This window comes from Pseudoalteromonas sp. MER144-MNA-CIBAN-0113, assembly GCF_040308965.1.
Taxonomy (GTDB): domain Bacteria; phylum Pseudomonadota; class Gammaproteobacteria; order Enterobacterales; family Alteromonadaceae; genus Pseudoalteromonas; species Pseudoalteromonas tetraodonis.
Map to the genome: position 1 here is coordinate 1 of NZ_JBEOOG010000012.1, position 57,671 is coordinate 57,671.

A 57,671-nucleotide genomic window follows, 5' to 3' on the forward strand; every position below is an offset into this window, starting at 1 on the left:
TCAAAATAGGAACTCGGCTATGGTTAATGCATCAATAAAAATAAATTAAAAACGAGTTATTCTACAGGCTCGTTATGTGAATCTCACGGTAAGGAGTACCAATGAACAAATATATTTCAATTCTAGCTATTTCAATCTCTCTAATTTCAACCATTGCTTTTGCGAGTGATGATAAATTTGATTATGAGAATTTTGTTAAGCAATACCATCAAGCAATGACTAATACACAACAACCAGGAGCATCTAAAGAAGACTTAGAGATTTACTTGTCATTCTTAACTGATGATGTTGGTAATCAACATTTTCCTAATGCGCCAGATGACTCAAGAGAGCCTGATGGTAAAAAATTAATGCGTGAAGGTATGTCTCGATATCTAGGTGTTCATACCGATTATAAAGCAAAAATTCTTGAGTATATTGTTGGTTATAATTCCATAGCACTTAAACATACTTTCTCCGCTACAGGCTTACGTTCAGACGGCTCAGAGTTTAGCTATAACAAAGTGGTACTAGATGTTCTTGAGTTAGAAAATGGTAAAGTATCAGTAATTCGCAGGTACGGTAAATAATTCACATAACAAGGCGCTTAAACGGAAAAATTACAGTTGGCTCGCGCTTCGCGCAGTTTAGCCTAACTGTATTTTTCCGCCTAGCTTGGCGTTATAAACCTTAGGAAGTATCAGTGTGCAAATCGATATAGAAAATAAAGTTGTAAAAACTGAGAATGAAACTGTCGAAATACCTGAGGCTGTGATCGACCTACTGCAAGATAAGTCTGACTTGAACGATAGTCATCTTGTTGAAGCAAATCAGTTTCTCAAGCGCCTTGATGTGAAAAGGATAGGTTTTAATGGCTTAAGGCTTAATAATTGCTACGAATTTATTTTCAAAGTTGATGGTGACAAGTTCCTCGACTCTCATAGTGGTGGTTATGAAGTATCAACTAACATTGACAATGTGAAAGTTCGCATTGGCTCTCCTAGTGACTTTGCAATTTTAGTTATTGGCTGTAAAAATCCATTCATGAAAAGTTATTACATAGATAATGATATGTACCATTACATATCAATTTCATTTAGCTGCAAGGAAACAAAAGCTAGTGCAATATTTCAATATTCAAAGGTTCTCATAAACAAAATTCTATCAAAAGGTAACTCCTTTATTATGCCTGACGATGTATTTAAACCTGATGATACAACTGATGAGTGGGAAGATGATTTTGGTTTTGATCAGCCGTCACTAAATGATCTTGTCGATGATTTAATGGGACTTGAAGGTACTGAGCACAAATCCAAAAATAGAAGTAAATTATTCTCCTTAGTTGCTGAAGCATATCGTTTTAAAGAAGATGCAAGGTTTATTTCATATTTCAAAGTATTAGAATATCTTGGGCGTAGGCACCAAGCACAAAATGGTGAATCAAAAATATCTAAATATCTGTGTAACATGGATGAAGAGTTTAAAGCGCAAGTAATGCAAAAGGTGGGTGATGGGCTTGAATATGACAAAGTAGTGGAATGTATGAGAATTTTACGAAACATGATAGTCCACCCAACAGTCAAATTTCCTAGTAATACAACCATTTACCCAATGAAAAAGATCGTATGCTTTCAAAAAATCCTAATTTCAGAGCTAATAGGGTTCGATTTGTGAAAAACCGGCTTATAACAAGTCACTGCACGCGGAAATTTTACTCGCTTCGCTCCCAAAATTCCGGTGAGTGAGGCGTTAGTTTTCAAGGAAATTTATGGGGTCAATTTTGAGACTATTTTGTATTAGCTTAATCATGTTTGTATCTGGATGTGCAAGTATTTACGGAGTTACTGGTGCTGATGAAGGAAAAAAGGTTGGTGATTCGTTTGAGTATCACGTAATACACCCAGGTTTAGATGTAACAATCATTGAACCATATAGTGAAAAATTAATTCCTATAGAAACTATTGGTAAAAGCTCTCTCTCGCCCTTAACCCATACGATAAAGTTCGGGACTTCCGAGAAGATACATATTTTAAAGATCGTTGGGAAGTATGAGAAGGACTTGTATCTTGATGATACATACTATGGTTCTATCTGGAATGGAGATGTACTTGTAAAAAATGGAATACTATTTATTAATGGTAGAATTGCTGACAAAATTGAAAACTAACAAACCAAGTCATCGGAAAACCACTCACTGGCTGCGCCAAAAAACCAAAGGGGTCAAATCTTGACTTCAGACATCAGAACTTAAATTTCTCCAAGCGGCTTAATTTAAGCCATTATATTCCTCTAAAAGCGCAGCGTCTCTTATCCTCTTTGTGAATAAATATCTTCATTAAAAAGTACTCAGATAACAATTGAGCGTAATTAGTTAAGTTCTAACTATTTGTTAAATAGTAAGTTATCTTTGGATTTTTCTTCCTTATAACTTACTCTATGTACCTCATTGGCAGATTAATAAGTTGGCGTCATATGCCAAAGGATATTTATGAGTACTAAAAGTAGACGATTACGCAAAAAGTTGTATTTAGATGAATTTGCTATTCTAGGTTTTGAATTTACTTGTAATTTAAATGCTACAGAAGCGGAATTTGATTTATTACTAGATGAGCTTTTAGAATTCATCGATAAAAGAAAACTTTGTATTGCTGGTGGAGGTGACTGTAAGTCATTCAGTGGCTTTATTTGTTCTGTTAATCGTTACGGTTCGGCGACTAACCAAGATAGAGCAGACGTTGAGCTTTGGTTAAAGTCTAAAGAAAACATTTCAAATATTGTTGTTAGTCAACTAGTTGATGCAAACTACGCAGTGTAATGATTTATTTAAAGATTATTTGGTTGAAGACCAAAATGAGCAAATATTAACTTCACATATCAGAACTTAAATTTACAAAAGCGACTTAAAAGCCGTTATATTGCATATTAAGCACAGCATGATAAATCGGGTTGCCCCAAGTAAATTCATCATTTTTGTCGGATGGCGTGGCTTCGCCACTTATCCGACCTACGTTAAAAAGTAGGTTGGTTAAGCAGAAGGCGCCACCCAACAGAGTTCTTAAAGTTATTAAAGCGGCTTAATTCAAGCCGCTACTTTCCTCTAAAAGCGCAGCGTCTCTTATCCTCTTTGTAAATTAATTTGCTTTAAACAACATTAACTTTGCCTCTTTTCCATCCGTTAATATCGCTACATTACCTTCAGCAGTGACAAACACATCTCTGAGCCTGCCTGTGGCTTCTGGAAAAATATGAGTCTGGGTGTATTCACCATTCGCTAAATTAATACTGTAGAGCTTTTTATCGACCAATGTAGTAATAAGCACGTGGCGTTGCAGTGAAGGGAAGGCTGTATGCTTAGAGCCATAATATGCCATGCCTGATGGGGCGATTGAGGGCGTCCAATCTACGGCTGGTTTAGCCATTCCAGGGTAATCTCTAAAGGGGGAAATACGTGCTTGTGAATAATCGTCACCGTTGGTTATTACTGGCCAGCCGTAATTGGTGCCAGCTGTTAAATAATTGAGTTCGTCACCGCCAGCGGGGCCGTGTTCGTGGCTAATAATTTGCTGTGTATCGTGATCATAAACCAAGCCTTGCAAGTTACGGTGCCCGAGTGAATAAATGGCATGCGAGTTAGCGTTTTTGTGACTAATAAACGGGTTATCGCTTGGTATTGTGCCGTTTAAGTTTATGCGTAATGTTTTGCCAAGTTGACTGGTAATAACCTGTGCTTGCTCGCGGTAGTCAAAACCATCACCACTTGAAAATAATAAGGTATTATCAGGCAGCACAAGCGCGCGGCCAGAATAATGCTGCGGTGTGCCTTTATCGGTGGCGACTTTATAAATAATTTTTGGCGTTGAAAATTGCGCACCATCAAACGTGGCTTTGGCTATTACTAGCCTGTTTGCATCAAGCTCACCTTGGGCGTAAGTGAATATAATTTCTTTTGATTCACTGTAATTTGGCGAAAGCACTACATCAAGTAAACCACCTTGCCCTGCAACGTATAAGCCCTCGAAGTTTATTTTAACTCGGGTTTGTTGGTTGTTTTTAATGATAACAACATGGCCATCACGCTCGGTGATTAACCAGGTATTGTTTGGGAGTTTAACCATGCTCCACGGTGAATTGAGCCCTGTTGCTAAAGTACTAGCTGTGTATTGCTGTGTTGGTAACTCTGCACTGGCGTGACAAGAAAACGCTAAAAGTGACAGTAGCGTAATACAATATAGAGATTGTTTACCCTGCAAGCCTTTGCTAGTGTAAGGAAAAAGTTTTATTTTAAGTTGAGATAACCATGCAGTTTTTAACACGTATACTCCCGTCATTTTTAGTTTCTTGGTTACTTACATTCACTCTTGCTAGCTTGTTTCATAGTCAATACGTTGTCAATCAATTAGTTAATGTAGGTGTTGTAGTGAGTCTTAATGACCGTGTTAACTTAATCCTTGAAGATTGGCTTGGCTTGCTACCGACCTATGGCGCTATTATTGCTGTAGCACTTGCCATCGCGTTTTTATTAGTTACTTGGTTTATTGCTAAAAAAATGAACAAGCAAGGTACACAACTATTTGTTATTGCTGGTGTGGTGGCGTTTGCAACGGCGTTAATTGCGATTGAATCTATTATGAATATTACTATTATTGCAGGTGCAAGAGGTTGGGGTTTTTATGCGCAATTATGTGCAGGTGCAGTAGGGGGTTATGTATTTGCAAAACTTATTAAGGAAAATAAGCACAAGGCAGCGCATCACGGCTTTTAAGTCAGTATTGGTCTGCAATGTAAAAAGCCGCTATTAATATAGCGGCTTTTGTGTGAATAAATTGCGTCGTGATATCAAAAAATCAAACTAAACAGCTTGTAACCACTTAAGCCAAAAATAAGCACTAACATCGGTAAAGTAAGTAAGTTTACCAACATTGAGTTGGTGTATTTGCCCATTACTGATTTTTGGTTAACCAGCCACACTAGGTAGGTGGTTACAATAGGCAGTAATAGGCCATTAGCTGCTTGGGCAAAAATTATCACGGCAACAGGGTCTAAACCCAGAGATGCTACCGCCGCACCAAATAATAAAATAACAATGGCGACACTTTTAAAGCGGGTGTTATCCATTTTATTTGACCAACCTAACATGCCACATACTGCATATGCACCGGCAAGGGGAGCTGTTATTGCGCTGGTTAAACCTGCTGCAAATAAGCCAATAGCAAAAAAGTAATGGGCAGCATCGCCAAGTAATGGCTCAAGTTGTACCGCCATGTTGGCAGCGCTAATTTGCCCTGCATCTGTGCCATAAAATGCCACTGACGCGGTTGATAAAATTGCCAGCGTGATCACGCCACCTAAGGTGATAGACACACCCGTATCTACATTAGTTTGCTTAATAACTTTTTGCTTATCACTTTTGCTGTCGTGTCTTGCAGCTAAAACACCTGAGTGTAAAAATAAGTTATACGGCACTATGGTGGTGCCCACTAATGCCAATACGGTGGTAATTGAACCCTCAGGCATACTAGGAATAAACCCTGCTAACACATCACTCAGCGAGGGAGCAGCCATAACAAGTGTAGAGATAAACACTAGGCTCATTAAAATCACTAATAAAATAAGCGCGTTTTCAACGACTTTGTGTTTACCGCTGTAAAGTAACACCGCACTTAAAAATGCAATGAGTGGCGTCCAAAGCTGGGCATTAACATGAGGGAATATTTCAATTAATCCCATGCTGGCACCGCTAAGGTTGCCAGCCTCGTAGGCGGCACTACCTACTCCAATGGCGCTGATCACTAAAAATATAGCGAGAGATTTAAATAGGGGCGTTTCAATGTGAGCTCTTAGCGCTTGCGCTAAATCTTGCCCGGTGGCTACGCCAAGGCGCGCCGCCATAGATTGTAATAATATGGTGGCAATAACTGAAAACAGTAATGTCCATATTAGTGCAAAACCAAAGTTTGCACCTGCCACGCTGGCAGTCGTAATAGTCCCTGGTCCAATGAAGGCAGCGGTGACGAGTAGTCCTGGTCCTAATCGCATAATTGACCTTAATAGTACTTTTGTATATTGCTATTTAAAGTTACATCTAACGTTTTATAACGCGATGCCTGTATTATTGCTGCCACTTATATTAAGTGCCTTGCAGCGATAGCCGCCCCTTGGCAAACCCTTTTTTGATGATAATCATATGTTAAAAAAGGTCGCGTAGCATACCAACTTATGTATAAATTTAAAGGGGGTGTGGCGCGTTTGCACAAAATTAGTACAATCAACAAATAAAAGTAATAACTGCTTACCTCAGTTTAGGACTTATTTAACGACTTAAAGAATGACTGAATAACCTTAAATTGTTCACAGGTTTATGCCAATAACTATAGGCACTATAAACGCTTTGCACGCACTGTATTCAAGCAAAGGGTTTGAATGCCCTAAATATCAATTCATGCCATCACGGCTTTAATGGCCTCTAAGCCTTTTCGCAAAGTGCTGGCATCGGTTGCATAATTAATGCGAATACACTGGTGTTTGTGTGCCCAAGCATCATCAATACCAATAAAAAAATTATGCCCGGGAATAATATAAACATCCTGCTCTTTGAGCTTTTGGTAAAGTTGTTCGCTGGTTATTTTTGCCTCTTTAAACCACAGCCACATAAAAAATGCGCCTTCTACTTTGTGTAAGTAAACGGGGAGGTGGGCAAATATTTCATCAAACAAGTTCATTGCTGTTTGTGCTTTTTCTCGATAAAAAGGCAGCACTGAATTTTTACACAGCGGAAGGAGTTCATCTTCATTAATAAGGCGCGTTACTAAACTTGGGCCAAAACTGTTTGGCGATAAAACCATACTGCCATTTATACGGCCAATGGCTTTAATTATGTCATTGTTAGCCACTACAATACCGGTTCGCAAACCCGGTAGGCCAAGCTTTGAAAGTGACATGCATAAAATAGTGTTTGAGTTCCAGGTTAAGTTTGCGTCGGTATAAATACACCCAGGGAATGGGTCGCCGTAGGCGTTATCAATGATCAGTGGGATATTATATTGCTTAGCCAATAAATCGAGATGCTGTACTCCTTCATCAGTAATGACATTGCCTGTTGGGTTAGTCGGGCGCGATACACACAGTGCGCTAATGCTGCTGTCGCTTGCTAATACTTGCTCAACAGCTTTAAGATTAATGGTATATTTAAATTGGTTTGAGCCACTTTCAGTATTTAAAATTTCGATATCGGGCTTTATTGCTACAAACATATCGTCAGTTAAGCCTTGATCTGCATAGCCTACATATTCAGGTGCCAGCGGAAATAAAACCTTTTTATGGCCTCCATCAGGCATACTGCCAGCTAACAGATTAAATAACACAAAAAAATTGGCTTGGCTGCCATTACCAAGCGCTATATTATTTGCGGTTAAATCCCATGAGTATTCACTTTTTAGTTGCTTGGCCAGAGCTGCACGAAATGCATCATTACCCGTAGGGCCATCGTAAAGTCCAAATACGTTGGAAAGTGTATTATTAGCAACAAGCTTTTGTAACTCATTGATAAAAATATCATTAACCTCAGGCACTAGGGCCGGATTACCACCACCGAGCATAACAATATTTGGATTGTTACTGTTTTTAGCATCGCCTAAATCTTCCATTAACTGAGTAATACCATTAGGTTGAGTAAATTTAGTGCCGAAGTTTGAGTAACCCATAATGACCGTGTGCCTTAAAAAATGATAAGTTAGTGTAAATTAACACTATGAATTTGATATTGAAAAATTTTCACCGATTAGATTACTATAGCCATAACCCGCTATAATCATTTTTCATATTTTAAGTAGGGCAGCCTTATCAGCAACCTTGAATCACACACTAAAACACCTTTAAACACCACAGCAGACGATTCGGTTATTACTGATACGATTCTTAAAATTGCCACTTTTAATTTGTTTAATTACCTTGAGCCGCCTAATGCCTATTATGAATTTGAACGTATATACACCACAGAGCAGTGGGCTAAAAAGCAGCGTTGGCTTATTAATTACTTAACCGAGCATCAGCCTGATGTGATTGGCTTTCAAGAAGTATTTAGTATTGAGTCGCTTAAAGAATTAGTTAAAGAGCAAGGTTATGCGTACTTTGCCGTGGTAGATGAGCCCCAGGTAATCGACGACTTTATTTACAAACGCCCTGTAGTAGCGCTTGCTGCTAAATACCCCATCGTTGAAGTGGCAACTGTTGAGCATGACCATGAGCTTGCTAAAACCCTTGGCTTAACTGAGGATTTTACATTTAGCCGAAAGGTGCTTAGAGCTACAATAACCTTACCGCATATTGGCAACACGGATTGTTATGTGGTGCATTTTAAGTCTAAGCGCTCAATGATAGAGCTTGATGAGCAAAACAAAAACCTCGCACCCGAAAAAAATATTATCGAGCTATTAAAAGCCGATATAGCAGGGAGTTGGGGCTCAACTATTCAGCGCGGCAGTGAAGCCACATTACTGATGATAGACATCATTGCACGCCGCGAATCTACACAAAACCCAATGGTTTTAATGGGCGATTTTAACAACGACTTAGCTGATGGCGTTTTAAGCCATTTACTAACAAATACACTGCGCTTTGCCCCGACGTTTGACAGTAACACTTACCTTGCAAAATATTGCCTTAACGACGCATGGCAGTTATTTGCAAAGTCGCAATTAAATTTGGCTAATCAAAATAATGAAAATACAGTGGATTTAAAGCGAAAGCCTACCCATTATTTTGGCGCGAGCAGCTCAGTGCTTGACTACATTTTGTTATCTTGCGAGTTTGACTCAAGTTACGACGACAGCTTTTTTGAGGTGAGCCAGTACCATACTTACGATCGTCATTTAATTAACCCTGAATTTGAGCGTGATGATTTAAGCACAGATCATGGCGTGGTATTGATTAGCTTAGCATTAAGGACGTAACGGGTTTTGTTACTAAAAATTATAAGCTAATCTGCCGCTGACATAATTAATATTAAGGCGCTCAGTAGGTGCCTTGATGTTCTCCCTTTCCTTTATCCTGTTGTTTTAAAAAATCACTAATAATTAGTGCATTAACTCTAATTTATATTGATCCACATCATCTTTATTAACGGTGAGAGTGGTAGATTAGTGACGGTGGATTTTTAAGTTCGTTTAAATCGCTTATTACAACTACCCTTGATGTACTTACAAAGCAGGGTTGCTTTCATATAACAAATAGCGTGCTGTATCCTAAAAATTTTTACCTTGACTACCCTCACTTACATTACTTTATACATACATGGAGTTTTAGCACATGACAATTAAATCAACGTTCAAATCTTTGAGTAAGCTCGCTGTATTGGTCATTGTGGGGGGGGCTGGCTGGTATGCTTGGCAAACCTTGCAGCCTACATCATTTGCTGAACAACTCCCTGACAGTGTTGCCTATGGAAATGGGCGAATTGAAGCGACTGAGTACGATATTGCTACAAAATTACCGGGCCGCTTAGTTGATGTTATGGTGCAAGAAGGCGATATGGTCAAAGCGGGTCAAACGTTAGCGGTTATTGATACTGATGATTTAAATGCACAGTTACGTGAAGCTCAGGCGGGGCTTCGTGTTGCTAATGAGTCTCGTAAATACGCATTAGCGATTGTAGAGCAGCATAAAAGTGAGCTTAATTTTGCACAAACTGAATTGCGCCGCTCTGCAAAATTATTAGAAAAAGGCCATATTTCAACAGAAGTGGTAGATCAACAACGAACCACCTCTGCTATTGCGCAAGCTGCTTTAACCGCGGCAAACGTAAAAGTTGTGCAGTCGGATGCTGAAATAGAAGCAGCGCAAGCACGTATTGAGCGATTACAAAGCAACATAGCCGACAGCACGTTAACAGCACCAATCAATGGACGCATATTGTATCGATTAGCTGAGCCTGGCGAAGTGCTTGGCGGTGGTGGCAAGGTTTTATCGTTATTGGATTTAACCGATGTTTATATGAGTATATATTTACCAACAGCGCAAGCGGGCAAGGTAACAATAGGCTCACAAGCGCGCATTGTTATTGATGCTGTTGCCGAGTATACATTGCCGGCTAAAGTGACGTTTGTATCTGCACAGGCGCAATTTACCCCTAAATCGGTAGAAACCCGAAACGAGCGCGATAAACTGATGTTTAGAGTTAAGGTAAAGCTCGATTCGCAGTTATTAAAAGATCATATCAAACAAGTAAAAACAGGGGTGCCAGGGCTTGCTTATGTGTTGTTAGCGCCTGAAAAAAATTGGCCTACGTCATTACAGGTACGAGTGCCTGAATAATGGATAACGACGATAAAAACATTCAAAAGCCACCAAGTGAAAGTGTGGTTACGCTTACTAAGGTGAGCCATCGCTATGCTAATAATCGCGTGCTGGACAACATTAGTATTTCATTACCTGCCGGGAAAATGGTCGGGTTTATAGGCCCTGATGGCGTAGGAAAATCAAGCTTGCTGGCACTTATAGCGGGGGCAAGGGCGATTCAAGAGGGGGAGGTTGAGGTATTAAACGGCAATATGCGCAGCAGTGGTTTTCGTAATACGGTGTCGCCACGCATCGCTTACATGCCTCAAGGGCTTGGCAAAAATGTGTATCCAACACTTTCTGTGTTTGAAAATATAGATTTTTTTGGTCGTCTATTTTCTCAAAATAAAGCCGAGCGAAAACAACGAATTAATAACCTTTTAAAAAGTACAGGCTTAGAGGCATTTGCCGATCGCCCCGCAGAAAAGCTCTCTGGTGGGATGAAACAAAAACTCGGTTTGTGCTGCGCACTGATCCATGACCCTCAATTATTAATTTTAGATGAGCCAACTACCGGAGTTGATCCGCTATCGCGTCGTCAATTTTGGCAATTAATAAACAGTATTCGCGCTGAAAATACACAAATGAGCGTACTGGTTGCGACCGCCTACATGGAAGAAGCCGATGATTTTGATTGGCTAGTTGCTATGGACGATGGAAAAGTAATCGGTACGGGCAGCCCACAAAACCTGAAAGCGCAAACTAATACAGAATCGCTTGATGAAGCCTTTATAGCATTACTTCCTGAAGAAAATCGCCATGATCATCAGCGGTTAGTTGTGCCACCTCGTAAACAAGACTTAAACACAACTCAGTTCGCTATAGAAGCAAATGGATTATGTAAAACATTTGGCGATTTTACCGCTGTTAACAAGGTGAGCTTGAGTATTGAACAAGGTGAAATTTTTGGCTTTTTAGGCTCAAATGGCTGTGGCAAAACTACCACAATGAAAATGCTTACGGGGTTACAACCGGCAACCAGTGGCGAAGCAAAATTGTTTGGTGAAAAGGTCGATGCCAATAACATCGAAAGCCGCAAACGCGTTGGTTTTATGTCGCAAGCATTTTCGCTTTATAACGAGCTTACAGTGAAGCAAAACTTGGTATTGCATGCGCGTTTATTTCACTTACCTGCAGAGAAAATAGAGCCGCGCGTTAAAGATTTAATTACTCGGTTTAACCTTAAAAAATACAGTGACGATTTTCCTACCGATTTGCCCCTAGGTATTCGCCAGCGTTTATCGCTTGCTGTTGCGGTAGTACATAGCCCTGAAATGCTCATACTTGATGAGCCCACATCGGGGGTAGACCCCGTTGCAAGGGATGACTTTTGGCAGCTACTCATTGAGCTTTCGCGCGAACAAGGCGTGACTATTTTTATTTCGACTCACTTTATGGATGAAGCGGCACGTTGCGATAGAATTTCGTTAATGCATGCAGGTAAAATACTTGCCAGCGATACGCCAGCTGCACTGTGCCAAGCGCGTAATACCGACACACTAGAAGCTGCCTTTATTGAATATTTAGAAGAGGCGGTAAATGCAGCGGGAGCAAGCTCGGCGATACAAGCATCGATAACGGATAAACCCAAAGCATTGGCTACAGCGCCCGCTACTCGTAAAAATAACACTAACCCCACATTTAGTTTGTTGCGGTTATTTGGTTATGCGCATCGCGAAACGCTAGAGTTGTGGCGTGATCCTATTCGCCTAACGTTTGCTTTGCTGGGCTCGATAATTTTGCTGTTTATTTTAGGTTACGGCATTACATTTGATGTTGAAGATTTAAGCTTTGCGGTACTAGATCAAGACCAATCACCCGAGAGCCGCAACTACATTCAAAATATGGCAGGTTCGCGTTACTTTATTCAAAAAGCAGATATTAAAAGTCCGCAAGAACTTGATAAACGAATGCGCAGTGGTGAGTTAAGCGTGGCCGTTGAAATTCCACCTAACTTTGCTCAGCAATTTAAACGCGGCCGTAAACCTGAAATTGTAGTGTGGATTGATGGTTCTATGCCGTTTAGGGCAGAAACGATTAATGGTTATATGAGCGGCGTGTATTACAGCTATTTAACCAACTTATCTTTGCGCACTTATGCACAAGTACCAAACTTAGTGCCAGCTAATATTGAATCTCGCTATCGTTATAACCAAGATTTTAAAAGCATTGAGGCCATGGTGCCGGCGGTTATTCCACTACTATTGGTATTTATTCCTGCAATATTGATGGCGCTTGGCGTAGTGCGCGAAAAAGAGTTGGGTTCAATCATAAACTTATATGTAACACCGGTTAATCGGCTGGAATTTATTATTGGCAAACAGCTGCCTTACATTTTAGTGAGTATGATCAGCTTTTTTGGCTTAGTCGCACTTGCTATTACCGTGTTTGGTGTGGCGCTAAAAGGCAGCTTTTGGGCGCTTAGTTTGGCTGCATTATTATACGTTACAGCGACTACGGGGGTGGGGCTGTTAATTTCGGCTTTTACAAAAACACAAATTTCAGCACTTGCAGCCACTACGGTGGTGGTGTTGATGATTGCCGTTAACTTTTGTGGGCTAATTGACCCCGTTTCTTCCTTGGAAGGGTTTGGGGCGATTATTGGCAAACTGTTTCCAACCACCTACTTTTTAGAGGCGTGTCGAGGGGTCTTTAATAAAGCGCTTAATTTTTCTGATTTATCAGCCCAGCTACTGCCTTTATTCGCTTTTATACCCGTGCTGACTCTGGCCAGTGTATTTTTACTTCCAAAGCAGGACAAATAGCCATGCAACGTCGCGGAAACATTATTAATTTAGGTATTAAAGAGTTGCGTAGTTTATGGCGTGATAAGGTTTTGCTGCTATTCGTTTTTTTTGCTTTTACTGGGCTGATTTATGTAGTGGCTTCAGCCACGTCGATAGAGTTAAATAATGCGCCGATTGCTATTGTTGATCACGACCAATCGCAATTATCTAAGCGTATTATTAATGCCTTTTATGAGCCTTACTTTAAAACACCAGACAGTATTTCATTAAGCGATATTGACTCAGCTATGGATAATGGCCGTTATACTTTTGTGCTTAATATACCGCCTTATTTTGAGCGTGATGTACTTGCAGCTAAGCAACCTACGATTCAAGTAAATATAGATGCTACGCGTATGTCGCAAGCATTTATTGGTGATAACTATATTCAAACTATTATTAACGGCGAAGTAAATGAGTTTGTGCAAGGTTATCGAACCGTTTATTCATTGCCAATAAAGCAATCGGCGCACATTATGTTTAATCCAAACATGACAAGTGTATGGTTTGGTAGCGTGATGGAATTAATGAACGTGATCACAATGATTTCGATTATTTTAACTGGCGCCGCGGTGATCCGTGAACGCGAACACGGCACATTAGAGCATTTATTAGTGATGCCGTTAAGCCCCTTTGAAATAGTGATGGCGAAAATTTGGGCCAATGGATTAGTGATTTTATTACTGACTACGTTTTCATTATTTATTGTGATCGAAGGTTTGTTACAAGTGCCTGTTCATGGCTCGCCAGGCTTATTTTTATTTGGCGTTGCTATTCATTTATTTGCGACCACATCGCTGGGTATATTGTTAGGCACACAGGCGCGCACCATGCCGCAACTCGGGTTATTGATGATCTTAATTTTATTACCATTACAAATGCTCTCTGGCGGTGTTACGCCGCGTGAAAGTATGCCTGAGGTGGTGCAAAATATAATGTTATTGGCGCCAACAACGCAATTTGTAAAATTTGCTCAAGCAATTTTATACCGAGGAGCAGGGTGGGATGTAGTTTGGCCTTACTTTTTAGCATTAACTGTTATTGGCAGTGTGTTTTTTATTGTTGCATTAATGCGCTTTCGTAAATCAGTGGCGCAAGGTTAGGGTAATATACCAACCTGCATAAATATTTGAACAATTTAACGAATTAAATCACCCTTTAACGTTGTTAAAAATTTTTCATTTAGAACAACTAGATATCAAAAATTTTGCCTAGTTATAGAGCAATTTTCTTATCGTTAAAATAGATCCCATATCCAAGCAGATTGGTATTAAATATAACGCGTGTTTTCAAAAAATGACTTTAAGATAAAGCCACCCGTTAACGTTAAAGCGCTAATCGGTGGCTATTGAAGTATGGGGGAGTGATACCATCCGCAATAATAATTAAGCGAATGGGGATGACTTAGTTTAGTCTTGGGTTAATTTCTAAAGGAGACAGCGTAATGGTCGCATTACTGCTTGCACCTTTATATTCTTGATAGTCTTTGTTTTCAAACAGCGTGTAAAAAACATCAACATAATCGTCATTATTAGTAAACCACTCATCCGGCATTGCTTTAAGTAGTTCATTGGTCAGTATAGGGATAATGGCATAACCCTGCGCTTGTAAATCAGGAATGCTCGCCATTACTTGCTCTGATATTTCTAATAATTTTATTGCTAGAGTTTTATAGTTGGTGTTGTCATCTTGTTCCATTAAGAGTAAATCAACGATATCTAATATTGGTTCATCTCGGGTCGGGTCGATACCCGTTACAATGGCATAAATTTCAGCACCACCTGAGATCCAAGGTTCTTTGTCATCTTCTAAGCGTATTTTTTTCAATACACTAGTTTGCAGGGGTTGTTCATTGCTTAACTGGTTTTTTGGACTAACCGTGGTTTTACTGAATTTGTTAGTAGATAAAATTCCTCTCATTACTGCAATACCCGCATCTTGTACTTTTTGTTGATCTAATTCGACAATAAAGACAGGTTGGGTCGGCATTTGGTCAACACTAAGATAATGAATGTCACCATACTGATCGAACGCTTCAATCTCGCTCCATTGCGTATCGTCACCAGCGGGTGCAAATGCAAATAAAGGGCGTTCGCCTTGCTGCCAAGCGCTAAGCATTTTATCGCTTGCCAAACGCACTTGTAACAAACTACCGGTGTTTTGTGGTAAACCTTTCAGTTGTTGTAACGCGTTGTTTGCTAAACGAGTATTTTGTTGTGTGTGCATACCTAAAGACGGTAGCTGATCCGCATTCAAAACCAGTTTATATTGGCTTAGCGTTTGTTTAAGATCAGCGTTTAATACACTGTAATTAAGCGCTATTTGTTTTGCGAAATTGCGTTTAATGGTGGCTACGTCTTTGTATTGCGCAAACTTAGCCAAGTTTTCACCTTTTTCGATTTCATATTGAGCTGAAAAAGCGGGCGCTGATACACAGTTCAATAGCGCTAAGGTTACCAAGCATTTGGTTATTTTATTCATCATATTCATTTTACCGTTCCGTTATCAGTAACACTATAAAACAACACTTAGAATAAATGCTCAAATAAAAATTATAAAATACGTAATTAGTACTGGTTTTAAGTTGCGCTCAGACTCTAAAAAAATACCAAGACGCTGTGATAGAGTAAGTTTTATATAAAGAATGAATCTATTACAAAAAATTATTTTACTAAAAAGTAATTACTATATACATCAGTGGCTTATCTTTGGCTTGATAGTTGCTGTAACTACTACTCTAATAACAACACAAAGGATTAAACAATGACCGATATAGCACATTCAGCGTTTATAGCATTTTATTTATATTTAATTATGATGTTAGTTCAGTGGGCAGTGGCAACGTTTAGTAAAGCCAAACAGCCTGGGGCTGTACCAGGAAAAATTGATAAAGACCTATCTCATGAGAGTTTTATATTTAGAGCGCATCGCACCTTTCATAACACATTAGAAAATAGTGCGTTATTTATAGGAACGGTTTTATTTGCCTTTGTGATTAATTACCACAGTTCGGTTTTTGCAATCTGTATTTGGGTTTACGTTATTGCACGTTTAATTCATATGGCACTGTATTACGCCATTGCCACCGAGAAAAACCCCAGCCCGCGTAGTTACTTCTTTTTAATCGGTGTGATTACAAACATTGTGATGTTAGTGCTGTTAGGACTGCGATTAGCTAGTTAAGTAAATGATTAAAGCGAAAAGCAGACAGTCTCTAGCTTTTCGCTTACTTATTTTATTGGGCTGGCTTTGTTTTTCGCGTTACAATAAAACACATTAATGAGCCTAATGTAACTAATACTACGCCTTGCCAAAATGCGTTGGTGAGCGATAGTGATAAGTAAATAGAGGCAAATAGCGTAGACAATACAGGAGTAAAGTAAGACAAGGTGCCTAACAACACTAGATTACCGCCAATGATTGCTTGGTTCCATAGTGCGTAACCTCCACCAATAACCACCCCTGCCAGCAATAAAGTAAAACTAGAATATACGTTAAACTCAAAGCTGGGTTCATTACTCAATCCGTAACTTATCCATAAAAAGATTGCCGTGGCTGCAAAAAATATACTAATGGCATTTTTACCCTCGCTAAGTTTTACCGTTACACTGCAATACACAGCCCAAATAAACGCCGCTGCAAATGCCATGGAGTAGGGTACTGGATTGTCACTAATATTAGCGGTTAATACTTCCACAGATAAACCACTATTACCTGCAATGCACCATGCAACGCCTAAAAACGCAATCAGTATGCTGGGGTAGACTAATACGCTTACTTTAGTGCGGTTAACAATAATCGAAAATAAAATGGTTAACGCTGGCCAAAGGTAGTTAATAATCGCCATTTCCAACGCTTGCTGGCGACTATTTGCAAAGCCGAGGGATAACGCTAAACACATTTCGTAAATAACAAATAAGCTACCACCAAAGACTAAATAGCGTTTTGGGTAATTGCTTAGCCTTGGTACACCCATGACTAGTATTAAAAAAATCGCACTGACGCTGTACATTAAAGCAGCGCCACCAATTGGGCTAAATAGTTCTGATAAGTCGCGAATAAAGGCAGTTAAACTGCTCCAGAGCAAAATTGCGAGCACCCCAAACAGGGTGTATTTGTGTTTACTTAATAAAGACATAATAAAATTCAAAGCGTGATGATAAAACACGGGGAATGTGGCATTTTATGATTTAAAGAACAAGCATATGTATCAAAATGCCGACTAAATGCTTATAAATTATATTTAAGATCAATAGCTAAGGACAGAATGTAGCATTAAGCAGGGCAAGCTTAATATTCAGCTTGCCCTGTTAACCTAATTACTCAACGCCAATAAAACCACCGGTTTGATGCGCCCAAAGAGCAGCGTAAATGCCGCCTTGGGCAATTAATTCATCGTGACTGCCTTGCTCTACAACGCCGCCTTCATCAAGCACGATGAGTCTGTCCATTTGTGCAATGGTCGATAATCGATGGGCAATGGCGATTACTGTTTTACCTGTCATTAAATCATCTAAGCTTGCTTGAATAGCCGCTTCGACTTCAGAGTCTAAAGCGCTGGTGGCTTCATCAAGTATGAGGATTGGTGCGTTTTTAAGTAGTACGCGTGCAATAGCAATACGTTGGCGCTGACCGCCTGACAGGGTGACCCCTCGTTCGCCTACTTGCGCATCAAAGCCTTTGTTGCCTTTGCTGTCTTCTAAATCGGTTATAAAATCAAGGGCTTTGGCTTGCTTAGTCGCATCGAGCATTTCGGCTTCTGTGGCATCGGGTCTGCCGTATAAAATGTTATCTTTTACTGAACGATGCAGTAGGGATGTATCTTGGGTAACCATAGCAATATAGCGGCGAAGGCTTTCTTGGCTTACATCCGTGATATTTTGGCCATCAATACTAATGCTGCCTTTGTCGGTGTCGTAAAAGCGCAGCAACAAGTTAACTAATGTGGATTTACCCGCGCCAGAACGACCCACTAAGCCGATTTTTTCGCCGGGTTTAATGTTTAAGTTTAATCCGTTTATTACGGGGCCACGGTTATTTTCATTCGCGGCTTTACCGTAGTTAAAATATACATTATTAAAGTCGATTGCCCCTTGGGTGACCTTTAACGTTTCGGCTTCTGGTTTGTCAGCAACCGCAATAGGATTAGAAAGGGTGCGCATGCCATCGGCTACGGTACCAATGTTTTCAAACAAGCTGCTAATTTCCCACATGATCCATTGGGCCATACCATTAAGCCTTAACGATAAACTCAATGCCACGGCAATCGCTCCTGCACTAATGGCGCTTAACGACCATAAATACAAAGACACTGCTGCCACCGAAAATACCAGTAAATAGTTCAAGCTTTGAATAACCACGTTAAGGCTGGTTACCAAACGCATTTGTTTATATACAGGCTGTAAAAATACATCCATGCTTTGTTTAGCATATTGCTCTTCGCGTTGAGTATAAGAAAACAGCTTAATGGTTGAAATATTGGTGTAGCTATCAACAATACGGCCAGTCATTTCTGAGCGTGCATCAGCTTGTGAGCTAGCAATGCTTTTTAACCGTGGTACAAAGTAAATTTGCACGCAAATATATAATGCTAACCACACTAATAACGGCAGCATTAAGCGCCAATCTGAGGCGGCTACTAAAAACACCATTGAGCCAAAATAAACGGCAATGTACATCAATACGTCAAGTAACTTAGTGACTGACTCACGCACGGCCAATGAGGTTTGCAGCACTTTAGTAGCTATTCTTCCGGCAAATTCATTTTGATAAAAGCTAACACTTTGGCGTAATAAATAACGGTGCGCTAACCAACGTATCGACATCGGATAGTTGCCCAGCAGTGCTTGGTGTAAAATAGCCGACCTAAAAAAGACTACCATGGGCATCACGACCAAGAGCATTAACCCCATCTTTATTAATTCGGATTGTTGCTGTGAAAATAGCTCGTTAGGGGTGTACTCGCCGAGCCAGTCAACCAGTTGCCCCATGTAACTAAATAAAGACACTTCTAAAATAGCTAATAATGCGGCACTGAGCGACATAAGCACTAACGACAGTTCCATGCCTTTGGTGTAATGGCGGCAAAAGGCAAATAAGGTATTAGGAGGCTGAGATGGAGAACGCTCCGGGAACGGTTTAGTCATCCGTTCAAATAATCGATACATATTAGAAGCTTATTAAGTATTTATAGAGGTATCCCACTATACCATTGTAAAGCGCAAAGGCGCAGTGGGAATGAGGTATTTAGCTGTTATCTTAAGTTAAGTTAACGATTTACAGTTTTGTATGACCGGTTTTATTTTTTACCAGCCAGTAAGATATACCTAAGGCTAAAGTCACTAATGCAAGGCCAATAATTTGCTCTGAGGTCACTAATTTTAAATCTAAAACAATAATTTTACGCGCCACAGCCATTAGTGCGGTGGCAATGACCAGCTCAACCGGAAGTGAACTGGAGCCTAAATATAAACGAATATTGGTAAATATTTCTACCGCAATAAGCACCACCATAAAAGCACCAAAGGTTTGCAGAATGTCTTCAATGTTTAATAAAAAGTAAGGGGGAGAGCTCAATCGCATATATAAAACATATACTACATCAGCAATACTCCAAAAAATAACTAGCACCATGAGCACCGCTAATATTTTAATAGCAAAGCGAATCGCATGATGTAAATACTGCATAAGCGGGTCAACATGATCCTCAGGTAATTCTTCGTGTTTCTTCATATTTTTACAGCACCTTATTATTTTTAAACTGGGTATATAAAATGATAGCTGATTAATCGTGTTTCTCTCTTTAATATACGTACAAAACAGCATAAGTGATTATTTTTATTAAACTAGAAACTGAGCAAGCGATAGCTAAACTAAGCGTGTTAATTAAATGTAATTTAACCTGAGGTTTTTAACGTCTATCTCAAATGCATTGCTGTATACCTGCAGAGCTGTCATTTTAAAAACATCAACAATAAGGATTAAACTGCTATGTCAATTTCACCTTTAAAGTTAGTTACTCGGATTATTAAGTATAGTGCGGTTGCATCTGTTTGTAGCGCGTCATTTTATAGTGTGGCTGCACAAACCACACAACAAGCATCATTGCACAATATTGCAGATCAAATTTCAGCGCAGCGTATTGGAGATGATATTCAAACGTTAGTGGATTTTGGTACCCGCCATACTTTATCTGAAACTAAATCGGATACCCGTGGTATTGGCGCGGCAAGACGCTGGATAAAAAAAGAATTTGAAGCAATTTCGGCACAGTGTGGTGGCTGTTTAGAGATACTAGAAGTAAAACAAACCATCTCGGGTGAAAAGCGCATTCCTGAACCCGTGGAAGTGGTTAACATAATTGCGATTCAGCGCGGTAACACCGATCCTAACCGTATGGTGATGATGTCGGGAGATATAGACTCACGCGTTAGTGATGTTATGGATTTTACTAGCGATTCACCTGGGGCAAACGATAATGCATCAGGGGTTGCCGGTGTGATTGAAGCGGCACGGGTGTTATCGCAATATACATTTAATGGCTCAGTGGTATATGCAGCACTCTCAGGTGAAGAGCAAGGTTTATTTGGCGGTAAAATTTTAACTGCTTATGCACAAAAAAATAACTGGCAGGTTCATGGTGTTTTAAATAACGACATGATTGGTAACATTACCGGCATTAATGGCGTAACCGATAACACCACTGCACGTATTTTTTCTGAAGGTACGCGTGTAGTTGAAACTAAGGAACAAGCCCGTACTCGTCGTTTTACTGGCGGCGAAGTTGACTCAGCGAGCCGTAATTTAGCGCGTTACATAGACACCATTGCTGATAAATACATTGAGAACTTAGATACCATGCTGGTATACAGACTCGACCGTTTTGCACGAGGCGGGCATCATCGTCCGTTTAATGATGCGGGTTTTGCGGCTGTGCGCATTATGGAAACCAACGAGCATTATGATCGCCAACATCAAGACCTGCGCATCGAAAATGGGGTAGTGTACGGTGATACTATTGATGGGGTGGATTTTGATTACGCCGCAAAACTTACCTCGTTAAATGCGGTAAGCCTTGCGTCAATGGCGTGGGCTCCTGCGCCACCAAAAGAGGTGAAAATTAGTGGTGCCGTACGCGCCAGTACCACTCTTTCTTGGCAGCCAACAGAGGATAAAAATGTAGCAGGCTATCGTATATACTGGCGATATACTAGTGAACCACAATGGCAATACAGTCAATGGGTTGATAAGGTCAGTGAATTTACCCTAAAAAATGTGGTTATTGATAACTACTATTTTGGAGTTGCTAGCGTGAATAAACAGGGTATTGAGTCGCCAGTGGTATTCCCAGGTGCTGTGGGTTCGTTTGATCACAACATAAAGTAAGTGTACTTTGCTTAAAAACCCAGCAAACAGCTGTGAATAAGGTGTTAAGCACGCTATTTATGCTTGCGCCTTATTTGTTATGCCCTTAAAGTGTAAACAAAGAAGTAAAAAGGTTATTAAAATGCAGCAACAAGAACAAAAACCATTAACACCAGAGCAGCAAGCTGAACTTCAGCAACAAGAAATTCAATGGCAGCGCGAATGTTTTCAAAATGCGCAAAAACATTTAGCTGAAAAAGGCATTATGCCTAAAACCTTGCTTGAAAAAGAAAGCCGTTTTTTAGCGCCTTTATGCGCGCTTTGGAAATTTAAAGCGCAAAACGGTAAAAGCTACTGGGTGATCACCGGTCGTTTACCAACTGATCACGCTGAAGCGTCTGCAGCAAAAGATGCACGTGATGCCATGCGTTATTTTTCACTGCAGTGGCAGTTAAAGGCCGACCAAATTATTACCGCGGGTGCACGAGATAAAACCCAAGCCGACTTTGCAAACTTACTTATAAACCGTGCTCATGGCTTATATGAAATGCATGAAAATGAGCAGCTTTGGGCAAAAGAACCAGCTTAAAAATAAGCGTAATTACCTTTAAAAAAACCTAACTTAGTTACCTAAGTTAGGTTTTTTCAGCTATGCCGTCAAAAGAATATTAATACGCGCTATCTACTCGCACCGTGTTATTGGTTAAGTAGATCAGGCGAACATTATCCCCTTGGTGAAAACGCATAGCGGGATCGTTGTCTTGTACCACCATAAATTGCTCACCACTTTCTACTTGTATCAGTAATTCAACGAGCTGTGTGTTTTCATAGCGCTGTGTTTGCTGCTGATTATGAGCAACGTTACCACCAATCACCGATCCTAAAATAGTCGCTACAGTTCGACCACTGCCGCCGCCAAACTGGTTACCAATAACACCGCCTAGTAAGGCACCGCCAAAGGTTTTCCAGCCGTTACTTTTGTCTTGTACTAATTGTTGCTCAGTAATAGTGCGAACCGACTTTACTTTACCAAATAGTACTTGCTGTACAGGAACGGCTTTATTGCGTTCGTACTTGGCAAACGTTGGGGTACTTACTACTAATAAAGCGCATAAAATTAAGCTAAGCGTTTTCATAATTCGCTCCTGTTATTACCAACCAAACGTTGATTTTTCACGCGTTTTACGAATTTCAGTTTCGTCAGCCCATTCAACAAGGCCGCTTTGCATATCCATTAAACGCATTGTAAATTTGTAGTACACATCGGCTTTATCTGCATTAGATTTAACAATGCTTGATAGGTTACCGTACAGCATATATTGCGCACCAATTTGCTTACCAAAAGCCACCGCAGTACTTGGGTTGACTAAGGCGTCTTCGTTTTGAAATGTAATTTGCTCACGAACCGCCTCTACACGGGTCATATCAACAAATCTAAATTTGCCGCTACGCAGTAATTGAGTAGAGATTGAGTCGGTGATTGATTCTGTATCTATGTGTTCACTGGTTTTATTTTTAATACGCTCTACAAATACCACAGGGCGTGTATTGGCGGTCATAGTACCAACCACAGGCGAACTAAGCAGAGAGTCGGTCATTTGCGAGGCAACTTTTTGTAAGTCAGTAGAGCCAAAGTTTATATCTGTGGTTTCTACGGCTTGGGCATCACCATAGCTGACAACCGCTTTGTTGGCACAGCCGGTTAGTGTGAGTGCGGCTAAGCCAAAAATTGCATAGCCAGAGAGTGATTTAAATTGTTTATTGATCATCATGGTTTCCTTAATCTTTAAATTCTTGTGCTTCAGTAGACACTTCTCTTACAGCTAAAGAGAAAGTAACGGCATTAGGGCTAGGTGCTAGTCCTGCAAGCTGAGTTTTAGCAAAGCCAAATAATGTTAGGGCTTGCCACGGTGAGTGGTTGCCTTTAATAACAAAGCCATCTTTATCAAACCAGTTAAATTGATACTGTAAGTATTGCGACTTTTTATAGGTACTCGCTAAAGTAACCACTACATCGGTCAGGTTATTTGTTTGACGCGTTTTTACATCACTAATTAAAAGCTTTTTAGCTAATTGCGGGTTATTAACGTTGAGCTGCTCTTTGTAGGCGTTGGTAGTTTGTTCAACTCCAATGCCTGAGGTTACAGGTCGGCTGCTACATGCACTAAGCATAAACAACGCAATAATGGGGAGTATGTATTTCATGATGGCTCCTAAAGTTGCACTACATGGGAGTTAAAATAGTTATTAACAGAGGTTAGGTAGATTAACGTTAACCTTTGCTTACTAACGGTAAAATTTATTGGCGGTTGTGAGCCAACATTTAAGGTATGTTCGCCTGCAGTCACTGCACTGCGGGCAAGACTAATTTGATTGGGTAAGGTAAGCCAGCTGCGGGTATCGGCTTGCTCAGAAGCAAGATTATATAAGTTTGCTAAAATATTCCCCACATCACCGCCACTGCGGGCAAGCTCAGCGCGCAGCTTTTCTTTCGCCACTAAGCGCAATATTTGCCTCGATACGCGCCCAGCAACTTGCTGCTCTAACGTTTTAGCGGCCAGTGCTTCTAAGTGCACTAGCGGGCTTAGTGATAATAAATGGTCATTAATTTTGACGTTGTTAACGGTGCTTACATAAGCATTATTTATATAAATGGGCATGGCGAGACTATAAAAGCGGGCGTCTCCTTGTGAAGTATAAATTGGTAATCGTAATTTAAATTCGTGTTGTTTTGGTATCAGGCCTTGTTCGAATAATATAACCACTTCGCCTTGGTTTTTTTCTAAGCTGTTAACTTCACCAAACTGGCGTTTAAATTGGCTATAGTCATCGGCAAAACCTTGCTGCTTAGCAAGACGCAGTACATCGTGTTGTAAATACGGATTGTTAGGTTGTATTTCGAGCGCTTTTTTATAGTCTATGTAGGCATCATCACCTTGCTTTGCCGTTTCATATAGTAACCCTGATAAATAAAACGTGTACGCATTTTGAAAGCCATTTTTGACCGAGCGAATTAAGTTATCCATATCGGGATAGTGTTGCTGTGCTTGGGCAACCGCATTATCAAATTCGCTTTGATTACTTAATAGTTCATCAACTTGTACTTTATTAGCACGGCGTATTTCAACTAAGGCGCTTTCAATATCATGTTTATAAACATAATTGAGCGCTTTGTAGCTATGCAACATACTCATTTCGTAGGCGGGCGGTGTATAACCAATAGCTGAGTCGTTGGTTAACAGCGCATTACTTTGCTCAAGCCCAGCACTTACTTGTATTTTTGCAGCTTGGCGCTTAGATTGCATTTGTTGATAGACAGTTTCAAAATGAACTTGTGGGTTATCGGGGTTATTGGCTAAATCCGCGATACGGCCTTGTTCTAATTGGCTCAATAAATAATTACTGTGTGTTTTGCTGTTTTTGCTTATTAAGGAGCGTGCACTCTCAATATTATTATTCGTAATGGCTTGCCTAATAGGGGTGGTATTAGTGGCGTAATCATTAAAGAGATCGTCAAAGCCAATGGTGCTGCAACCACTTACAATAAAGCAAAGACTAAAAATTAAAATGTGACGCACGCGCACTCCTTCTTATTTATTCTGTAAGGTTAACATACTGCCAATAAATACAAGTGTGAAAGATTGTAAAAAAGCGTAGTGTATAAACATAGAACAAAAACCCTTAATAAAAACTTTATCATTTAAAAAATAACCATGGTAACGTTTACAACATTGGACGTTAATTTAATCGGTATATAAATACGGTACATATTTATCAATACGTTAGGAATTAATTTGAAAGCAACACTGTTTACTATTATCGCGTTAGTTGCCTTTGCTGCAAATTCGTTATTATGTCGGTTAGCGTTGGCGCAAGGCTACATTGATGCGTGGAATTTTACCGTTATTAGGTTACTGAGCGGGGCAGTGTGTTTGACCATTATTATGCTGCTCTATACTAGGCAGTTAAGTAAAAAAGCGCAGTTAAGTAATCCTATTATTAACGATACTGGCAGTTGGCGAAGCAGTGCTAGCTTATTGATATATGCGCTGTGTTTTTCTGTTGCTTATATCGAGCTTGATACCGGCATGGGGGCGCTTATTTTATTCTCGGCGGTGCAATTTACAATGATTGGCTGGGGCATATATAAACAAGAGCGTTTAAGTGCTGTGCAATGGCTTGCATTTATAGTGGCGTTTGCGGCATTTGTTTACTTAATGCTGCCCTCACAGACAGCCCCACCGCTGATGGCTGCATTATTAATGAGTATAAGTGGCATTGCGTGGGGAATTTACAGTATTCGTGGCAAGGCGTGTGTGTCGCCGCTAAGAGCCACTGCCTTTAATTTTATTCGTAGTTTATTAGTGCTACCTATTTTAATTGTGGTGGGAATGAGCCAGCTTAAAAATATTCGTATCGAAGGGGCATTACTCGCAATAGCCTCAGGTGCCATCGCATCTGGCGTAGGGTACAGTATTTGGTATGTGGCTATGCCACTATTAAAGAGCACGCATGCAGCCATAGTGCAGTTATGCGTGCCCGTTTTGGCGGCTATTGCAGGGGCAGTGTTTTTATCAGAGACATTAACTCTGCAATTTATGCTCCCCAGCAGTATCATTTTACTAGCGGTATTGGTTTTTACTTTAAATAAAAAGACTAAAACTGCTTAGCTGGTGGACTTACATTGATCACAAAGCGTTCATACAATGCAGGTAAGTGGGTTAAAATAGCGTCTTTACCTAATAAATCACTGTGCTTAATGCAGTCGTGCAACACTTCTGGCGTAAGGTGACGAACAAGCTGCGCTGATTGCGCTATGTGGCTAATATGCCAAAGCTCAGGAGCTACCCCGCCCAAGTCGTACTGGTAAGGTCGATAAAATCCAAATTCTGCTAGATGAGTGTCTAGCCATTGGCTTAGTTTAGCAAAAGGCCCACCTTGCTGATATTCATTAGGGCTCAATTGCAAAACATAATCGTCACTCACTGCGCCTTTATCGTAAATATCTAAATCAGTCCCTAAATGATGGCGACTTGCCCCCGGTAGCGCAGAATAAAGCATAATGGCAATGCATTTCTCAATATCACTGAGCGAATTAATATCAACGTGTTGCTGCGCTTTGTTTAATACCGGCCGCTTAGCGGAAAATTTAGCGTTCCAAATAGCTGATTGACGGTTAAAATCCCGAAAACTTGATGCAATACATAAATCAAAGCCTGCTGATGCAGCCGCTGTTTGCAGTGCAATAAAGTCATTTACAATATCGGCATGCAAAAAGTGATTTTGTATGGCAACTAAATGTGCATCACTTTGGCCAGTGATGCATTGTATGAGTTCTTTATTTGCAGTCATTAAGTTAACAGGTGCTCTAATATTTGTTCGTAAATATCGGCCAGCGCGATTAGATCGTCGGTGCTAACACACTCGTCCACTTTATGAATAGTGGCATTACGTGGCCCTAATTCAATAACTTTAGCACCCGTTTGTGCGATAAAACGACCATCTGAGGTGCCACCTGTTGTTTCTAAGTTAGTGGTTAACCCCGTTACCGATTTAATGGCGGCTACGGTGGCATCAACCAATGGGCCGTGATCGGTTAAAAACGGCAAGCCATTCACAATCCAATTGAGTTTATAATTTAAATTGTGTTTTTGTAAAATGGAATTTACTTTTTGTTGTAGTTGTTGATAAGTAACTTCGGTACTAAATCTAAAATTAAATTGTACCTCAAGCTCCCCAGGGATCACATTGCCTGCGCCCGTACCGCCATTAATATTAGAGATTTGAAAGCTGGTGGCTGGAAAAAAGTCATTACCCATATCCCACACAGTTTGGCTTAACTCGGTTAAAGCTGGCGTGGCTAAATGAATTGGGTTTTGTGCTAAATGTGGATAGGCCACATGACCTTGCACGCCTTTTATAGTTAAAAACCCCGTGAGTGAACCACGGCGGCCATTTTTAACCACATCACCAAGTACATCGCGAGAAGAGGGTTCACCTACAAGGCACATATCTATTTTTTCACCGCGCTCCTCTAAAGTATCAATCACGCGGGTAGTGCCGTTAATAAACGGGCCTTCTTCATCTGAGGTAATTAAAAACGAAATGGAACCTTTGTGATCTGGATGCTTAGTCACAAAGCGTTCGGTTGCCACAATCATCGCTGCTAATGAGCCTTTCATGTCGGCAGCGCCACGGCCATGTAATAAGCCGTCTTCAATTAGGCCTGCAAAAGGCGGGTGCTGCCAGTTTTTTTCAGGCCCAGTGGGCACCACATCAGTATGACCGGCAAAACAAAAATGCGGTGATTGCGTGCCTTTTCGTGCCCAAGTATTGAGCGTGTCAGTAAAAAAGAGCGATTCAATATCAAAGCCAATGGCGCTTAGGCGTTCATTCATCATATGTTGGCACCCGGCATCTTCAGGTGTAACCGACTTTCGCTGAATTAAGGCTTGGGCTAGGGTAATTACTGGATGGGTCATTATTTAAAAATCTCATCGTATTGTGCTGCTTTAAAGCCTAAGTGATATTGCCCGTTATTAACAAGTACAGGGCGTTTGATCATCGCCGGTTGTTCAACGAGTAAATCTATGGCGGTTTGTTTGGTTAAGCTTTGTTTTTGCTCATCAGTGAGCGCTCTGTACGTTGTGCCACGTTTATTAACCAATTGTTCCCAATCAATATGTTCTGCAAAGTCGCTTACCATGTCGTTATTAACGCCGTCTTTGCGGTAGTCATGGAAAGTGAATGCGATGTCGTTATCGCTTAGGTATTTTTTTGCTTTTTTAATTGTATCGCAGTTGCTAATGCCATAGAGAGTGATCATAAATCTACTTCTTTTTAATAATAGTTAATAAGGTATCTACACCGGCATTAACTTGCGGGTGAGAATAATGAAAAGTGCCTAAATTATGGCCATTGAGAATTATAAGGCTGGCTAAAATAGGCGAGTCGAGCTCACGTAAATCAAAATAAGCAAGGCGTTGGCCTTTGGTTATTTTGCTGCCGTTAAGCTGAGCAATATGAGTATGCGTAAGTGTTTGTGAATCGGGAACCGCTAGGTTTATTAATACTTTTAAGCCGTTATTGGCTTTTAAAATAAATTCACAACCGGCACTTTTTACCTGCAGTAAGGTGCCATTGAAGGGCGCTAATACTTTATGACTCGATAAACTAACAACAATACCTGGGCCGAGTGTGCCAAAACGAAAAAAGGGTTGTGGATGCTCTTCCATTGGCATCACTTTACCACTGAACGGACTCGTGATTTGTATCGCGTTTCGGCCAATTTTATTTTTAGTTAAATAGCTAACGTCTTCAGATTTCATTATTTATTGAGTTACCACGTTGTAGCCATCGGCTTTAAGGGCTGTAATTGCTTTGGTGACCGTTTGTTTTTTTACTAAAATATAGTCGGTATCGTAGGTCGATATCGAAAAAATGGACACGCCGGCTCTGGCTAATACGCCTGACAGGTTTGCCATAATGCCAGTTAACGAAAACCCTAAAGGACCTATTACTTCCAGTGCTTGCCAATTAGATTCAGTATCTTGGCTATCAATAATAAAGTCGACAGGGCAAACAACTGACAGTTCATCATGCGTTTTTGAGATAAAAAATAACGGTTGTTTTAACAGCGCAGGCGGTATGTCAGCATCAAGGGCTAAACTATGAATAGATAACACGGTGCTGTGTAATTGTAATGTTTGTTTTGACATTAAACGTATCGCCAGCAGCAAAATAATAGCTTTATAGTATAGAGTATTGAAGCTAAATTAAAGGCTCAAGTTTAGGGTCTGTTGACCTTTCAAGGTTAAATTTGCAGCAGTCTGTTTGGTATTTAGGCAAGGCAGCGCCTATGTGGTGTGGTTATTCCCCATAAATAGGCAATAACGCAGCATCAATGCCAAACAGGCGCTGCCCGAAGGGTTCTGCCTAGGAGCGATTTACTCTTTGTTGCTCGGTTTTTACTTAGCCCACTAGGTTACAAACCTCGCGCCGCGATTAAACCGCTCCTAGTTTGAACAAATTGTAATCCGCAAAGGTCAACAGACCCTAGGCAGTGCTATATTTTTATTAGCTAAAAAATAATTGTCCACAATTTCTGTGGATAAGCTTGGGGGTTGTGAGGTATAAATAGCCTAACCAGTTAATTATTAAATAAAAAATGGCTAGGCTATAAAAAGGGCATGTTAATTACAGCCCTTTATTAAGCGCTTCTACTTGCGCCGCCTGAATGGCTGTTAAAGCAATGGTATACACAATATCGTCAACTAACGCGCCACGGCTTAAGTCGTTAACAGGTTTGCGCATCCCTTGTAACATAGGACCAATACTGATCAAATCGGCGCTTCGTTGCACTGCTTTGTAGGTGGTATTACCCGTATTTAAATCAGGGAAAATAAACACGGTTGCTTTACCGGCAACCGGGCTATCTGGCGCTTTTTTAATAGCTACACTTTCCATAATGGCCGCATCGTATTGCAATGGCCCATCGATAATGAGATCAGGACGCTTTTGTTGGGCAATTTTTGTTGCTTCGCGGACTTTTTCTACATCAGCTCCACTGCCCGAATTACCCGTGCTGTAACTTATCATTGCTACACGAGGTTCTATGCCAAATGCGGCAGCAGAATCGGCAGATTGAATTGCAATGTCGGCTAGTTGTTCAGCATTAGGATCAGGGTTAATAGCGCAATCACCATAAACCAAAACCTGATCAGGCAATAGCATAAAGAATACAGAAGACACTAATGATGAACCTGGCGCGGTTTTAATTAACTGTAACGGTGGGCGAATGGTATTGGCAGTGGTGTTTACCGCACCCGATACCAGGCCATCAACTTTACCTTGCTCTAGCATCATAGTACCAAGTACGACGTGATCTTGAAGTTGCTCTTGGGCAACTACTTCGGTAAGACCTTTATTTTTACGAATTTCCACCATAGGTGCTACGTAATCATTTATGATACTGCTTGGCTCAATTACGGTTACATGCTCGTTAAGCTCAATGCCTTGCTGCTCGGCGATACGCAATATTTCATCGCGATCGCCAAGTAAAATTGTTTTAGCTATACCGCGCTGGCCACAAATGGCAGCGGCTTTAATGGTACGAGGCTCGTTACCCTCAGGCAACACAATCGTTTTATCCGCTTTACGGGCTTTATCGGTTAATAAATACCTAAAGGCAGGGGGGGATAACTTGCGGGTTTTTCCCACACTTTTTGCTAATGTGTCCAGCCAATAAGAATCGATATGTGCAGCGTTATGATCTTTTACTTTTTCTATGCGCTGTTCATCATCGCTTGGCACTTCTAGGTTAAAGTTATGCAGTAATAACGAGGTGCGCCAAGTGTCGCCTTCGGTTGCTAAAATAGGCAGCCCTGTTTGCATGGCTTGTTCGCACAGCGCCATGATGCGCGGCTCAGGCTCAAAGCCACCGGTGAGCAAAATAGCGCCTAGTTTAGTACCATTCATAGCAGACAAGCAGGCTGCAACCAATATATCTGAACGATCGCCTGGGGTGACCAATAACGCACCTGGGGTAAAATAATTTAGAATATTTGATACCGTGCGGGCGCAAAAAGTAATGCGTCTTAGTCGACGATGTACCATGTCACCTTCGTTAATAATAGTGGCTTTTAAATAGGCACTTAAATCTTTAACGCGCGGCGCTACCAGCTCAAAATCCCACGGAATGGCACCAAGTAACATAAAAGGATTTTTTCTAAAAATAGGTAAAGAGGCCAGGCGGTTAAGCTCGTTATCAAGCGCTTCTGGCTTGTAAGTATCGACTAAATCAGCGCGAGCGCGACCTTCTTCATCTAGAGGGGCATTTACTTTATTGAAAATACAACCCAGCACACGAGGGTGATCTATGCCACCGTAATTTCCAGCGGCTATTTCAAGTCGGTCTTCAATTTGAGTAATGTTGTAATTGCCAGGGGTAAGTACAAAAACGATATCCGCCCCTAAAGTTTGTGCGATTTCGCGATTAACTCTCCCCGCATACGGTTGGCGACGAGTAGGCACCATGCCTTCAATAATAGCCACTTCATCATCGTTAATTTTACTTTGAAAACGCTCTACAATTTCTTCTAGCAGGTCATCGCCTTTGCCATCGCCAATCATTTGCTCGGCGTAATCCAGCGCAAATGACGTGGGTGGATCAATAGGTGAGCCTTGGGTAACAATTTGTGTTGACTTTTCTGGGCCTGTTTCACCCGCGCGTGGTTGGGCTATAGGTTTAAAAAAATTAACTTTAACAGTTTTTTGTTCCAGCGCCCTTACCAAACCCACCGATACTGAGGTTAAACCAACCCCAGTAGAAACGGGGATCAACATAATACGACGAGCCATATTATAACTCCTTGGTGATGTTTGCGGCATCAAGTGCGATCACCCATTCTTCGTTAGTGGGCATAACAACCGCTTTGCTACGTGAATCAGCTGTACTAATTAACCCAGCTTGGCCAAAACGTGCATCAAGGTTTGCTTGTGGGTCTAAATTAATACCTAAAAAGGCCAATTGTTTAAGTACTTTATCACGGATAATATCGGAATTTTCGCCAATACCGCCGGTAAAAATAACTGCGTCTAGCTGTTGCAGCGGAACCATGTAAGCGGCTATTTGTTTTGCGAGGCGGTAACAAAACATATTAAGTGCCAGCATAGCTTGCTGGTTGCCTGCAATAGCGGCTTCTTCTATGGTGCGACAATCGTTAGACAACTCGCTTATGCCTAATAAACCACTTTTTTGATTGAGTAAGTCATCAATTTGCTGAGCAGTGTAATCGAGTTGCGTGGTTAAAAAGTTAAATAGGCCCGGATCAATGTCGCCACAGCGCGTACCCATAACAAGCCCTTCAAGCGGGGTTAACCCCATACTGGTATCAACACTTTTGCCATTTTTAATCGCACACACTGAACAGCCGTTTCCTAAGTGGGCGCTAATAAAGTTACTGTTTTCAATAGGAAGTGCCAACAACTTCGCAGTTTGTCCTGCCACATAAAAATGGCTGGTGCCATGAAAACCATAGCGCCTAACACCAAAGTCTTTATAAAGCTGATAAGGAAGGGCATAAAGATAAGCGACTTCATCCATCGTTTGATGAAATGCCGTGTCGAACACGGCTACTTGCGGTAAATTTTTAAATGATGCTTGCGCTGATGAAATACCCAGTAAGTTAGCGTGGCCATGCAAAGGTGCTAGCGTAGCTGCTTGCGTGATACCTGCAATAACGCGTTCGTCAATTAATACTGATTGGGTAAAATGCTCACCACCATGCACAACACGATGACCAACAGCAACTAGTTGCTCATCAAGATTGTGATCTTTTATTAAATCAACCAGCGTATCAATGGCATGGGCATGTGCCTGATTAGCAGCAAGTTTAATGGTGGTCTTTTCTCCCTTAAATTTATATTTTATTGAGGGAGCATCTGCACCTAGGCGCTCAGCTAAACCTGAAATAATGTCGTTTCCTGTGTTTGCATCAATAATTGCAAACTTTAAACTTGAGCTTCCACAATTAAGTACCAAAACATGGTTTGTTTTTTTTGGGAGAGTTGGCATAGATTCATTTTCCATTTAAATATTAATCAGTACACTTGGTTGATATATAAGCATTGTAAGCTTAAATGGGTATAGACTAAAGTGTAGTTGACTTTATTAAAAGGGCTTTGTGGAATTCTTTCGATAATTTATGCTTTTTGTGAGTTTTACTAATGAAATTAAGCATTTTTACCGATAAAGTGAGAGTTGTGTTACACTTTTATAAGCAAGATGCTTTTACAAGTGTTAAATGCCGTGATTGTGAGGATTTATAATGCAAAAAAGTGTGATATCACAAGTTCAATTAGGGCGCGCTTATGCTAAAACATGGCCTATGCGTAAAGAGGTCGCGCCATTATTTGCCGAGTTTAAAGTGATCAGAGCAACCGAGCTTGCGATTACAGTAATGCCTATTTTAGCCATGCTAACTTTGTTTTTTCAGCTTAATTATTTAGGCCCTGATTTTTTACCTCAAGCTATTGCCAGTAGTCTATTTTTTATCTCCTTGCCGTTACAAGGGCTTTTATGGCTAGGTAAACGTGCGCAAACAGAATTAGAACCCGCTATGCTGCAATGGTACAACGAGTTGTTTGCAAAAATGATCGCCAACGGTTACGACGCACAAATGGGGAAAAACAAGCCCCGCTATTTGGAGCTTGCTGAATTGTTAAAAGACATGTTTGATAAAATGGATAAAACCTTTACTAAAGAGCAGTTTTAACAAACTGGCTAATATAAAATGACAAGGTAACCTTGTGATGCTGTTTTTGTTCAAGTGCCTGCCAATGCTCGGGTCTGAACTTCCATGCAAAGGGTGTCATCATTATTAAATTTCTTACGTCGCTAAATGTGAGTGACACTTGCTCTGTAATGAGCTGTTGCGATGATTGTTTAAAGCCTGTTGGCGTAGCAACTTCAGTATGCTCATTTACCGTATTATAGATATATTTCTTCAACTCTTTGAGGTGCATAGGCCCAGGGCTTGCCACCACTAAACAGCCATCCTCTTTAACAAGGCGAGAAAGTTCATCGTCAAACAAAGGGGCAAACACGCTAATTAACACATCAGCAAGGTGATCATTAAAGGGCGCGTGGCTTATTGATGCCACGCTAAATTGACATTGTTTGTATCGTTTTGCTGCGTATTTTACCGCCGACTTAGATATATCAACTCCATACACAGTAGCTTGCGTGTTATTTGCTATAGCATGGGTGTAAAACCCCTCGCCACACCCTAAATCAATCACTATATTTGCATTGAGCGGTTTGACTAAATTAGCTAAGGCCGTCTGTAAAAATGCATAATGGCCTTGCTCTAAAAAAGAACGCCTTGCTTGTACCATTTCTAAAGAGTCACCGGGCTGTTTAGAGTTTTTATTTTGCACGGGGAGTAAGTTTACATAGCCTTCTTTGGCAAAATCAAAGCTGTGGTTATTATCACAGCGTAATGTTTTTTCATTAAGTGCCAATGGAAGTTTGCAAATAGGGCAATGGTAATGAAGACTCATGAGCCTAAATAGTCCTTATCAAAAAAAGTTTTTACCCAGTGCGGGCGATAGGTGATCATAACAGTTATTGCCATACCGTTTAGCATTGCTTCAGGAAACGCTAAAATAGGACTGAGATAAATGTAGTTTTCTGTTAGCTGATGCCAATTATATTCGCCAATTGCGTAATAAAAAACACCCCCGAGTATAATGTTAACGCAAGCAACGACACCAGCCGTTAAAAAGCTACAAACAAATATATAGATAAAAAAGTGCCGCGCTAAGTAGTGGTAACAAAGCATAAATACAAAGTAGCTTAATAATACTGGAATAAACGCACTTATTAGTAATTTTACCGCAATCAGCTCGAATGCTATTTGTCCAAAAGCAGTTAGCAGGGCTGTAGCTAATACACAACTTAAAATAGCCAGACGCCAGCCTAAAATCAGCGTAACAGCAGTAATGCCCAATATATGAAGATCAAGACCAGGTAAAATACCGGCTTTTATACGCCATAGTAAAGCGAGCACCAGCGCGCAGGCAAACACGCCAGTTTGCCTAGATGGCGTATTAAATAAATTGGCGTATGTTGATTTATTAACACTTAAAAAGCCAATAGCAATAACACCAATCCACAGTAATGCCTGTAATTGCACGCTTAGCATAATCGTTAATTAAACTCAGACCAAATAGGCGCATGATCTGAAGGCTTGTCGATAGCACGTAATTCGTAATCTATACCGGTGTCGATACAGCGAGCTGCTAAGTCATGCGTTGCCAAAACCACATCAATCCTTAGTCCACGATTATCAACAAAACCCTTAGAGCGGTAGTCAAACCACGAGTATTGATCGTTAGTTTCTGGGTTTTGCTCTCTAAAGGTGTCTTTAAAGCCCCAGTTTAATAACGTTGCTAGCCATTCACGCTCAACGGGTTGAAATGAACATTTTCCGGTTTTTAACCAGCGTTTTGCGTTTACCTCACCAATACCAATATCTAAATCGGTTGGAGAGATATTAATATCGCCCATTACAATTACATCTTGATCAGGCGTGTAATGACTATTTAGGTGAGTCATTAAGTCTTGATAAAATTGACGTTTATAAGGGAATTTAGTTTCGTGGTTGATGTTATCGCCTTGCGGGAAGTAGCCATTCATGACATGCAGGTCACGGCCATTTTCTTGCTCTACGGTAACGCTGATCATTCGCTTTTGCGACTCATCTGTGTCGGTGGAAAAGCCTTTTAATACCGACTTAGGCTCTTTTTTGCATAACATTGCCACACCGTAATGCGCTTTTTGTCCATGAAAATAAACGTGATAACCCATTTTTTGTACATCGTCTAGCGGAAATGCTTCATCGTGCACTTTGATCTCTTGAAGACCAATAATATCTGGCTGGTGTTTATCAATAATAGCTTGTAACTGATGTAGACGAGCACGCAGGCCATTGATATTAAAAGAAATCACTTTCATAAAGTTTACCTTCAAATTTATTTTCATTGTTAGCTAAATTGTATCAGTATTTGGAGCGACATAACATGACTGAAACGAGAAAATAGCTGCACAAATGTTGATCAATTTCTGCTTAATGTTTAAACATTGTAAATGCAATATTAAATAATAAACTAAATAAAATATTCAATTGATATGTTAAAAGTTGTCTATATAATGCGCAAAAATCGTTTGTTTAACTCGTTCAAATAGGACTACCTGATGAAAACTCAATTACTTTTAGCTGCCTCTCTTTTTGTTTCTGTTACCGCTTCTGCACAAAGCAATGCGTATTACAGCAAAGACAATAAATTAGAGTCAAACTTGTGCGTAGTAAGCGCCAATGAAGGTTTTTCGGCTGCTCGTAAAATGGCAGCAAAGCACGGTGTATATTTATCGCGTTATTCAAAAAGTATCCTATGTAACGGTCAAGACATTCGCGATATTGCAAAACAACAAACTGCAGCACAGCCTGCAGCATCAAAAGTTGAAGTATTTGCAAAAGATTCACATCAAGAAACACAGTTATGTATAACTGCATTAAAGCAAGGCTTACAACCAGTGCGTAAGCAAATTGGTAACTTAAACACATTAAAGTGTAATGGCCAAAACGTAACTGATTTTGTGAAGCGTTACCAAAACGCTGCAATCTAAATTACCGTATTAGATATAAATAGCTCGGTTCTTACCGAGCTTTTTTTTTGCAAAAATTACCAGAGTAGCTTGCAAAAATTGCATTATTAAATATCGCAATAGAAGTTGTTTTTGTTTAACTGTCTGATTTTAATGGTTTATTTTTTTGGCATCGTATTTGTATCACTAAAATTGAAATTTATTAATACAAGGATACGTCTGATGAAAAAATTAACGATAGCTTCTACTGTTTTAGCCGCATTGAGTTTAGCAGCTTGTTCTTCAAATCAAGGTTTAGAAAAAATCGACAGTGATTTTGCAAGCTTAGATAACGACAGCGATGGCTTTATTTCTAAAACAGAAGCCGACGATGATAGTATTTGGCAGCACTTTTCAAACATAGATACAAATATGGATAATCAAATAAGCCGTAATGAATATGATGCTTATATGCAGCTAAATGCTGGAAAAGTTGCTACAGATAGTGAAGTGAGTGAGTCTGCATTTAAAGCTGATATTGCTAAGTTTGATAAAATAGAAAATGATTTTAAAAGCCTAGATAATGATAGCAATGGCTTTATTTCAGTTACTGAAGCTGATGACGATGATATATCAAATCATTTTGGTTACATGGATCGTAATAAAGATAAACAAGTAAGCAAAAAAGAGTTCAACAGCTATATTCAAAAGCATGGTGATTCTGTTGCAGAAGATGATGCACTTGAGCAGTTTAAAAATAGCTAAATTACATTATTAAATACACTTGATATCAAGCCAGTGTTTTTCACTGGCTTTTTTATGCCTATGAAACGTTATTTTGTTAATATATTTTCCTAGTTTGTGATTGTTCTGTCATAATAGATGGCTGTGTGTTTTTATTAACTTAAGAGTGATTATGGTAGGTCGGCGAATTAGTGATGAACAATTAATTGAAATCATTGAAGCGGCGATTTTTGTGGCAGATAAGCCCGTATCAAAACGTCATCTTAAGGACACGGTTTTAAACGATTTAGCAATTTCTATGGCGCGCATTAATGATGCTGTAGAGGCAATTCAAGTTCATTATCAAACCCGAGGTATACGCTTAGTTGAGGTAGGCAGTGGGTATCGTTTTCAAGCGTGTAGCAGTTTAAGCCCATGGTTGAGTAATTTATGGCAAGAACGCGCTCCTAAGTATTCGCGAGCTTTACTCGAAACCTTGTCGCTAATTGCATATAAACAACCTATTACCCGTGGTGAAATTGAGCAAGTACGGGGCGTAGCAACAGGCTCAAATATTATTAAAACTCTGCTTGAAAGAGAGTGGGTTAAAGTAGTTGGGCATAAAGAAGTACCTGGGAAACCGGCACTTTATGCAACGACTAAACAATTTTTAGATTATTTTTCAATAACGGGACTTCATGATTTACCTGCATTGCCAGAGCAACAGCAAAGTAAAATTACCCAGTTATTAAGTGATCCTTCTGTGAGAGAACCATCCAAATGAGTATACAAGGTGAAAAGTTACAAAAAGTCCTAGCCCGCGCAGGGGTAGGTTCACGCCGCGAAATGGAAAAATACATTGACGCTAATCGTGTGAGTGTAAACGGTAAAGTAGCTAAGTTAGGCGACAGGGTTGAAGAAACCGATTTAATTCGTGTTGACGGCCACACTGTTAAAATTGAAGAAAAAGCTGACAGAATTTGTCGCGTAATTATGTACAACAAGCCAGAGGGCGAACTAAGTACTCGTAAAGATCCAGAAGGTCGTCGTACTGTATTCGACCGTTTGCCACGTATAGATGGCGATCGTTGGATAGCAGTAGGACGATTAGATGTGAATACGTCAGGGTTGATGCTTTTTACCAATGATGGTGAATTAGCAAATCGCTTAATGCACCCGAGCTACGAAGTTGAACGCGAATACTCAGCTCGTGTATTTGGTGAAGTGACTGACGAAACAATGAAAAACTTACTTCGCGGTGTAGAGCTTGAAGATGGTCCGGCTAAATTTACCGGTATTAAGCCTATGGGCGGTGAAGGTATTAACCGCTGGTACAACGTAACTCTTAACGAAGGTCGTAATCGTGAAGTTCGTCGTTTATGGCAATCACAAGATGTGGAAGTGTCACGCCTAATTCGTATACGTTACGGTAAATTAGAGCTTGATAAGCGTGTACCACAAGGTGGTTGGATTGAGTACGATTTAGACACAGTTAACTATTTACGTAAAACAGTTAAACTTGGTAAAGAAACGCAAACTAAGCTGTCGGTTATCCCTGAAAAACGTAAAGATAAGCGCGCGAAAATAAATCAAATTCGTAAGGCGGTTAAAAAGCATAATCAACGTGTAAAACCGACTAAACGTAAGTAATTACGCTACTAATAAAACAATAAAGCCGCTTTTCATAGCGGCTTTTTTACGTTTAAAACTAAATATTATTTTTTAACTTGTGCGTCTAACGATTGGCCATTGATATTTTTTGAGTCATCACTCATTAAATACAGGTAAGTTGGCATTAAATCTTCAGGTGTTGCAAGTAAATCACGATCTTCACCTGGGAATGCACTTGCACGCATTGATGTACGTGTTGCGCCTGGATTGATGCAGTTAACACGGATTGGCGTTTTTTCAACTTCACACGCCCATGTTTGCATCATACCCTCTACCGCAAACTTAGAAATAGCGTAAGGTCCCCAAAATTCTCTTCCTTTACGACCTACACCCGATGAGGTAAATACCACTGAAGCACTTTTTGACTTACGCATTACAGGGAACAACGCTTTGGTGATCATCGCTTGTGCTGTTACGTTTACTTTCATTACATTTTCGAATGTTGATGAACAAAAGTGCTCCAACGGCCCTAAAGTACCTAAAATACCCGCGTTATTTAATAGTCCATCAAGGCGGCCAAATTGGCTCTCGATAGTTGCAGCAAGGTCGCGGTAGTTTTGTTTAGTTGCACCTTTTAAGTCCATAGGCACAATCGCTGGCTGTGGGTAGCCTGCATTGACGATTTCGTCATACACACATTCTAGTTTATTAGTTGTTTTTCCTAATAAAATAACGGTTGCACCATGTTTAGCATAAGTAATTGCTGCAACACGGCCGATACCATCACCTGCGCCTGTTATCAAAATTACTTTGTCTTTAAGTGCGTTTTCAGTTGCTTGATAGGTATGCATAAAAGTACCAATGTTTAAATTTTTTTTGATTTTAACATAGCAAATCGACAAGTAATCGAATTTATTACAAATTTAGGTGGCGAAACTAGAAAGTTTACGTTAAGTTTAACTGGTCTAATGTCTCATTAATATACTAGCTACATTATTTTAACTTGATTACACTGACTATAAACACACTATAAAAATAAGATTTGTGCGGAGAACACTATGAAAAAAATGCTACTCTCGCTCTCAGTTGCAGCTGCATTAGCAGGCTGTGGCGGCGGAGAAACGTTAGAAGATGTTAAAAACGATTCAGTTACAGTTATTCCAAAAGCTACGGTAAAATTTGACCCTGCAAATGGTGTAATTTCGGTTCCTAATGATTTATTGATGAGCGGTACGCGCGATGGCACATTAAACATTCCTGGTGAGCTAAATGACGAAAATGTTTCTATCCCTCGCGCTGCGTATGCAGATCCGCAACTTGCACTAGGGGCACTTGATGGCTGGTCTACGCAAGTTCCTTTTAAAATAGATTTAACGTTTCCACCGGGCATTAGCCTAGATGAAACGTCTGCAGCTTCACCAGGCACAGTACGTATTTTTGAAGTGATCATGGGTGCAAGCCTAACAGATGCCGAATGCTCACAAGCACCAGCCGGTGCTGCATGTAAATTAGTGGGCGAATTAACCTTTGGTGTTGATTTTGTTACACTAGGCTCTGGAGACGCGGTTGCAATTATTCCACTTAAGCCATTTAAGGCTGGTAGCTCGTACATTAATGTATTAACGACTGGGCTTAAAGATTCAGAAGGTCGCTCAATTGAGCCATCATCAACATATGCGACTGTTAAACAAGAAGCGCCGTTAGTAACGCCATCACAACTTGCGCTGCAAGGGGCTGTTAACAGCTACGAAAACGTAGTGGTGAGCTCGGGTGATATCACCAAAGACGATATTATTTACTCAGCTGCCATGACAATGCAATCAGCAGGTCCTGTGCTTGGCACAATCAAAAAGATTTTAGCAGCAAGCTTAACAGAGCCAACAATTCCAACGCCTGCGTTGCAAATTCCAACACAGCCTATGGCTAATGTACAACAAGCGTTTGCAATACAAGGTGTAACGGTACCTGACGTATTCCAAGTAGCACAGTACCAAAAGGGCAGTATTCAGTTACCTATGTATTTAGGTACGCCGAAGGGTAAAGAAATCAGTGATTTAAATGATACTTACTGGCAAGGTATGTGTGATAACGCAGTGGCTATCATGGGTTATAAAGCGCAAGCGGGTGAAGCGTTCCCAACTGATCCTATTAGTGTTAACGATGCAACATGTGCAGCGTTAAGTGATGGACAGCTTCGTGATTTAGGTTTAGATAGCACGCGTCATTTAACCAAGTATAACGTTATTCCTAAAATGCAAAGTATGGCGACTGTGCCAGTACAAATTACTAAGCCTATTTTACCGGTTGTGAATGCATACCGTGCAGGCTTAGGTTTAGAGCCTTTTGCTGCTATGCCAGAAAATGGCTGGCCAGTGGTTATTATGCAACACGGTATTACCACACAAAAAGAAAGCATGTTGACACTAACAGCACAGCTTTCACTTCAAGGCTTTGCAACGGTTGCAATTGACCATCCTCGTCATGGCGAGCGTGGAATAGATGTTGATGTTGATGGCACAGATGACTTTAACGCAACATCAGGCTCTGTACTTAGTTACATGAACCTAAGCTCGTTATTGGTCGCCAGAGACAGCTTACGCCAGTCAAGTGCCGACTTACTTGGTTTACGTTTAGGCTTAAACTTCAGTGGTGATAGTTCACTCAATTCTAGAGATGTATCTTATATTGGCCATTCACTGGGCTCAATTGTAGCGCCTGCATTTATTGCACAAGCGAATAGCCCATTGGCTGATCAAGTAGACCCATTCTTTAAAGTTAATGCTGTTGCATTGGCAAGTGGCGGTGGCGGTATTGCTAGCTTCTTATTAGAGTCAGCCGCGTTTGGCCCATTTATTCAAGGCTCTGTACTTTCTCAAGCTGGAACTGCTGAAGCTGACGAGTTTAATGCATTCTTAAATGCTGGTGCGTTATCAAACTGTGGCGCCTTGTTACCAGACATGCAGGACTTCTTAAGCTGTGGCTTTAATGAATTTGCAGCATCGCTAACGATGGCGGGAGAAGCTGATAAACTGGCTAACATCAAGGGCGTGATGACGCAGTTTGTATTTGCAGCACAAACAGCATTAGATAGCGGCGATCCGACTAACTACGCAGCAACCGTTAAAGCACTAGAAACACCTGTGTATATGAATGTTGTTGTTGGTGATGGTACTGATAGTAACAAGCCAGACCAAGTTATTCCGCCGATGACTGCTAACAACCCAATTGCAGGTACACTGCCTTTAGCTAATTTTATGGGGTTAGAAACAGTGAGTACAACTCAAGCACCAACAGAGATGGGCGCTAGCTATTTAGTTAAATTTAACACAGGTCATCATGGCTCGGTATTGACACCGGCGCAAGATGAAAGACAGTCGTCTACAGCAGCGGGCAGCGCCGCAGCTAATGAAGAAATGCAATTTCAGGTTGCAGCTTATCTAGCATCGCGTGGACGTTTGTTGTCAGTACGAGATACTAATGTTGTGACTAATTAATAATCAACCATTCAATTAAGTACAAAAAGCCACTATTAAGTGGCTTTTTTTTGTGTTAAAGCATGCTAAATTGGCTGAAATTTATAAACGGAGAACACAATTGGAATTTTTATACGAGTACGGTTTGTTTTTTGCCAAAACCCTTACCTTTGTTATTGCTATTGCTGTGATTTTAACCTTAATTGTAAGCTCGGCTGTTAAGCCAAAAGCGAAAAAAGGCGAGATAGAAATAGAAGACTTATCAGAGCAGCTGACTAATATAAAAGAAAGCTTTTTAAATAATACGCTAGGTAAAAAAGAGTTAAAAGCCTATCAAAAACAACAAAAAGCAGAGCAAAAAAAAGCGGACAAAGAAGCGCCTAAATCACGACTCTATGTTATTGACTTTAATGGCAGTATGGACGCACATGAAGTAGAAAGCTTGCGAGAAGAAGTGACCGCGATAATTTCAATAGCTGATGTAAAAAAAGACAAAGTGTTAGTTCGCCTTGAAAGTGGCGGGGGAGTTGTACATGGCTATGGTTTAGCCGCATCACAATTACAACGTTTAAAGTCAGCCGGTATTGAGTTGACTGTATCAATAGATAAAGTCGCCGCCAGTGGTGGTTACATGATGGCTTGTGTGGCTGATCATATTATTGCAGCACCGTTTGCAATTGTTGGCTCTATTGGTGTTATTGCACAAATTCCAAATTTTAATAAAATTTTAAAGAAAAATGATGTCGAGTTTGAGCAAATAACGGCGGGTGAATTTAAACGCACGTTAACTTTATTTGGTGAAAATACCGATAAAGCCCGTGAAAAGTTCCGCGAAGAGATAGAGCAAACTCATGTATTGTTTAAAACTTTTGTGAGCACTCAGCGCCCAAGTTTAAATATGGATTTAGTGGCAACGGGTGAACATTGGTTTGCAACCCAAGCAATTGAAAAAGGGTTAGTCGATACTATTAAAACCAGCGATGATGCGTTGTTAGAGCAACAACAGCAATATCAAATTTATAAAGTGCAATACAAGATTAAAAAAGGATTAAGTGACAAGCTGGCAATGGGTTTGAGCCATGGTGTGAATAAAGCGGGTGTAAGTTTAATGTCAAAGTTTAAGGCGTTAAACCCTTAATAATTTAATCACTTAAACCCAACAAAAAAGCCTTGTTACTTAACGAAGTAGCAAGGCTTTTTTTATGACTATTGTCAGAAATACTAATCAATAGATTTGTGGTAGTCCTCTAAATCTTTTGCTGCATTTGGGTCGTTAAAGATACTTTCATCTAGTTCACCTTCGCTTTTAGCGACGACACACGTAACCATACAGTCACCCGTTACGTTTACTGCTGTACGGGTCATATCAAGCAATCTGTCTACACCAATAATAATGGCGATGCCCTCAACAGGTAAGCCAACTTGGTTAAGTACCATGGCTAGCATTATTAAACCAACACCAGGTACACCCGCCGTACCAACAGAGGCAAGCGTTGCAGTTAGTATCACCATTAAGTAATCAGAAATAGTTAAGTCAACACTAAATACCTGAGCGATAAATACCGTAGCCACACCTTGCATAATTGCGGTGCCATCCATGTTAATGGTTGCACCAAGCGGAATAGTAAACGAAGCGACCGAATTATTAGCGCCAAGCTTTTTAGTTGCCGTTTCAAGTGTAATAGGCATAGTCGCGCTTGAACTTGAGGTACTAAAAGCAAATAAACAAGTGTGCTTCATTTTAGCCAAGAAAGTGAGCGGGTTTAGACCCGTGAGTATTTTTAGCAGTAGGGTGTAGTTTACAAATGCGTGTAGTAATAAGGCTAATACAACCACGCCAAAGTACTTAGCTAAACTCACAATTAAGTTTAGTTCAATGGTAGTGAACAATTTAGCCATTAAGAAAAATACGCCGTAAGGGGCAATGTTCATTAGCAAAGTAACCAGTTTTAAGATAACGGTGTTTAAGTCTTCAAATACAGTAGCGACACGTTTACCTGCCTTTCCGCTAAGTGCCATTGCAATACCGAATAATAGAGCAAACACAATTACTTGTAACATGTTTCCTTTTGCCATTGCTTCAAAAGGGTTGGTAGGGAACATATCAATAATTACGCGAGCTAAAGTAGGCGCTTCTTTGGCATCATAACTTGCTTGAGAGGGTAACCCAATGCCTTCACCCGGGTTGAATAGTAGCGCTAAGGTAATCGCGACTGTAATCGCTATTGCCGTTGTAACTAAGTATAAACCAATTGATTTACCGCCTAAACGGCCTAATTTCTTCGGATCGCTTAAACTGCAGGTACCACATACCAGCGATACAAATACTAAAGGCACAACCAGCATTTTCAAACTGGCGATAAATATTTGCCCACCTACATGAAAAAGGCCATCAACAAAAAAGGCTTTAATTGGCAAAGAGAATAACCCAAGAGGAATTAGGTAATCGTCTTCACCAGCTAATATAGCCTGAAATATAAAGCCTACTGCAACACCAAGCACCATACCAATCATGATGCGAGTAGTTAAACTCATTGAACGGATTTTAGACATATTTCCAATCTATTTTTTATAAATTTGGCATAGACTAACAGCATGTAATTTTTTTTACAGAAAAAACGTCAACTTTTTAAAAATTTTTATCAAAAAAAGGAGTAAAAAACTGAGATTTTAGACTAAGTTATAGGTTAACATTAAGTAAATAAGTTTAACTTAGTAATAGCGCAACGGAGAAACCTATGCCTTTAACTCGTTTGCTCAGCATTATATGGCTCAGCACATTACTCATCGCCTGTGGCGGTGGTGGCTCACTGGAAAAAGAAAGTGGAACCGTTGGCGGTGATACTGGAGGCACCGGTGGAGACGTTGTCGAACAAGCAATTCAAGTTGAACTTGATTTTGAAGATAGAATTGTTACTGCCGATAACCCGTTAGAGGTGGTTGCAACGGTAACCGGAAGTGATGGTCAACCTGTTGTGCGTCAAGAGGTAAGCTTTACCACAACACTGGGTTCTTTTATACCGGCTACAGGTAGCGCTTTAACAAATTCCAGCGGTGTTGCAACTATCGAGCTTAGCGCGGGTAGTGTTGAAGGAGCAGGAACCATTGTTGCCAGCTACGAAGACGCAACAAGTAAACTTGGCTTTTACACGGCAGGTGATGAGCCTCAATCGAATGACTCAACCGCAAATATTGACATTAAAATTTTACAAAACTGCCCTGATAGTTGGTTAAATATAGACAGAGATTCTATAGAGCTTGATCCATCTGACTGTTCTCAAAATAGTAATTTACTTGGGCAACAAGCTATTGTATACGCAAAAATCACCAAACCTGGCAGTAATACGCCAGCAAGTAATGTACTGGTTCAAGCGACAACAACGCTAGGTATTTTATTACCTGAAAGCTTAACGGCTAAAACGGATGCGTTTGGTGTTGCTATTTTGAATTTATTGCCTGGCAGTAGCTCAGGTGTTGGCCAAGTTGAGTTAACCGCTCAGGGCGGCGTTGCGAGTGCTTTATTTGAAATTAACGCTGTTCAAGTAAATGTAAATTTAAGCGCGGGTATTGCAACTGGTGATGTGTTGTCTGCAGGTTCTACTACTATTATTACCGCTCAGATTGTAGATGGCAGCAATAACTTATTCACCACTCCACTTGAAGTACAATTTACCTCGGCATGTGCTGAAGAATCTACTCCTAGAGCCACTATCGATAGTGTGGTAACTAGCATTGGCGGCACGGCAAGCGCAACTTATAAAGCGGATGGTTGTAATGGTATAGATACGATTACAGCAACCGTGGTTACCGGTGGCAACGTTGCCACTAAAACAATTAATATTAATGTAGCTGCCGCTCAAACGGGTTCAATCGCGTTTATGGGTGTGACCAATCAAGTGTTAGCTATTAAAGGAGCTGGCGGTCAGACTCTCACTGAAAACTCAGAGCTTACCTTTAAACTTTTAGATATTAATGGTAACCCTGTTGGTCAAAAGCAGATTGATTTTGCTCTTTCGCAAAACCCCGGCGGCGCGTTGCTAGACAGTGCATTTCAGTTTACCAATAACGAAGGTTTAGTAACTGTAAATGTCCGCTCAGGAAGAGCCGCAGGAGTTTTATCTGTTATTGCATCACATCAAGTTGAGGCTGGCGACACATCACAAAATAATGTGATTTCTATTGTGTCAAATGACATAACCATTACCACTGGTGTGCCAGATCAAGACAGTTTTACGCTTGCAGTGCAAACATTTAATACCGAGTCATTAAATGAAGCCGGGGTGACAACAGACTTAACTGTATTTGCAGCCGATCACTTTAATAATTTTGTTCCTGATAACACGGCAATTTATATTGCCAGTGAAGGTGGTGCAGTTGGCACAATAGATGATCAACAATTTACACCTTTATTACTTTGCCGCACCATAGATGGTGTGTGTAAAGCGCAGTGGCGTAGCCAAAACCCAATTCCATATAGTGATATCAAATACAAGAATACTGTTGCTGATAAGTGCGACCGTTACTTTGGTCAAGCAGCACCTTGTACATTAGGTATCAGAGAGTCACAACTAGACGCAAACGGCAATCTAATTACTTATCTTGATAGTAGTGGTAACCCAATATCACTTGCGGATGCGCCAAGTAATGCACCAATAGATTATCCATTAGGTGGGCGTGTAAGCTTGTTAGCATACTCAGTGGGTGAAGAATCATTTAATGATGTATCTGCTAACGGTGAATTTAATCAAAACGAGTTTGATTCTACATTACAAGATTTACCTGAAGCATTTATAGATTTTAATGAAAATGGTATTTTTGACGGAAATCTACCCGCACCTGCAAACCCAGTAAATTCTAATGGCGGTGAGGATGAGTGGTATGTGGAGCGCTCTGGTGCACTAAATAATGGTCAGTTTGATTCTGGCGATGGCATTTATAATGGTTTGTTATGTAGTGACGAGGCGCTTGCTGCAAATGCATGTACGCGTGAAACAGTAAATGTACGCGATCGTTCAGAGTTAGTTATGTCTGGAAGTACACCTTACATTAGAGCTGTAACGGCTTTAGATGACTGTAGTTTAAGTGATGGTATTCGCTTAGAAGCTTCTGATATGGCGGGTATGTGTGACATAAACCTTATTGATATTAGCAATTCCACACCTTACAGCGCGATTTCAGTGACTATTTTCTTCAGTGATATTTATAACAATCCATTGCCTGCAGGTACTACAGTTACTGTCACTGCCGATAATGGTGTGTTAAGAGGGTTAACAGATTACACCGTTGTGAATACTGCGCAACAAGTGCCTATCTCTGTTTCAGTAAATATTACAAAAGAGGCTGAGCCAAATGATGTTGATTCTGGCTTTTTATACATTGAATTTGTGACCCCTGGTGGGGTGAAAACTCAATATACCGTGATGTCGATTTTAGACGAGCCTAAGGTTTAAAATTAATAAAGCATAGAAAATGCCAACCAATAAGGTTGGCATTTTTGTTTCTATTCTATATATTCCACATCAATTATTCAAAAAGCACTGGTTTGATTAAATTTACAACAGAAATTGTTTGTTTATTCAGTAAATACTGAAAAGTTTGTATTAAAAGCTTGTAAGAACTAGTGTTTGTAGATATACCTATAAATATTCGCGCCGCATGAGTCGGCTAAACACATTTAAAAAACTAGGTTAGAAATAGGCAACTATGGGCAAATCGCTAGTAATTGTAGAGTCACCTGCTAAGGCTAAAACAATTAATAAATACTTAGGTAATGATTTTATCGTAAAGTCCAGTATTGGACACGTACGAGATTTACCTACTTCAGGTTCTGGCAAAAACAAAGCACCAGCAAGCAAAACGCCTGCTGAGGTGCGTAAAATGCCACCTGATGAGAAAGCAGCGTATAAACAGCAACGTGACTATACTAACTTAGTCGCGCGAATGGGAATCGATCCTGAAAAAGGATGGGAGCCACATTACGAAATATTGCCGGGTAAAGAAAAGGTTGTTCAAGAATTACAAAAGCTTGCCCAAAATGCTGATCAAATCTATCTTGCAACGGATTTGGATAGAGAAGGGGAAGCTATTGCTTGGCACCTTCAAGAAATTATTGGTGGCGAGCCAGAAAAATATAAGCGTGTTGTTTTTAACGAAATCACTAAAAATGCAATACAACAAGCATTCGAAACCCCAGGTGAGTTAAACACCGACATGGTTTATGCACAGCAGACCCGTCGCTTCTTAGACCGTGTTGTTGGCTTTATGGTATCGCCCCTATTATGGGCTAAAGTAGCGCGTGGTTTATCAGCGGGTCGAGTGCAATCTGTTGCAGTGCGTTTATTAGTTGAACGCGAACGTGAAATTAAAGCATTTATTCCTGAAGAATTTTGGGACATTCATGCCGATGTTAAAAATAGCGAGTCTGACCTACGTTTAGAAGTCACTAAACAAGCAGACAAGCCATTTAAGCCAGTAAATGAAGCTCAGGCTAGTGCAGCAGTTAAAAGCCTTGAGAATGCCGAATATAAAGTTGTCAGCGTTGAAGAGAAACCAAGTAAGAGCCGTCCAAGTGCGCCATTTATTACTTCAACAATGCAACAAGCAGCAAGTACCCGATTAGGTTATGGCGTTAAAAAGACCATGATGCTTGCCCAGCGTTTATACGAGGGGGGTTATATTACTTATATGCGTACCGATTCAACTAATTTATCGAAAGATGCGGTTGAAATGTGTCGCGAATACGTAACCAATGAGTTTGGTGCCAAGTATTTACCTGCTGATCCGATTAACTATAGCTCTAAAGGTAATGCACAAGAGGCGCACGAAGCGATTCGTCCTTCTAGCGTATCAGTGCTTTCTGGGCATGTTGAAGGTGTGGATGCCGATGCGAAAAAGCTTTATGAGCTTATTTGGCGTCAGTTTGTGGCCTGTCAAATGGTGCCAGCTGAGTACGATTTAACCACCTTAACGGTCGCTGCCAACGATTTTACATTGAAAGCAAAAGGCCGTGTTTTACGTTTTGATGGTTGGACTAAAGTGCAACCGGCAGTACGTAAAAAGAATGAAGAAGATCAATCGCTGCCTGCTGTTAAGCAAGGCGAGGTGCTCACGTTAGTTGAGCTTGATCCTAAGCAGCACTTTACTAAGCCACCGGCTCGTTTTAGTGAAGCAAGCTTAGTTAAAGAGCTTGAGAAACGTGGGATTGGTCGTCCATCTACGTATGCCTCTATTATATCAACGATACAAGACCGTGGTTATGTACGAGTAGAGAATCGTCGCTTTTTCGCTGAAAAAATGGGGGAGATTGTCACCGATCGCCTTGTTGAAAACTTTACCGATTTAATGAACTTCGATTTTACCGCTAAAATGGAAGGCCGTTTAGATGATATCGCCGAAGGTGAGCGTGTTTGGACGCAAGTTCTCGATAAGTTTTACGCTGATTTTTCAACGCAATTGAATATTGCCAAAGGTGAACCCGATGAAGGCGGTATGCGTCTTAATCAAATGGTAGAAACCGACATTGACTGCCCAACGTGTGGCAGAAAAATGGGTATTCGTACTGCTTCAACGGGCGTATTCTTAGGATGTACTGGTTATAACCTGCCACCTAAAGAGCGCTGTACTACCACTATGAACTTAGTGTCGGGTGATGAAGCGGTTGCAGCTGATGTTGAAGACGTTGAAACAGAAACATTAATGCAAATGAAGCGCTGTCCAATTTGTGAAACAGCGATGGATTCATACCTTATCGATGAAACCCGTAAACTACACGTGTGTGGTAATAACCCAGCGTGTCATGGACATGTGGTTGAAGAGGGTACGTTTAAAATTAAAGGTTACGACGGCCCTATTATTGAATGTGATAAATGTGGCTCTGATATGGAATTAAAATCAGGTCGATTTGGTAAGTATTTTGGCTGTAACAATGACGAGTGTAAAAATACCCGTAAGTTATTAAAAAATGGCGAAGCTGCGCCACCAAAAGAAGATCCCGTTCATATTCCTGAATTAGAATGTGAAAAGTCTGAAGCCTATTTTGTATTACGTGACGGTGCTGCAGGTATTTTCTTAGCAGCAAATACGTTCCCTAAATCACGAGAAACACGCGCCCCCAAAGTAGAAGAGTTACAGCGTTTTAGAGATCGTATTTCGCCTAAGTTTTACTACCTAGCTGATGCACCAGCTAAAGATCCTGATGGTAATCTTGCTGTTGTGCGTTACAGTCGTAAGAATAAATCACAGTATGTAATGACTGAGGTTGATGGCAAAGCAACTGGTTGGACGGCACACTACGAAGGTGGTAAATGGGTAGAAGAGGCTAAGAAAAAAGCCGCGCCTAAAAAGAAAGCCGCCGCTAAAAAAGCGCCTGCTAAAAGTAAAGCGAAAGCAAAAGTAAAAAAAGACGATAAATAATTAATTATTCACCGCTTTAAGTAATAAAAAACCGGAACGCACAGCCTGTGACAGTTCCGGTTTTTTTGTCAAATCAAACCTATCGCAATGGCATTTCTAATCTGATTTTTTACTTTACAGGATTAAAAAATGTAACCAATTTAGGTTCAATTCACACAATTATTCATTAAATTTTAACAGCAGTGACTTTGTTATAGCCTTCAGATGTTAGTTCATCATTCACACACTTTAAAACATAGTTATAAAGCTCTTCATTGCTTACGTCGTCTTCTTTAGCCCAACTAACACACATTTCTGTGAATTCTTGAATCGTCTCAGCTGAAGCGTCTGTAGCATCGTTTGCCACTGTATTAGCAGCAGATAAAACGAAAAATGGTGCAACGATTAACGCGAGTAATGCTTTATTCATTTTCTTATTCCTAAAAATGGAGTAACAATCGAGTTATGTATTCATACAATGCCTACATAAAACAAGTGTAACCAAGCCAGAACATCTCTGTTGGTATATTGATTTTTAATCGAATATAAAATAAAGGGAAACGAAATATTTTTATCGTCAAGATGAGCGTATCGCGTAAAAGTGTTTAACCTTAACTAATTGTGTTACAGCTAAATTTAGGCTAATGTCGCGTTTTAATTTTTAGGTGTTCTTATGTCAGAGCCACATACAAATAATATAAATAAAAAAATACAACCTGTTCATAAAGTAGAGCATGCTCTTGAGTCGTTTATATTCAAAGGACGCTGGTTACTCGCCCCATTTTTTGTCGGTTTACTATTTGCTGTGGTTTTATTACTAATAAAATTTTTTAAACAGCTGTATTTGATGGGGATCGCAACGTTTACTGCCAGTAATCAAGAGTTGTTGGTGGGTATATTAACTTTGGTTGATACCGCTTTGTTAGCTGGACTTTTATTAATTATTATATTCAGTGGCTACGAAAACTTTGTCTCTAAGCTTAATATCGAAAATCATGAGGACCGTCCCGTATGGATGGGAAAAGTAGGGTTTTCTGGTTTAAAAATGAAACTGATTAGTGCAATAGTCGCCATTTCAGCCGTTGAGCTACTAAAGGTGTTTATAAGCTCTGCATCTCATTCAAATGATGAATTACTCTGGAAAGTGCTGATACACGTGACCTTTGTTGTGTCGGGTGTACTGTTTGCATTTACTGATTACTTAAATAGTAAAACAATTAGCCATTAAAAAATGCTAAAAAAACCCGAGCAGTGCTCGGGTTTTTTATAATAATGTAAATATTAACTGCAGTGGGCGTAATAACAACCAAATGGCTCAACTGTCAGTGTTTCATTATCAAGCTTTGCGTTGTGATGATAAAGGTCGTTATGTTCATTTTCAACACTTGCATTAATAGTAAGTTTTGCTTGTGAAGCACTCAAATTGAATACACACAACATTTTTTCATCGTTTAGAGTACGGTAAAACGCTAAGATTGGCTCTTCGGTTTGTAAAAACTCAATATCACCTTCAAGTAATACCGGCTGGTTTTTACGCCATGCCATAAATTCACGGTACGCATTTAATATTGAGTTTGAATCATTCTCTTGTTCAGCAACTGCTTGCAGCTTATGTTGTTGATCAACAGGTAACCACGGTTTTACTTCACTAAAGCCCGCATTGTGAGCATTGGCATGTGAGCTATCAAGGTTTTCCCAAGGCATTGGGGTACGACAACCATCACGGCCTTTAAAGTTTGGCCAAAACGTAATGCCGTATGGGTCTTGTAAATCTTCAAACGCAACGCTTGCTTCACCGAGCCCGAGTTCTTCACCTTGATACATACACACGCTACCACGTAACGAGGCCAATAGGGCGGTTAACATCTTACATTGCGCAGGGTTTACTTCACCCGTTTCGCTCCAACGGCTTGCAACGCGCTCTACGTCATGGTTACTAAATGCCCAGCAAGGCCAGCCTTCAGTCATACGTTGTTCAAGTGTAGTAACGGTGTTTCTTATATATTCACTCGAGTAGTCATCAGTTAGTAGCTCAAAGCTGTAACCCATGTGCAATTTATCACCACCGGCGGTGTATTCTGCCATGGTGGCTAATGAATCTTCAGATGAAATTTCACCCAGTGACACGGTTCCTGGGTATTTATTGAGTAAGGTGCGAATGTCACGCATAAACTCAATGTTTTCTGGCTGTGTGTTGTTGTAGTAGTGATACTGAAAAGCATACGGATTGTCTTCACTAAAACCACGGCCCTGACGCTTTTCTTTTGGTTTTGCAGGATTATCACGAAGCTGTGCGTCATGGTAACAAAAGTTAATTGCATCTAACCTAAAACCATCAACACCTTTTTTAAGCCAAAACTCAACATTATCTAATACAGCTTTGCGAACATCAGGGTTATGAAAGTTAAGATCAGGCTGTTCCGTGAAAAAGTTATGTAAGTAGTATTGTCCACGACGCGGCTCCCATTGCCATGCACCGCCACCAAAAATAGACAACCAGTTGTTTGGTGCTGTTCCGTCTTCTTTAGCATCGGCCCATACATACCAATCAGCTTTATCGTTGGTTAAATCTTCACGGCTATCAATAAACCATTGGTGTTGATCTGAGGTGTGACTAAGCACTTGGTCTATAATAATTTTAATATCGCGTTGATGTGCTTGCGCAATGAGCTCATCAAAATCATCTAAGTTACCAAAAAGGGGGTCGATATCGCGATAGTCGCTAATATCATAACCAAAATCTTTCATAGGTGATTTAAAGAAAGGTGAGATCCAGATAGCATCCACCCCTAAACTTTTAATGTAATCAATGCGATTAATTATCCCTTCTAAGTCACCAATGCCATCGTTGTTGCTATCTTGAAAGCTACGCGGATAAACCTGATAAATAACCGCACCTTTATACCATTGCTTTTGGGCCATGCCTTTCTCCGTTTTCACACTGTCTTTGTGTTGTTCTTTTTTAGAGGTGTTAATCCTCGTTTATTTGAAAAAGCATACTTGAAGCCCGTCATACTGTAAAAAGTCTGCATACGTATGCACCGTTTTAAGGCAATTAAAAGAGGTTAAATCAATCGCTTATTTCATCGATTTTAACGCCGGTTTATTGAATATCTCTTTACCAATTTGGTTTGTTAAATTGTTAATTTATTGTTTGCGTTATTTAGGTGCTTAAAAATAAGGGCGTGCACTAAATTGGTGATTATTTATATTGGTCTTACCAATTGTACTTAAATAAATGTTCTCCATAATAATAAATTAGAAAATAAAATAGCGTCGTGTCACTTTATTTATGTTTAATGACGAGCTTATTTCATCAAAAAATAAATAATGACTATCATTAAAGCTATAAATGCTAATTGCACTAAAATAACTCATAATAAAACAGTCACTTATGAATTGAGGTGTAAATTTAATGTTAACTTTATACGTGTTGCGTTACTTTGAATACGTATGCATAAAGTTGTTAATAAAATAATACGAGCGTTAGTATTCATCCTGACAACAAAATAAGCTCGCAAGCTTAACTATCACTTAAGCAAGTAAGCGGGTATCACATTATGGGTAACGGGAAAACATTATGGCTATGTTCAAACCAAGTATATTAACGCTAGCATTAACTGCTGCCGGACTATCAAGCTTTGCCACCACTGCGGCACAAGAAGAAACAATAAAAAATGATGATGTAGAAATTATTGAAGTAAAAGGTTTTCGCGGTAGTGTTGTTGAATCAATTAATACTAAGCGTTTTTCAACACAGGTGGTTGAGTCTATCTCTGCAGAAGACATTGGTAAACTTCCAGATACATCTATTGCTGAATCAATCGCGCGTTTACCAGGTTTAACAGCACAGCGCCTAGATGGCCGTGCCAGTCGTGTAAGTGTTCGTGGTTTTAGTGAAAACGAAAGTGCAACCACCTTCAATGGCCGTGAGCAGGTATCTATTGGTGACAACCGTGGTGTTGAGTTTGACCTTTACCCATCTGAAATTATGAGCGGTGTTACTGTATATAAAACGCCAAGTGCTAGCATTGAAGCTGAAGGCATTGCCGGTGTTATTGACATGCAAACGGTAAAACCTTTAAGTAAAGGCGAACGCGTGATCATGTTTAATGGTCAGTTAGAGCAGTCAGGTTTTGATAAGCTAAACCCAGATGGTGATGATAAAGGCTTTCGTGGCACGGTTTCATACATTGATCAGTTTGCAGATGATACTATAGGTGTTGCATTTGCTTACAATACTATGAGCTCACCTAACCAAGAAAAACGCTGGAATTCTTGGGGATACCCTGAATTCGACGTTGATGGACAGAATTATTCAATCTTAGGCGGCGCTAAACCTTTTGTACGTTCATCAACACTTGAACGTGATTCAGCGATGCTAGTAGTTGAAGCTGCACCAAATGACCGTTTAAACATGACATTTGATGCGTTGTATGTTGATTTTACAGATGAAAAAATCCTACGTGGTATTGAAATTCCATTTTTTCCTGGTTGGGGTGGGCAAGGCAATATTGATCCAAATAGCCTAGCTATAGATGAAGAATCTGGGTTTATTACCAGTGCAACAACGCAAGGTCAACGCGTTGTAGTTCGTAATGATGTTGAAGAACGTGATGCTGAATTAACGCAATTTGGATTTAATACTAAATATGACATTGACGATTCATGGTCGGTAGAGTTTGATGCGAGCTTATCTGAAGTTGAGCGTAAGGACTGGAGCTTACAAAGTTATTCTGGCACAGGCCGTGGCGATGCAAACGGTATTGCTGACAACATTGGCTATTCACTTAATGGCGGCAATACCGGCGCCAAATTTAGCCACGAGTTAGATTATAGTGATTATACTTTAATTCAGTTAGGTGGTCCTTTGTCATGGGGAACCAGCTCAGCGCTAAATAATAAGTACGGCTTAAATGATACGGCTTATCAAAACACCGCACAAGATGGCTTTATTAATGCACCTGAAGTTAATGATGAACTACATACTTTAAAACTAGCAGCAAGCAAGCTATTAGAAAACGATTACTTAAGCAAAGTAAGTTTTGGTATGTCATATCGCGACCGCGAGAAGAGTAAAAAGTCTGAAGGGTATTACTTAACATTAAGCGATTTCTCATTAGATAATCCTGGTACGCTTGTCGTTCCAGAGCAATATCGCCTCGGAACAGCTAGCTTAGGCTTTATCGGTATGGGGGATATGATTGCCTATGATACCCGTGCACTAGTTGACGATGGATATTATGACTCAATTCAAGAAAGTTTAACGGATATAAAACACACTACGCAGTCGTACACAGTTCAAGAAAAAGTTACGGCGTTTTTTGTTCAAGCTGATATTAATGCTGAAGTAGGTGAACTACCATTAACAGGTAACTTTGGTGTTCGCTATGTTAGAACTGAGCAATCTTCGCAAGGTTTTGCGGCTGTGCCGAATGACGTGACAGGTCTAGTTGAAGCCGTTCCTAACAATGTGTCACACGATTATAGTCATGTTTTACCTAGTCTTAATTTATCTTTAGCGCTAGATGAAAATCAAACTGTGCGTTTTGGTGCCGCTAAAACTATCTCACGAGCCCGCCTAGATGAAATGAATGCTTCTGTTAATGCGAGCTATAATTCAGAGCGTCCTGATGAGAATGGCAACTATTGGTCAGTATCGGGTGGTAACCCTACACTTGAACCAAAAGAAGCAACGGGTTTTGATTTGACTTATGAAAACTACTTTAGTGCAGAAGGCTACTTCTCAGCGGCTGTATTTTATAAAGACTTAAGTCAATGGATATTTGATGGCGTATACGAAGTTGATATGTCAGGGGTTGCTGACCCTTCAACGGGTGAGATACCAGAGAATAGTAGTGGTACTGCATCAGGTAAAGTGAATGGCGGTGGTGGAGACCTTTGGGGTTATGAATTGTCTCTTGCTCTACCGTTTAACGTCTTTAGTGATTCATTAGAAGGTTTTGGTTTAATTGCCAGCCATACTGGAATTGAACAAGATATTGAAGATCAAAACGGTAATGAATACGAATTACCTGGTTTGTCGGATAAAATTGAAAGCTTAACTTTTTATTATGAAAACTATGGTTTCCAAGCACGTACTAGTATGCGTAAACGCAGCGACTTTAAAGGTGATATTTACAACGCGGGTTATGAAACACAGCAAGTGAATATCTTAGGTGAAACAATTTGGGACGTACAAGTTGGCTATGATTTTGGCGAAGCAGGTGTTGAGAGCTTAGATGGCTTAAATGTGACATTCCAAGTACAAAATATCACTGAAGAACCATTTACAACACTAAGTGGTGATAATGCCTTACAAGTGCGTGATTACCAAGATTATGGGCGTAACTTTATTCTTGGATTTAGCTACAAGCTTTAACTGAAATTTAGTTAAGATATTAGCCCTTGTAATTAGTTTTACAAGGGCTTTTTTATAGTGACTTTACCTAATAAATTATTTTAGCGGCTTTAATACACAGCAAAAAGTGGACAAACATATGAAACCAATAAAACACGTCGTCATTGCAGGCGGTGGTACAGCTGGATGGATAGCCGCTGCACTGTTAAATAAAGTATTAGGTAAAGTAATTAATATTACCCTAATAGAATCAACTCACATTGGCACAGTGGGCGTAGGGGAAGCCACTATTCCCCCTATAATGCAGCTAAATAATGCATTGGGTATCAATGAACAACACTTTATAAATGCCACTAACGCGACGATTAAGCTTGGTATTGAGTTTGAAAACTGGAAAAGCTCAGCACACAGTTATATGCATGCGTTTGGCACTTTGGGTAAAAACTTTCCTTTTTGTGACTTTTATAATTTTTGGCTTAAAGGCCAAACGCAAGGGTGCAAAG

50 protein-coding genes (1 of these 50 running past the window's edge) are annotated in these 57,671 nt (G+C 40.2%); 25 read left to right on the forward strand and 25 right to left on the reverse strand.

Annotated elements, in window-relative coordinates:
- Positions 1-101 precede the first annotated feature (101 nt).
- The 4 genes from AAEY57_RS04750 (at position 102) to AAEY57_RS04765 (ending at position 2,794) form a co-directional block, all read left to right on the forward strand.
- Positions 102-569 carry a nuclear transport factor 2 family protein gene (locus tag AAEY57_RS04750; protein WP_131692155.1) on the forward strand — a complete coding sequence of 156 codons (468 nt, stop codon included), beginning with the start codon at positions 102-104 and terminating at the stop codon, positions 567-569.
- A gap of 115 nt (positions 570-684) precedes the next feature.
- Positions 685-1,653: a hypothetical protein gene (locus AAEY57_RS04755; RefSeq protein WP_350606645.1), complete on the forward strand. Its 969-nt coding sequence runs from the start codon at positions 685-687 to the stop codon at positions 1,651-1,653.
- 94 nt (positions 1,654-1,747) lie between these two features.
- Positions 1,748-2,146, forward strand: a complete 399-nt coding sequence (locus AAEY57_RS04760; protein WP_350606647.1) for a hypothetical protein — start codon at positions 1,748-1,750, stop codon at positions 2,144-2,146.
- Between the two features lie 321 nt (positions 2,147-2,467).
- Positions 2,468-2,794 (forward strand): YggL 50S ribosome-binding family protein, encoded by a 327-nt coding sequence (locus AAEY57_RS04765; protein ID WP_350606650.1) that lies wholly within the window; start codon positions 2,468-2,470, stop codon positions 2,792-2,794.
- Positions 2,795-3,110: 316 nt separating this feature from the next.
- Here AAEY57_RS04765 and AAEY57_RS04770 read toward each other — a convergent pair whose 3' ends face one another.
- Positions 3,111-4,292 carry a PQQ-dependent sugar dehydrogenase gene (locus AAEY57_RS04770; RefSeq protein ID WP_350606651.1) on the reverse strand — a complete coding sequence of 394 codons (1,182 nt, stop codon included), beginning with the start codon at positions 4,290-4,292 and terminating at the stop codon, positions 3,111-3,113.
- On the opposite strand from AAEY57_RS04770, the gene AAEY57_RS04775 reads away from it, so the two are divergent.
- The gene (locus tag AAEY57_RS04775) at positions 4,277-4,741 is read left to right on the forward strand and encodes a hypothetical protein (RefSeq protein ID WP_350606654.1); all 465 of its coding nucleotides are present in this window, start codon (positions 4,277-4,279) and stop codon (positions 4,739-4,741) included. The genes AAEY57_RS04770 and AAEY57_RS04775 overlap by 16 nt on opposite strands.
- Before the next feature lie 74 nt (positions 4,742-4,815).
- On the opposite strand, the gene AAEY57_RS04780 is transcribed toward AAEY57_RS04775, so the two are convergent.
- Positions 4,816-6,015, reverse strand: coding sequence for an Nramp family divalent metal transporter (locus AAEY57_RS04780; RefSeq protein ID WP_350606656.1), 1,200 nt, complete (start codon positions 6,013-6,015; stop codon positions 4,816-4,818).
- A 401-nt stretch (positions 6,016-6,416) separates the two neighbouring features.
- Positions 6,417-7,679 carry a valine--pyruvate transaminase gene (locus tag AAEY57_RS04785; protein ID WP_350606659.1) on the reverse strand — a complete coding sequence of 421 codons (1,263 nt, stop codon included), beginning with the start codon at positions 7,677-7,679 and terminating at the stop codon, positions 6,417-6,419.
- A 234-nt stretch (positions 7,680-7,913) separates the two neighbouring features.
- On the opposite strand from AAEY57_RS04785, the gene AAEY57_RS04790 reads away from it, so the two are divergent.
- From AAEY57_RS04790 to AAEY57_RS04805, 4 genes are all read left to right on the forward strand, one after another.
- Positions 7,914-8,927 carry an endonuclease/exonuclease/phosphatase family protein gene (locus tag AAEY57_RS04790; RefSeq protein WP_350606661.1) on the forward strand — a complete coding sequence of 338 codons (1,014 nt, stop codon included), beginning with the start codon at positions 7,914-7,916 and terminating at the stop codon, positions 8,925-8,927.
- A gap of 355 nt (positions 8,928-9,282) precedes the next feature.
- A complete protein-coding gene (locus AAEY57_RS04795) occupies positions 9,283-10,287 on the forward strand; it encodes an HlyD family secretion protein (protein WP_350606663.1) in 1,005 nt (334 codons plus the stop codon).
- Entirely contained in the window at positions 10,287-13,076 is a 2,790-nt protein-coding gene (gene rbbA / locus AAEY57_RS04800; protein ID WP_350606666.1) for a ribosome-associated ATPase/putative transporter RbbA, read from the forward strand. The genes AAEY57_RS04795 and rbbA overlap by 1 nt, the downstream gene beginning before the upstream one ends.
- Positions 13,077-13,078: 2 nt before the next feature.
- The gene (locus tag AAEY57_RS04805; protein ID WP_350606669.1) at positions 13,079-14,200 is read left to right on the forward strand and encodes an ABC transporter permease; all 1,122 of its coding nucleotides are present in this window, start codon (positions 13,079-13,081) and stop codon (positions 14,198-14,200) included.
- Positions 14,201-14,501: 301 nt separating this feature from the next.
- Here AAEY57_RS04805 and AAEY57_RS04810 read toward each other — a convergent pair whose 3' ends face one another.
- Positions 14,502-15,581: a DUF3103 family protein gene (locus AAEY57_RS04810; RefSeq protein ID WP_502935487.1), complete on the reverse strand. Its 1,080-nt coding sequence runs from the start codon at positions 15,579-15,581 to the stop codon at positions 14,502-14,504.
- 279 nt (positions 15,582-15,860) lie between these two features.
- Between AAEY57_RS04810 and AAEY57_RS04815 the strand changes: the two genes are divergently transcribed.
- The gene (locus AAEY57_RS04815; RefSeq protein WP_350606673.1) at positions 15,861-16,280 is read left to right on the forward strand and encodes an MAPEG family protein; all 420 of its coding nucleotides are present in this window, start codon (positions 15,861-15,863) and stop codon (positions 16,278-16,280) included.
- A 52-nt stretch (positions 16,281-16,332) separates the two neighbouring features.
- Here AAEY57_RS04815 and yddG read toward each other — a convergent pair whose 3' ends face one another.
- The 3 genes from yddG to AAEY57_RS04830 all read right to left on the reverse strand — a co-directional run bounded on the left by yddG (position 16,333) and on the right by AAEY57_RS04830 (position 19,829).
- A complete protein-coding gene (gene yddG, locus AAEY57_RS04820; RefSeq protein ID WP_350606676.1) occupies positions 16,333-17,235 on the reverse strand; it encodes an aromatic amino acid DMT transporter YddG in 903 nt (300 codons plus the stop codon).
- Positions 17,236-17,416: 181 nt separating this feature from the next.
- Positions 17,417-19,264: an ABC transporter ATP-binding protein gene (locus tag AAEY57_RS04825; protein WP_350606679.1), complete on the reverse strand. Its 1,848-nt coding sequence runs from the start codon at positions 19,262-19,264 to the stop codon at positions 17,417-17,419.
- A gap of 109 nt (positions 19,265-19,373) precedes the next feature.
- On the reverse strand, positions 19,374-19,829 hold the full coding sequence (locus AAEY57_RS04830; protein ID WP_008110035.1) for a phosphate-starvation-inducible PsiE family protein: 456 nt from the start codon (positions 19,827-19,829) through the stop codon (positions 19,374-19,376).
- Positions 19,830-20,087: 258 nt separating this feature from the next.
- Between AAEY57_RS04830 and AAEY57_RS04835 the strand changes: the two genes are divergently transcribed.
- Entirely contained in the window at positions 20,088-21,482 is a 1,395-nt protein-coding gene (locus AAEY57_RS04835; RefSeq protein ID WP_008110034.1) for a M28 family peptidase, read from the forward strand.
- A 121-nt stretch (positions 21,483-21,603) separates the two neighbouring features.
- Positions 21,604-22,050 (forward strand): DUF4826 family protein, encoded by a 447-nt coding sequence (locus AAEY57_RS04840; RefSeq protein WP_008110031.1) that lies wholly within the window; start codon positions 21,604-21,606, stop codon positions 22,048-22,050.
- A gap of 79 nt (positions 22,051-22,129) precedes the next feature.
- On the opposite strand, the gene AAEY57_RS04845 is transcribed toward AAEY57_RS04840, so the two are convergent.
- From AAEY57_RS04845 to AAEY57_RS04860, 4 genes are read right to left on the reverse strand one after another with little or no spacing between them, the layout of a single operon-like run.
- Positions 22,130-22,597, reverse strand: a complete 468-nt coding sequence (locus tag AAEY57_RS04845) for an outer membrane lipoprotein (RefSeq protein WP_008110029.1) — start codon at positions 22,595-22,597, stop codon at positions 22,130-22,132.
- 15 nt (positions 22,598-22,612) lie between these two features.
- Entirely contained in the window at positions 22,613-23,230 is a 618-nt protein-coding gene (lpoB, locus tag AAEY57_RS04850) for a penicillin-binding protein activator LpoB (protein ID WP_502935488.1), read from the reverse strand.
- A gap of 10 nt (positions 23,231-23,240) precedes the next feature.
- Positions 23,241-23,666: a YcfL family putative periplasmic lipoprotein gene (locus tag AAEY57_RS04855; RefSeq protein WP_016899910.1), complete on the reverse strand. Its 426-nt coding sequence runs from the start codon at positions 23,664-23,666 to the stop codon at positions 23,241-23,243.
- Between the two features lie 8 nt (positions 23,667-23,674).
- Positions 23,675-25,039 (reverse strand): COG3014 family protein, encoded by a 1,365-nt coding sequence (locus AAEY57_RS04860; RefSeq protein WP_335674724.1) that lies wholly within the window; start codon positions 25,037-25,039, stop codon positions 23,675-23,677.
- Between the two features lie 216 nt (positions 25,040-25,255).
- On the opposite strand from AAEY57_RS04860, the gene AAEY57_RS04865 reads away from it, so the two are divergent.
- Positions 25,256-26,131 carry a DMT family transporter gene (locus AAEY57_RS04865; RefSeq protein ID WP_335674725.1) on the forward strand — a complete coding sequence of 292 codons (876 nt, stop codon included), beginning with the start codon at positions 25,256-25,258 and terminating at the stop codon, positions 26,129-26,131.
- On the opposite strand, the gene AAEY57_RS04870 is transcribed toward AAEY57_RS04865, so the two are convergent.
- The 7 genes from AAEY57_RS04870 to AAEY57_RS04900 all read right to left on the reverse strand — a co-directional run bounded on the left by AAEY57_RS04870 (position 26,118) and on the right by AAEY57_RS04900 (position 33,036).
- Positions 26,118-26,813 (reverse strand): M15 family metallopeptidase, encoded by a 696-nt coding sequence (locus AAEY57_RS04870; RefSeq protein ID WP_350606686.1) that lies wholly within the window; start codon positions 26,811-26,813, stop codon positions 26,118-26,120. The genes AAEY57_RS04865 and AAEY57_RS04870 overlap by 14 nt on opposite strands.
- Positions 26,813-27,943: a succinyl-diaminopimelate desuccinylase gene (gene dapE / locus AAEY57_RS04875; RefSeq protein ID WP_350606689.1), complete on the reverse strand. Its 1,131-nt coding sequence runs from the start codon at positions 27,941-27,943 to the stop codon at positions 26,813-26,815. The genes AAEY57_RS04870 and dapE overlap by 1 nt, the downstream gene beginning before the upstream one ends.
- On the reverse strand, positions 27,943-28,287 hold the full coding sequence (locus AAEY57_RS04880) for an ArsC family reductase (RefSeq protein WP_013464787.1): 345 nt from the start codon (positions 28,285-28,287) through the stop codon (positions 27,943-27,945). The genes dapE and AAEY57_RS04880 overlap by 1 nt, the downstream gene beginning before the upstream one ends.
- 4 nt (positions 28,288-28,291) lie before the next feature.
- Positions 28,292-28,789 (reverse strand): PTS glucose transporter subunit IIA, encoded by a 498-nt coding sequence (locus AAEY57_RS04885; protein ID WP_013464788.1) that lies wholly within the window; start codon positions 28,787-28,789, stop codon positions 28,292-28,294.
- A gap of 3 nt (positions 28,790-28,792) precedes the next feature.
- On the reverse strand, positions 28,793-29,179 hold the full coding sequence (locus AAEY57_RS04890; RefSeq protein WP_029609972.1) for an ACT domain-containing protein: 387 nt from the start codon (positions 29,177-29,179) through the stop codon (positions 28,793-28,795).
- A gap of 478 nt (positions 29,180-29,657) precedes the next feature.
- The gene (gene pta / locus AAEY57_RS04895) at positions 29,658-31,820 is read right to left on the reverse strand and encodes a phosphate acetyltransferase (RefSeq protein WP_350606692.1); all 2,163 of its coding nucleotides are present in this window, start codon (positions 31,818-31,820) and stop codon (positions 29,658-29,660) included.
- Between the two features lies 1 nt (position 31,821).
- Positions 31,822-33,036, reverse strand: a complete 1,215-nt coding sequence (locus AAEY57_RS04900; RefSeq protein WP_350606693.1) for an acetate kinase — start codon at positions 33,034-33,036, stop codon at positions 31,822-31,824.
- 253 nt (positions 33,037-33,289) lie between these two features.
- Between AAEY57_RS04900 and yfbV the strand changes: the two genes are divergently transcribed.
- Positions 33,290-33,736, forward strand: coding sequence for a terminus macrodomain insulation protein YfbV (gene yfbV, locus AAEY57_RS04905; protein ID WP_016899917.1), 447 nt, complete (start codon positions 33,290-33,292; stop codon positions 33,734-33,736).
- Here the strand turns inward: yfbV and rlmA are convergent.
- From rlmA to xthA, 3 genes are read right to left on the reverse strand one after another with little or no spacing between them, the layout of a single operon-like run.
- On the reverse strand, positions 33,720-34,523 hold the full coding sequence (rlmA, locus tag AAEY57_RS04910) for a 23S rRNA (guanine(745)-N(1))-methyltransferase (protein ID WP_013464793.1): 804 nt from the start codon (positions 34,521-34,523) through the stop codon (positions 33,720-33,722). The genes yfbV and rlmA overlap by 17 nt on opposite strands.
- Positions 34,520-35,167 (reverse strand): energy-coupling factor ABC transporter permease, encoded by a 648-nt coding sequence (locus AAEY57_RS04915; RefSeq protein WP_350606697.1) that lies wholly within the window; start codon positions 35,165-35,167, stop codon positions 34,520-34,522. Before AAEY57_RS04915 ends, rlmA begins: the two co-directional genes overlap by 4 nt.
- Before the next feature lie 5 nt (positions 35,168-35,172).
- A complete protein-coding gene (xthA, locus tag AAEY57_RS04920) occupies positions 35,173-35,979 on the reverse strand; it encodes an exodeoxyribonuclease III (RefSeq protein WP_013464795.1) in 807 nt (268 codons plus the stop codon).
- Between the two features lie 240 nt (positions 35,980-36,219).
- On the opposite strand from xthA, the gene AAEY57_RS04925 reads away from it, so the two are divergent.
- From AAEY57_RS04925 to rluB, 4 genes are all read left to right on the forward strand, one after another.
- On the forward strand, positions 36,220-36,651 hold the full coding sequence (locus AAEY57_RS04925; RefSeq protein WP_128583615.1) for an exonuclease III: 432 nt from the start codon (positions 36,220-36,222) through the stop codon (positions 36,649-36,651).
- 201 nt (positions 36,652-36,852) lie between these two features.
- Entirely contained in the window at positions 36,853-37,374 is a 522-nt protein-coding gene (locus tag AAEY57_RS04930) for a calcium-binding protein (protein WP_010389775.1), read from the forward strand.
- Between the two features lie 151 nt (positions 37,375-37,525).
- Positions 37,526-38,116, forward strand: a complete 591-nt coding sequence (scpB, locus tag AAEY57_RS04935; RefSeq protein ID WP_008110002.1) for an SMC-Scp complex subunit ScpB — start codon at positions 37,526-37,528, stop codon at positions 38,114-38,116.
- Positions 38,113-38,982: a 23S rRNA pseudouridine(2605) synthase RluB gene (gene rluB, locus AAEY57_RS04940; protein WP_008110001.1), complete on the forward strand. Its 870-nt coding sequence runs from the start codon at positions 38,113-38,115 to the stop codon at positions 38,980-38,982. The genes scpB and rluB overlap by 4 nt, the downstream gene beginning before the upstream one ends.
- A 65-nt stretch (positions 38,983-39,047) precedes the next feature.
- Here rluB and AAEY57_RS04945 read toward each other — a convergent pair whose 3' ends face one another.
- Positions 39,048-39,794, reverse strand: coding sequence for a YciK family oxidoreductase (locus AAEY57_RS04945; RefSeq protein ID WP_128583614.1), 747 nt, complete (start codon positions 39,792-39,794; stop codon positions 39,048-39,050).
- Positions 39,795-40,001: 207 nt separating this feature from the next.
- On the opposite strand from AAEY57_RS04945, the gene AAEY57_RS04950 reads away from it, so the two are divergent.
- Together AAEY57_RS04950 and sohB are read left to right on the forward strand one after the other, a co-directional pair.
- Positions 40,002-42,437, forward strand: a complete 2,436-nt coding sequence (locus tag AAEY57_RS04950; protein WP_350606702.1) for a VolA/Pla-1 family phospholipase — start codon at positions 40,002-40,004, stop codon at positions 42,435-42,437.
- Between the two features lie 100 nt (positions 42,438-42,537).
- On the forward strand, positions 42,538-43,554 hold the full coding sequence (sohB, locus tag AAEY57_RS04955) for a protease SohB (RefSeq protein ID WP_128583642.1): 1,017 nt from the start codon (positions 42,538-42,540) through the stop codon (positions 43,552-43,554).
- A gap of 83 nt (positions 43,555-43,637) precedes the next feature.
- Here sohB and AAEY57_RS04960 read toward each other — a convergent pair whose 3' ends face one another.
- Positions 43,638-44,969 carry a dicarboxylate/amino acid:cation symporter gene (locus AAEY57_RS04960; RefSeq protein WP_013464802.1) on the reverse strand — a complete coding sequence of 444 codons (1,332 nt, stop codon included), beginning with the start codon at positions 44,967-44,969 and terminating at the stop codon, positions 43,638-43,640.
- Between the two features lie 185 nt (positions 44,970-45,154).
- On the opposite strand from AAEY57_RS04960, the gene AAEY57_RS04965 reads away from it, so the two are divergent.
- The gene (locus tag AAEY57_RS04965; RefSeq protein WP_138765180.1) at positions 45,155-47,866 is read left to right on the forward strand and encodes an Ig-like domain-containing protein; all 2,712 of its coding nucleotides are present in this window, start codon (positions 45,155-45,157) and stop codon (positions 47,864-47,866) included.
- Between the two features lie 253 nt (positions 47,867-48,119).
- Complete coding sequence (gene topA, locus AAEY57_RS04970) at positions 48,120-50,828, forward strand: type I DNA topoisomerase (RefSeq protein ID WP_290187489.1); 2,709 nt, start codon at positions 48,120-48,122, stop codon at positions 50,826-50,828.
- Positions 50,829-50,994: 166 nt separating this feature from the next.
- Here the strand turns inward: topA and AAEY57_RS04975 are convergent, their stop codons facing one another.
- Positions 50,995-51,237, reverse strand: a complete 243-nt coding sequence (locus AAEY57_RS04975; protein ID WP_290187490.1) for a hypothetical protein — start codon at positions 51,235-51,237, stop codon at positions 50,995-50,997.
- Between the two features lie 243 nt (positions 51,238-51,480).
- On the opposite strand from AAEY57_RS04975, the gene AAEY57_RS04980 reads away from it, so the two are divergent.
- Entirely contained in the window at positions 51,481-52,035 is a 555-nt protein-coding gene (locus AAEY57_RS04980) for a TIGR00645 family protein (RefSeq protein WP_028835834.1), read from the forward strand.
- A 53-nt stretch (positions 52,036-52,088) separates the two neighbouring features.
- On the opposite strand, the gene AAEY57_RS04985 is transcribed toward AAEY57_RS04980, so the two are convergent.
- On the reverse strand, positions 52,089-53,729 hold the full coding sequence (locus AAEY57_RS04985; RefSeq protein ID WP_008110575.1) for an alpha-glucosidase family protein: 1,641 nt from the start codon (positions 53,727-53,729) through the stop codon (positions 52,089-52,091).
- A 658-nt stretch (positions 53,730-54,387) separates the two neighbouring features.
- Here AAEY57_RS04985 and AAEY57_RS04990 point away from each other — a divergent pair.
- Both AAEY57_RS04990 and AAEY57_RS04995 read left to right on the forward strand, forming a co-directional pair.
- On the forward strand, positions 54,388-57,189 hold the full coding sequence (locus tag AAEY57_RS04990; protein WP_350606707.1) for a TonB-dependent receptor: 2,802 nt from the start codon (positions 54,388-54,390) through the stop codon (positions 57,187-57,189).
- Positions 57,190-57,307: 118 nt separating this feature from the next.
- Positions 57,308-57,671, forward strand: partial view of a tryptophan halogenase family protein gene (locus AAEY57_RS04995; protein ID WP_128583609.1) — the beginning only. 1,130 nt of this gene lie beyond the right edge of the window; the window shows 364 of its 1,494 coding nt (coding positions 1-364); the start codon lies at positions 57,308-57,310; the stop codon falls past the right edge of the window.

Bases quoted from the DNA above. Each gene is read 5' to 3' on its own strand.
- AAEY57_RS04750 (WP_131692155.1), top strand. From the start codon at position 102: ATGAACAAATATATTTCAATTCTAGCTATTTCAATCTCTCTAATTTCA.
- AAEY57_RS04760 (WP_350606647.1), top strand. From the start codon at position 1,748: ATGGGGTCAATTTTGAGACTATTTTGTATTAGCTTAATCATGTTTGTA.
- AAEY57_RS04765 (WP_350606650.1), top strand. From the start codon at position 2,468: ATGAGTACTAAAAGTAGACGATTACGCAAAAAGTTGTATTTAGATGAA.
- AAEY57_RS04775 (WP_350606654.1), top strand. From the start codon at position 4,277: ATGCAGTTTTTAACACGTATACTCCCGTCATTTTTAGTTTCTTGGTTA.
- AAEY57_RS04780 (WP_350606656.1), bottom strand. From the start codon at position 6,015: ATGCGATTAGGACCAGGACTACTCGTCACCGCTGCCTTCATTGGACCA.
- AAEY57_RS04785 (WP_350606659.1), bottom strand. From the start codon at position 7,679: ATGGGTTACTCAAACTTCGGCACTAAATTTACTCAACCTAATGGTATT.
- AAEY57_RS04795 (WP_350606663.1), top strand. From the start codon at position 9,283: ATGACAATTAAATCAACGTTCAAATCTTTGAGTAAGCTCGCTGTATTG.
- rbbA (WP_350606666.1), top strand. From the start codon at position 10,287: ATGGATAACGACGATAAAAACATTCAAAAGCCACCAAGTGAAAGTGTG.
- AAEY57_RS04805 (WP_350606669.1), top strand. From the start codon at position 13,079: ATGCAACGTCGCGGAAACATTATTAATTTAGGTATTAAAGAGTTGCGT.
- AAEY57_RS04810 (WP_502935487.1), bottom strand. From the start codon at position 15,581: ATGATGAATAAAATAACCAAATGCTTGGTAACCTTAGCGCTATTGAAC.
- AAEY57_RS04815 (WP_350606673.1), top strand. From the start codon at position 15,861: ATGACCGATATAGCACATTCAGCGTTTATAGCATTTTATTTATATTTA.
- yddG (WP_350606676.1), bottom strand. From the start codon at position 17,235: ATGTCTTTATTAAGTAAACACAAATACACCCTGTTTGGGGTGCTCGCA.
- AAEY57_RS04825 (WP_350606679.1), bottom strand. From the start codon at position 19,264: ATGTATCGATTATTTGAACGGATGACTAAACCGTTCCCGGAGCGTTCT.
- AAEY57_RS04830 (WP_008110035.1), bottom strand. From the start codon at position 19,829: ATGAAGAAACACGAAGAATTACCTGAGGATCATGTTGACCCGCTTATG.
- AAEY57_RS04835 (WP_008110034.1), top strand. From the start codon at position 20,088: ATGTCAATTTCACCTTTAAAGTTAGTTACTCGGATTATTAAGTATAGT.
- AAEY57_RS04840 (WP_008110031.1), top strand. From the start codon at position 21,604: ATGCAGCAACAAGAACAAAAACCATTAACACCAGAGCAGCAAGCTGAA.
- AAEY57_RS04845 (WP_008110029.1), bottom strand. From the start codon at position 22,597: ATGAAAACGCTTAGCTTAATTTTATGCGCTTTATTAGTAGTAAGTACC.
- lpoB (WP_502935488.1), bottom strand. From the start codon at position 23,230: ATGATCAATAAACAATTTAAATCACTCTCTGGCTATGCAATTTTTGGC.
- AAEY57_RS04855 (WP_016899910.1), bottom strand. From the start codon at position 23,666: ATGAAATACATACTCCCCATTATTGCGTTGTTTATGCTTAGTGCATGT.
- AAEY57_RS04870 (WP_350606686.1), bottom strand. From the start codon at position 26,813: ATGACTGCAAATAAAGAACTCATACAATGCATCACTGGCCAAAGTGAT.
- dapE (WP_350606689.1), bottom strand. From the start codon at position 27,943: ATGACCCATCCAGTAATTACCCTAGCCCAAGCCTTAATTCAGCGAAAG.
- AAEY57_RS04880 (WP_013464787.1), bottom strand. From the start codon at position 28,287: ATGATCACTCTCTATGGCATTAGCAACTGCGATACAATTAAAAAAGCA.
- AAEY57_RS04885 (WP_013464788.1), bottom strand. From the start codon at position 28,789: ATGAAATCTGAAGACGTTAGCTATTTAACTAAAAATAAAATTGGCCGA.
- AAEY57_RS04890 (WP_029609972.1), bottom strand. From the start codon at position 29,179: ATGTCAAAACAAACATTACAATTACACAGCACCGTGTTATCTATTCAT.
- pta (WP_350606692.1), bottom strand. From the start codon at position 31,820: ATGGCTCGTCGTATTATGTTGATCCCCGTTTCTACTGGGGTTGGTTTA.
- AAEY57_RS04900 (WP_350606693.1), bottom strand. From the start codon at position 33,036: ATGCCAACTCTCCCAAAAAAAACAAACCATGTTTTGGTACTTAATTGT.
- yfbV (WP_016899917.1), top strand. From the start codon at position 33,290: ATGCAAAAAAGTGTGATATCACAAGTTCAATTAGGGCGCGCTTATGCT.
- rlmA (WP_013464793.1), bottom strand. From the start codon at position 34,523: ATGAGTCTTCATTACCATTGCCCTATTTGCAAACTTCCATTGGCACTT.
- AAEY57_RS04915 (WP_350606697.1), bottom strand. From the start codon at position 35,167: ATGCTAAGCGTGCAATTACAGGCATTACTGTGGATTGGTGTTATTGCT.
- xthA (WP_013464795.1), bottom strand. From the start codon at position 35,979: ATGAAAGTGATTTCTTTTAATATCAATGGCCTGCGTGCTCGTCTACAT.
- AAEY57_RS04925 (WP_128583615.1), top strand. From the start codon at position 36,220: ATGAAAACTCAATTACTTTTAGCTGCCTCTCTTTTTGTTTCTGTTACC.
- AAEY57_RS04930 (WP_010389775.1), top strand. From the start codon at position 36,853: ATGAAAAAATTAACGATAGCTTCTACTGTTTTAGCCGCATTGAGTTTA.
- scpB (WP_008110002.1), top strand. From the start codon at position 37,526: ATGGTAGGTCGGCGAATTAGTGATGAACAATTAATTGAAATCATTGAA.
- rluB (WP_008110001.1), top strand. From the start codon at position 38,113: ATGAGTATACAAGGTGAAAAGTTACAAAAAGTCCTAGCCCGCGCAGGG.
- AAEY57_RS04945 (WP_128583614.1), bottom strand. From the start codon at position 39,794: ATGCATACCTATCAAGCAACTGAAAACGCACTTAAAGACAAAGTAATT.
- AAEY57_RS04950 (WP_350606702.1), top strand. From the start codon at position 40,002: ATGAAAAAAATGCTACTCTCGCTCTCAGTTGCAGCTGCATTAGCAGGC.
- AAEY57_RS04960 (WP_013464802.1), bottom strand. From the start codon at position 44,969: ATGTCTAAAATCCGTTCAATGAGTTTAACTACTCGCATCATGATTGGT.
- AAEY57_RS04965 (WP_138765180.1), top strand. From the start codon at position 45,155: ATGCCTTTAACTCGTTTGCTCAGCATTATATGGCTCAGCACATTACTC.
- topA (WP_290187489.1), top strand. From the start codon at position 48,120: ATGGGCAAATCGCTAGTAATTGTAGAGTCACCTGCTAAGGCTAAAACA.
- AAEY57_RS04975 (WP_290187490.1), bottom strand. From the start codon at position 51,237: ATGAATAAAGCATTACTCGCGTTAATCGTTGCACCATTTTTCGTTTTA.
- AAEY57_RS04980 (WP_028835834.1), top strand. From the start codon at position 51,481: ATGTCAGAGCCACATACAAATAATATAAATAAAAAAATACAACCTGTT.
- AAEY57_RS04985 (WP_008110575.1), bottom strand. From the start codon at position 53,729: ATGGCCCAAAAGCAATGGTATAAAGGTGCGGTTATTTATCAGGTTTAT.
- AAEY57_RS04990 (WP_350606707.1), top strand. From the start codon at position 54,388: ATGGCTATGTTCAAACCAAGTATATTAACGCTAGCATTAACTGCTGCC.